The organism is Streptomyces sp. NPDC101490 (assembly GCF_044767145.1).
Taxonomy (GTDB): domain Bacteria; phylum Actinomycetota; class Actinomycetes; order Streptomycetales; family Streptomycetaceae; genus Streptomyces.
In genome coordinates this window covers 42,126-98,564 of record NZ_JBIWNI010000005.1, presented here as the reverse complement: position 1 = coordinate 98,564, position 56,439 = coordinate 42,126, and the positions used below count along the sequence as shown (strand labels likewise).

The window sequence follows — 56,439 nt, the reverse complement described above, 5'->3', positions numbered from 1 at the left end:
CCTGCCCCGCGGTGGCGGGGGAAGCGAGGACCAGCGGGGTGGCGAGGGCGGCGACGGCCAGAATGGCCGCGGCACGACGCTGGGTTGCGTTCACAGAAGTCCTTCCCGTTACGGACGAGGTTGAGGGGAAGTTAGCGATCAGCAGGGCCTTCTGTGAACACCTTCTCCACAATTCCTGTCACATGGAGCAGGATTGAAATCTGGAATTATCAATTCCCTGCCGATTTCGACGGCTTGGTCGCTTTCGTGCGCTGCATCGATCCGGCCAGTCCGGTCGCCTCGGCGGACTCTCCGGATCCGGCGTTTCAGTCAGCCCTGGGGCTCTTGACCGTTCCGCCACCCTCACCCGCTTTGGCAGACTTGGTGCTCTTGGTGCTCTTGGTGCTCTTGGTGCTCTTGGTGCTCTTGGTGCTCTTGGTGGTTTTTGTGGTTTTGGCCGGCGTGGTCGACTTCGCCGCTCCAGCGGTCTTGGCGGTCTTGGCGGCCTTGGTCGCCGCTTTCATCTCCTGCTTGTGCGCCCGTACCTTCGCCAGCGACTCGGGGCCCGTGATGTCGGCGGCCGAGCGGTACGACCCGCGCTCCCCGTAGGGGCCCGCCGCCTCCCGCCAGCCCTCCGGCCGCACCCCGTACCGCTTGCCGAGCAGCGCGAGGAAGATCTGCGCCTTCTGCCTGCCGAACCCGGGCAGTGCCTCCAGGCGGGCGAGCAGTTCCTCCCCGGTCGCCGCGTCCGCCCATACGGCCCCGGCGTCGCCCCCGTACTCCTCGACGAGGAACCGGCACAGCTGCTGCACCCGCTGGGCCATCGACCCCGGGTAGCGGTGCACGGCGGGCTTCGCGGAGAGCAGCGCGGCGAACTCCTCCGGGTCGCGGACGGCGATCCCGTGCGCGTCGAGGTCGTCCCCGCCGAGGCGGGAGGCGATCGTGTACGGCCCCGAGAACGCCCACTCCATGGGCACCTGCTGGTCGAGGAGCATCCCGACGAGCGCGGCGAGCGGCGACCGGCCGAGCAGCGCGTCGGCCTCGGGATGCTGGGCGAGGTGGATCTCGTGGACCGGGCTCGGCTCGGGGCTCTGCGGCGCGGGGCTCATGGTCCGATCATCGCGTCGGTACGGGCCGCCCGCCCGGTGGACTCACCCCTTCGCGCACCGGCCTCGGAGGGCGCCCCACCGGCCTCGGAGGGCCGTCCCACCGGACCGGGACAGAGGCCGGCGGGACGTGCCGGACCGGGCGGGCCGGCCCGTCAGCGCCCCCCGATCCGTACCGCCGGGTCCTCGCACCAGGCCAGGACCGAGGGCCAGGGCCCGTAGCCGCTGTCCGGGTTGAGGTGCTCCCCGCCCGGTACGAGGTCGGTGTCGAGGCCGAGCGGAAGCCCGTAGTGCAGGTCGGCGCCGTCCGGGCAGTACGGGTCCCCCTCGCCGTGCACGAGCCGTGCGGCCAGCCCCCGTTCGGTGAGGTCGAGCCCCTCGGCGAAGGCGGCGATCGGCCCGATGGCGGCGGTCACCGGCGGCGACGGCGGGGCGACGAGCAGCACCCGGTCCGCGTCCGGCCTGCGCGGCCCCGCCCGCAGCCACAACAGCACGGACAGGCTGTGCGCCAGCACCACGAACTCGCCGGTCGCGGGCCGCTTCCCGTGCTCCTCCAGGGCCGCGAGCCAGTCGTCGAGGACGGGCGCGTCGGGCTCGGGCAGCTGGGGGTAGCGCACCTCGTGGCCGCGCGCCCGCAGCTCCCCGGCGAGCCAGTGCTGCCAGTGGCCGGGCGGCCGGTGGTTCTCGTAGCCGTGCAGGATCAGGAAGGTCCGGGGGTCGCTCGTCATACGGGGATCGTGCGCTCCCCGGAACGCCCGGGTCCAGTGGGGTCCGACGGCTGGACGGGGCCCCGGGGCGGTCCGGCCGTCAGGCCCGTAGCCGGAGCAGTTCCCGTACGCCCGCCTTCAGACGGTCGGCGGACAGCTCCCGTTCGACGGCCAGGTGGTGCATGACGTCGGGGGCGAACGGCGCGAGCAGCAGATCCGCGAGGAGCGCGCTGTCGGCGCCGGGCCTGAGCCGGGCGACGAGCAGCGACACATGGGTGTGCATCACCTGGTAGGCGCCGCTGTGGTGGCGGGCGCGCGGCGCGGCGGAGTGGGCGGCGAGCAGGATCTCGCGCTGCTCGCCGATCCGGTCGACCAGGGCGTCGAGGAAGGCGTCGAGGCGTACGTCGGCGGGGGCGCCGGGGCCGAGCGGCGGCGGGCCGCTCATGTACGCCTCCTGGAAGCGGCGTTCGCGGTCGTCGAGGAGCGCCCACAGGAGCTGGCTGACATCGCCGAAGCGGCGGTAGACGGTGCCGACGCCGATGCCGCTGGCGTGTGCGACCTGGTTCATGGTGACGGCGGAGGGGCCCTCCTCCGCGACGATCCGGGCGGTGGCGTCGAGGATCCTGCGCCGGTTGCGGGCGGCGTCGGCCCGCTCGGGGGCGGGCGCCCCGGGGGCCGGGAGCAGCGGGAGGACGAACGCGGGCGAAGGGGACGGCCGGGCGGGGGTGGCGGCGGATCGAGCGGACGGGCCGGTGGGGCCGGTAGCGCTGGTGGTGCTGAGGCGGCCGGTGGCGCTGGTGGGGTCGGTGGTGCTGATGGTGCTGGCAGTGCTGATGGGGCGCTCAGCCGCCCCGGTGGCAGGGCCGGTCGCCCCGGTGGCGGGACCGGTCGACCGGGTGCCGGGACCGGTCGACCGGGTGGCAGGGGCGGTCGCCCGGGTAGGAGCCGCCGGTGAAGCCGTCCGGTCCTCCGTGTACCCGGTACACCCGATCCCGGGGTTCTCCGTGCTCATCTGCCGACTCCTTCGTCCTGTCGCCGCCGCGCCCCGTTCCCCCTGCTCAGGCCGCTCGTCCCGGTGTTCCTCGCCCCCGAGCATACTCGGCCCCCTTGTGAACCGGATAGAAATCCGCTTAGGCTCCCGATGGAAACGGAACACAATCCGGTTGAGGAGATCGTCATGTCCGTCAAGGTCGCCGTCATCTACTACTCGTCCACGGGCTCCGTCCACCAGCTCGCCCGGGCCGTCGCGGAGGGCGCGGAGAAGGCCGGTGCCGAGGTGCGGCTGCGCCGGGTGCCCGAGCTGGCCCCCGACGCCGCGATCGACGCGAACCCGGCCTGGCGGGCCCATGTGGACGCCACCGGCGACGTGGCGGTGGCCGCCCTGGAGGACCTGGAGTGGGCCGACGCGTACGCGCTGGGCTCCCCGACCCGCTTCGGCAACGTGGCCGCGCAGCTGAAGCAGTACGTCGACGGCACCGGCGGCCTGTGGCAGCGCGGGGTCATGGCGGACAAGCCCGCGACGGCCTTCACCAGCGCGCACAACGTGCACGGCGGCAACGAGTCGACGCTGCTCGCGCTCTACAACACCTTCCACCACTGGGGCTCGGTCATCGTCTCGCCCGGCTTCACGGACCCGGCGGTGTACGCGGCCGGGGGCAACCCGTACGGCACCGCGCACCCGGGCTCCAACGGCGCTCCGCAGGAGAGCGTCCTGGCCGCCGCCCGCTACCAGGGTGCCCGCCTGACGAAGATCGCGAAGCGGCTGAAGGGGCTGGCCGTCGACTGACGGACGGCCGGTCGCCACACTCACGTACCCCCGGGGAAAATACCCCCGGGGGTACGTCTGTTAGGGTCGTTTGTATACCCCCGGGGGTAATAAGTCCCGCTTCGGGACCGACCTCCGGCCTCCCGGCCCCGAAAGGAGCGCGGCGTGCAGTCCACCGACCCGCTCACCGCCCGACCCGCCACCACCCCGCGCCCCGGCCCGCGTGTCGGTCCGCCCGCCTGCCCTCCCACCGGCCCGGCGGGACCGGCCCGATGCTGATCGCCCTCGCGGCCGGTGCCGTCGTCGGGCTCGCGCTCGGGGCGCTCGGCGGCGGGGGCAGCGTCCTCGCCGTGCCCGTACTGATCTATCTGCTCGGCTTCACCCCGACCGCCGCCGCGACCGCCAGCCTCCTGATCGTCCTCGCGACCTCCGCGACCGCGCTCCACGGGCACGCCAGGGACGGCAACGTCCGCTGGCGGACCGGCGCGCTCTTCGCGGCGGCGGGACTCGTCCCGGCGGCGGTCGGCGGCCTCCTCGCGGCCCGGCTCCCGGAGACGCTGCTCACCGCCGGGTTCGCGGCGGTGGCGGGGATCGCGGCGGTGCGGATGCTCAGGCCCACGGCCCCGGCGGAGGGAGTGCGCCGCTCGGGCCCGGCCGTCGCGGGCGCGGGCGCCGGGCTCGGCGCGGTCACCGGGGTCCTCGGGGTGGGCGGCGGCTTCCTGACCGTCCCGGCCCTGGTCCAGGTCGTGGGGCTGCGGATGCGTCAGGCGGTCGGCACCAGCCTGCTGGTCGTCGCGGCCAACGCGCTGGTCGCGCTGCTCGCCCGGTCGGGCACGGCCGAGCCGCTGGACTGGGCGGTGGTCGCCCCCTTCGCGGGGGCGGCGATCCTGGGCGCCTGGGACGGCCGTCGCCTCGCCTCGAAGGTCTCGGGGAACACCCTGCGCCGGATCTTCGGCGCGGTGCTCCTCGCGGCGGCGGCGCTGATGCTGCTGGACGCGACGGTCCTGTGAACCCGGGACCCGAGGACGCGGACGCCTTGAGGCCCGGCAGCCACCGGGACCGCCGTGACCGTCATGACCTCCGAGGCCGCTACGGCACCGGGGGCGTACTGCCCGGGGACGCACCGCCCAGAGGTGACGACCCGGGCGCCCGGAGACGGCGACCGGCCGCCCCCGGTGCCTACGCCAGCGACAGGAAGAGCTTCTCCAGGCGGGCCCGCATCGCGTCGCGGTCCTCGCCGTTCCGGCGGCCGTCCTCGACGTCCGTCAGACACTGCTGGAGCCCGGTCGCGATGATCGCGAACCCGGCCCGGTCGAGGGCGCGGGAGGCGGCGGCCAGCTGGGTCACGACCTCCTCGCAGTCGCGGCCCTCCTCGATCATCCGGATCACGCCGGAGATCTGGCCCTGAGCCCGGCGGAGCCGGTTCAGGACGGCCTTCAGCTCCGCACCCGCGAGATCCAGTTCCACAGCCACTCCTCCACAGATACCCCAGGGGGTAATTTACTCCCCAGCACGGGGCTCCCGTCGAAGACCAAGGATGACACTTGCCATGAACGCACCCCTCCTGCTCGACCCCGACCAGGCCCGCGCCCGGCTGGCCGACCTCACCGTCGTGGACGTCCGCACGCCCGGCGAGTACGCCTCCGGGCACGTGCCCGGCGCCGTCAACGTCCCGCTCGACCGCCTCGACCGCGCCGTCCCCGCCCTCCGGGAGGCGGCGGCGCGCGGCGGCCTGCTCCTCGTCTGCCAGTCCGGCAGCCGCTCGGCCAACGCCTGCGCCCGGCTCGCGGGCGAGGGGATCGGAGCGTACGACCTCGACGGCGGTACGAGCGGCTGGGCCGCGCGCGGCCACGGCCTGGCGCGTCCGGCGGGCGCCCCCGCGAAGCCGGTGTGGGCGATGGACCGCCAGGTGCGGCTGGTCGCGGGCTCGCTGGTCCTCCTCGGCCTACTGCTGGGAATCCTGGTCCACCCCGCCTTCCAGCTGTTCTCGGCGGGCATCGCGGGCGGCCTGGTCTTCTCGGCGCTCACCAACACCTGCGGCATGGCCCTGATGCTCGGCAAACTCCCGTACAACCGCGCCAACGCCTGCGCGACGGACCTGGACACCACCCTGACCCGCCTCCATCGGGGAACGGACGCGTGACCTCCCGGGAGGGTGGAGAGGCGGCACCGCCCCTCCACCCTCCCGGCGGTTTCCGCCCCGACGGCAGGACCCGGGACTCCCGGCAGCCCCCGGCCCCGCCGGTGGCCCCCCTGTTCCGCGCGGCCTCCACCGCTTCCCGCAGAACAGCCGGAACCGCCGGGCCGTTCTCGACACCGCGCGGGAAAAAATCTCGAAAACCGGAGAAATCACCCGACCGCACCATGATTCCGGTGTGAACACCTTCACCTACTCCGCCGCCTTCATCACCTTCTTCTCCGTCGTCGGCCCACCGAAGGTCCTCCTCTCCTTCGCCGGACTCGCCCAGGTGCACCCCGTCCGGCAGCTCCGCACCATCGCCCTGATCTCCTCCGGCGCCGCCGTCCTCGTCGGACTCCTCACCGGACTCGCCAGCCCCTGGCTGCTCGACCTTTTCCACATCAGCACCCCCGCGCTCCAGATCGCGGGCGGCGTCATCTTCTTCATCTACGCCGTGGGGCTCGTCCTCGGCCTCCACATCGGCTCCGCCCCCACCCACCAGGACGGCCCCGACCTGGCCAGCGGCGTGCGCGAGCTGCTCGTGCCGTACGTCGTCAGCCCCCTCGCCCTGACCGCCGTCCTCATCGAGGGCGCCGCCCGCGACTCGTTCAGCTGGCGCTCCACCGTCGTCGGCGCGTACGTCTCCGTCATCGCCCTCGACCTGATCTGCGTCCTGCTGCTCACCCGCGTGCTGCGCCGCACCCACCACGCCACGATCGAACTCCTCGCCCGCCTCCTGGGCCTGCTCCTCGCCGCCGTCGGCGTCGACCTCGTCCTCGACGGCCTCGCCGCCCTGGGCGTCCCCGGTCTGTACACACGCCACTGAGCCGGTCCGTTCCCACGTACGCCGAGGAGCCCCGCCCGTGTGCCCGTACGGGTGTGACCGGGCCCGCCCGTACGAGGTGCGCCGCCGTCCCCGCTCAGCCCCCGCTCAGCTCGCGTTCCAGGGGGGCGCGGAAGCGGGGGGTCACCCGGACGTCCCCCACCCAGGCCGTCAGCCGCTCCGCCTCCGCCCCGATCGCCCGCTCCGCCTCCGCGCCCACGTCCGTCAGGAGCCGGTGGACGACCGTGCCGTCCGGGCGCTGCGCCCAGCCGCCGACGATCCGGCCGTTCCACCACACCGTCGGCCCGATGTTGCCGCTGCGGTCGTACAGCGCCGGGCGGAGCTCCGGGGCCAGGTACCAGTCACGGCCCTGCCAGCCCATCGCCGTCGGATCCAGCGTCGGCAGCAGCGCCGCCCACGGCTCCCCCTCCGGTACGGGCGCGAGGTCGTCCGGCAGCACGAACCCGGTCCCGGCGTCCCCGCCCGCCCCTGCCGTCCCACCCGCGCCCTCCGTCGGCTCCAGGCGCACCCGCACCGCCCCTACGGCGGTCAGCGCCTCCCGCACCTCCGTCACCTTCCACCCCGTCCACCACTTCAGATCCGCCTCCGTGGCCGGACCGCACGCCGCCAGCCAGGGCCGGAGCAGCTCCGCCCGTGCCTCGGCGGGCGCCCGCTCCGGATGCGGCACGCCGAGCGCCCAGCGGAAGCGGCTCGACGTCCACGACCCCTGCGGCCTGCCCCGTACGATCCGCCCCTCCATCCCGAGCACCCGCAGCACCCGGCTCGACACCGACTGCACGCCCTCCTGACGGGTGCCGGGGCCGTACAGATACGTCGATCTCAACTCCGGCACCGCGTCGCCCAGTTCGGCGCCGGTGGCTTCCCCACGTCTCGCCAGTTCGGCGAGGACACGGTCCTCGGTGCCCGCCAGCCAGGCCGCGTCGAAGGAACTGCCCGCCACCAAGTGCTTCACCAGCGCGGTACGTTCGCGGACGGCGGCGGGCCGGGTCGTCGAGGCCTGCACGGCGGGCGTGAGCGCGACCGGGAAGACGAAGACCGTGTGCCGCATCCCGTGCATCCGCACCAGCGACCGGTCCTCGTACAGCGCTCTCTCCACGTCCGCCACCGGACCGACCGTCCCGGCCAGCCTGGCCCCCACCGCGAGGAACACGCTCGCCGGGTCCGTCCCGTGCAGCGCCACGAGCGCCCCCGCGACCTCCTCCGCCGATCCCGCCCGCGCGCCCCTCGCCAGCAGGTGCCGCGCCCCGAGGCGCGCCCTGCGCTCCGCCGTACCGATCGTCCTCGTCTCGCCCATGCGTCCCAGCATGGCGCAGCGCACCGACAGTCCCCCGGAACCGGGCCGGTCCGCGCGGTACCTCCGGCCCGGCCCGCCACCCGATACGCCAACGGCCCCCGCCACGATGTCAGTTCGGCGAGATCCGGGGAGCGCTTCCCGAGCCCGAGGTCTCATCGTTCCCGGGGTCCGGGTCCGGGTCTCGCCGTCCCTCCCCGGAGCTCAGGCGTCACGGCTCCCAGGAGTCCGGGGGCGCCGGGAGCGCACCGGCCCTGGGCGTCAGGAGACGTTCCGCAGAAAGCCGAGGACCAGCCGGTGCAGGAGGTCGGGACGTTCGAGGTGGACGTCGTGCCCGGCGCCGGGCAGGCTCACACCGTGCAGCGCGGGCCGGAGCCGGACCATCTCCGCGTACTCGTCGCCCCCGATGATCCCGCCCTGTTCGCCCTGCCCGAGGACGGCGAGGACGGGGCAGGCGACGGCCGCCCACTCGTCCCAGAAGGCCCGGCGGACGTTCTCGTCGAGGGAACGCACCATGACCTCGGGGTCGAACCGGGGATGCAGCCCGTCGGCGCGTTCTTCGAGGCCGCCCGCCCAGCCGTCCCCTACGGGTTCCTTCCCGCCGCCCAGATAGGCGGCGGCCACCTCCCGCGAGGGGAACGGCACCGGCCAGGCGGCCAGCCAGCCCGCGATCTGCTCCTGGGTGCCGGGGTGCGCACCCCCGGGCCCCGCCTCGACGAGGACGAGGGCCCGGGGCAGAGCGGGGTGGGCGGCGGCGGTGAGCAGGGCGGTGCTCCCGCCGAGCGACTGACCTATCAACACCGGTCGTTCGAGGCCGAGTTCCTCGATGACGGCGACGGCGTCGGCGACGTACGCGGCCCGGGAGACGTCCTCGGGGCGGCGTTCGCTGGCGCCGTGCCCGCGCTGGTCGAGGGCGACGACCCGGTGTCCGGAGTCGCGCAGCAGCCGCGCGGTGGCGTCCCATTCGCCGGAGTGTCCGGCGAGCCCGTGGAGCAGCAGGACATCGGTGCCGGAGCCGCCCCAGTCGCGTACGGACAGCCGCACCCCGTCCCTGCTGACATGCCGCTCTGACCAGGGAGAACCGGAGGAGTTCGTCATCCTTCCATGATCCATCAAGTCCGGTGGGTTCCCTAGGGGGTGGGCGCGGAACGCGGATCGAGGAGCCGGTCGGCGACTTCCGTACGAGCGGACGGACGGACGGTCGCCCGGCCGTCGCCCGGTACCGGCCGGCCCGTGGCCGTACGGGCGTCAGTCCCGCCGGATGTGCTCGGGATCGACGTGCCGCCGCACCATCGGCAGGGAGGCGAGGGCGGCGGCGAGCAGGACGCCGAGGGTGCAGCCGAGCAGCAGTGGAAGCCCGTCCCAGTCCCAGTGCACGGCACCGCCCCCGGTGATCAGATAGCTGGACTCGGCGAGCCACCCGGCCACGAGGGCGCCCCCGAGCCCCACGACGAGCGGCAGCAGCACCTGTACCACCTGCACCACCCGCAAGGTCCCGGCCCGCGCCCCCAGCAGGACGAGCGCGGCCACCTGCCCCCGCCGCTCCATGGCCCGGTCGGCCACGGACACGACGAACGCGGCCACCCCGATGACCAGTCCGAGCACCATCCCCACACCGAGCAGACTCCGGATCACGGCGAGCTGCGCGAGCGATTCGATGACGATCCCCACGGGCTGCACGTCCGCGGTGGGAGCCACGGCCCCGATCCCGTCGAGCACCGAACGGACGGTGGCGGGGTCGGCGTCGCTGACGAGCGTCAGAGTGCCCGCCGAATCGGCGAGACCGGGCGGGAGCAGGGAGGGCGGGACGAGGAGGGCCCCGGAGGAGAAGACGGACAGGTCCCAGGGCCGTACGTCGATTCGCTCGCTCGGCACGGTGAACACGGTCTTCCGGCCGTCCTCCAGGGCGAAGGGGTAGCGCTCGCCCGCCTTCGGGTCGTACGCGAAGGTGCTCCGCTTGTCACGCAGTTGCATGACCTCGTCGTCGACGCAACCGGTCGCCCGCTCCGTCGAGGCGGTGAGCTGCGCACAGGTGGCGACGACGAGGTGCGCGTGGGGTACGTCGCTGCCGTCGAGCGGATCCCAGGAGTCGTACGAGGCCACCTGCGTCCGTACCCCGGACACCTTCCCGAGGCCCTGTCGCTGGGCGGTGTCGAGGTCGCTCAGACCGACGCTGTACTCCTGGAGGGGAGCGGTCTGCCGACTCACCTGGTCCAGCTCGACGAGGACCCCCTGCGTCAGGGACGCCCCGAACACCAGCAGGACCAGCCCGGTGACCACCCGCAGGGACGACCCCGGATCGACCTCGGCCCTTCGCATCGCCAGCGCCACCGGCAACGACTTCGTCGTCCCGGCCACCCGCCGTGCGAGCCACGCCGTGATCGGCGCCAGACCGAACACGAGCCCGGCACCGGTGAGCAGTACGGCGCCGGGCACGAGGACCGCGCTGGCCGAGCCTCCTGAGGGATCCCGCCCCATCAGGCTGAGCACGCAGTACCCGGCGATGATTCCCAGCCCGGGAACGAGGAGCAGCGTCCCGAGCTTCCGGGGCGCCCGGCGCTCCCCGGTCCTCCGCACGCTGATCGGCGAGGAGACGGCCCGGCGGGCGCTGTACTGGCCGACGACCCAGGCGAGCGCGGGACACCCCAGCAGGCACACGGCGAACGTCGTCACCTCGGGCCGTCCGTCCGCCGGATACCAGTGCAGCCCGGGAAGTCCGATCCGTGCCATCAGTTCGTTCGCCCCGAGGTACCCCACGATCCCGATCACGGCCCCGACGAAGGCGGCGGCCACGCTCTCCCCGGCGTTGACGCGGAGGGTGTCCTTCGCGCTGAGCCCGACGAGCCGCAGGGCGGCGAGCCGCCGGGCCCGGGACTCACCGGAGAGCCGGGCGCAGACGGAGAGGAAGATGACGAGGGGCAGCAGCACGATGCAGCCGAGGGTGAAGCGGAGGATGTCGAGGGTGGAGGGGTCGACCAGTTCGTCCCGTACGCCGTCGGCGCCGAAATGGCCGAGGGCCCGCGCCTCCGGCAGGGTGGCGGGATCGGCGCCGATGTAGGCGTAGAGGTCGTCGGGGCCGCCCAGCCCGACCGGTGCGATGGTGCCGGTGACCCGCCCCGGCACGAGCCCGGCGGCCCGGGGGTTGGCGGCCAGGACCTCGGCCAGCTTCGGCGACACGACGGCCTCGCCCGTCCGGGGAAGCCGTGTGATCCCCGGCGGGACGGGCGCGGGGCCGGCGCCCGTACGGCCGAAGAAGACACGGCGCAGCGGCTGGGAGCCGTACGGGTCCAGGTACTCCTGGTAGACGATGTTCTTGTTGTGGCCCGGGGACACCGCGCGGCTCGTCGTGCGCGCGTCGTGCGCGGCGAGGATCGTGGGAATGGTGAGGACGGCCGCCAGGCAGGCCACCCCCAGGGCGGAACCGAACGCCATCAGCAGGAAGCGGACCCTTCCCCTGCGACCGCTCCGCCACAGCAGACGGATCCCCAGGACGAACGGGTTCACACCGCCACCCGCTGGGCCAGCACACCGTCCGACATCGTGTACCGGGTGTCGGCCCTGGCGGCGACCTCGGCGTCGTGGGTGACGATGACGACGGCCGTCTTCTGCCGTCGGGCCAGCCAGAGGAACTCCTTCAGGACGGTCTCCGCGTTGACGCTGTCCAGCGACCCCGTCGGCTCGTCCGCGAACACCACGTCCGGCCGGTGGACCAGGGCCCTGGCGACGGCGACGCGCTGGCTCTGGCCCCCCGAGAGCTGGGAGGTCCTGCGCCGCAGGAGATCGCTCATGCCGAGCCGCCCCAGCACGTGGGCGGCCATGACGTGGGCGTGCGCCTTGCTGATCCCGGCGAGCCGGAGGGGGAGCGCCGCGTTCTCCTCGACGGTCAACTCCGGGAGGAGTTCGCCGTACTGGAAGACGAACCCGAGACGGGTACGGCGCAGGGCGCTCAGCTCCCCGTCCGGGAGGGAAGCGAGCCTGATCCCGTCGAAGGTGACGGTTCCGGCGGACGGGGGGAGGACTCCGGCGAGGCAGTACAGCAACGACGACTTCCCAGACCCGCTGCTGCCCATGACGGCGGCCACTTCACCGCGCTTGAGCGTGAACTCGGCACCGCTGACGGCCTGCTCGGTGCCATAGAAGAGATCCACGCCCTCGGCGCGGAGAATGACGTCCATGGTGATCGCGCACTTTCTGCAGTAGGGGGCTGCCACGGGTCGGCAGCCCCTGGCTCTCGTCTACCGCCGGGCGAACAGCCGTTCCTCCGAGCAGCTGTCGGGCTGCAGGGACCCACGGTCGAGGCACACCTGCATCCGTACTTGCTTGGTCTTCAGGACCGCGCCGTCGTAGAAGACCTTGTCGATCTTGACGGCCTTCTTCTGTACGCCCTTGACCTTCCCCCACGCATAGTTCTCGACCTTGACGCGGAGGTAGACGTTGTGGCCGTCATCGGGGATCTTGTCGTACAGATCGCCCCTCACGCGCAGCCCGCTGGGGGCCTTGTCGGTGGGCTGCCACTGGTACTTGCCGACGAACGAGACGCCTGGCGTCTGCATCGTCAAGCGGTGCTCCGAGCTGGCCACCGCCACCCCCATCCCCCCGAAGAACAGCCCTCCGGCCACCACTGCCGTGGCGAACTTCCTCATCGATAACCCCTGTTTGGCTTGTGTGCCGACTGGTCATCACAGAAAGTATCGGCATCACTACACACCGGATGTCGCAGGAACGTCCCTCCCCCTCAGCACCCCCCGAACCGGTGAATGCGCCCCTTCCGGTGAATGCGCCCCCTTCACTCCCCGTAGGGGTGACCGTCGGTGCGCCTGCGTGAAGGGTGGGGGCGGGGTCGCCAGGGTGGCCCGCATGCGTTCTTCCTCTCTCCTGGGCCGTGCCCTCGTCCCCCTCGTCGCCGCCGTCGCGCTGCTCGGCACCGCCGGGACCGCCGTCGCCGGTGCCGTCGAGTCGTGCGGTTCGATCATCACGGCGCCGCTCGACCGGCCCGTTCCCGCCGACGAGCCCTGTCCCAGTACCGACCCCGTCGTGTGCCGTATCCGCGTCCTGCCGATGGACGAGAAGGTCGAGGCGCAGCGGACCCGGATGAGCTACCACGGGCTTCTGGAGGAGATGCACCGCACGGAGGCGGCCATGCGCGAGGCGGGCGCCACGGACGAGGAGATCGCGCGGGAACTCGTCGACATGCGGAACGAGGCGAAGGAGATCACCCGCGCGGGCATGAGTCCCGAGGAGGTCCGCATCCTGGAGGCCCGGAACATGGCGAAGTACGGCAACCCGCTCGGCCCGACCGCCGACCAGCTCTACGCCAAGTACGGTTCCTGGCCGCAGGTGATCGACGCGTCGACGCGGACCAGCTACGCCGTGGACCGCGCGCTCAGCCTGGAGTACCGCCCCTGCCCGGTGTGACCGATGGGCGCCGACGGCCCTCGTGCGCCAGGCGCTGAGGGCTGACGGCCGAACGCGTCCGGAGTTCCGGGACGGCAACGCCGAAGGGCCCCACCGCGAACGGTGGGGCCCTTCAACGTATTGCCCGGTGAGAGCAATGGCGGAGGATACGAGATTCGAACTCGTGAGGGGTTGCCCCCAACACGCTTTCCAAGCGTGCGCCCTAGGCCACTAGGCGAATCCTCCGGTCCGAACATTACATGACCGAGGAGGGTGCTTGCGAACTCGATCCGGGGCCGGGTCGCCGAGGTGTTCCAGGTGGGGGAGCCGCACCGGGGAGCCCCCGGGATCGGGTACGCTGAGCGAAGCCCCTCACGCGGTGCTATCTGACTGAACTCCCCCAGGGCCGGAAGGCAGCAAGGGTAGGTCGGCTCTGGCAGGTGCGTGGGGGGCGCTTGCGTTCTTCGACCGCTTCACCGCTCCGACGGCTCGATCTCCTCGCCGCAGCCATCGGCCCACCGCCCCGCGCGGGCCGCGCCTCGCGCCCCACGGTCCCGCCGCTCCGTGCCCCGGGGACCGTTGCCTGCCGCCTGCCGCCTGCCGCCTGCCGCCTGCCGCCTGCCGCCTGCCGCCTGCCGCCCACGGTCCCCGTGCCCTTCGCGGCCCGGCCCCCGTACCCCTTCCGTTCCAGGCCCGCTCCGGAGCCCGATCCGGCTCCGGTTCCGTACGGATCACGAGTCCGTGTCGCTCGGGCCCGGCCCCGGCTCCCGTACGGATCACGCGTCCGTGCCGTCCGGCCCCGGCGGCCGCCCGCGGCGGATTTTCCCGGGTTGTCGGTGTGCGCCTATAACCTCGTACACGTGTCGTCTCTCGCGCTCTACCGCCGCTATCGCCCCGAGTCCTTCGCCGAGGTCATCGGGCAGGAGCATGTCACCGACCCGTTGCAGCAGGCCCTGCGGAACAACCGGGTCAATCACGCGTACCTGTTCAGCGGGCCCCGTGGGTGCGGGAAGACGACCAGCGCGCGCATCCTGGCGCGCTGTCTGAACTGTGAGCAGGGGCCCACCCCGACGCCCTGCGGGGAGTGCCAGTCCTGCCAGGACCTCGCGCGTAACGGACCCGGCTCGATCGACGTCATCGAGATCGACGCGGCCTCGCACGGTGGTGTGGACGACGCCCGTGACCTGCGGGAGAAGGCCTTCTTCGGGCCCGCCTCCAGCCGGTACAAGATCTACATCATCGACGAGGCCCACATGGTCACCCCGGCGGGCTTCAACGCCCTCCTGAAGGTGGTCGAGGAGCCGCCGGAGCACCTCAAGTTCATCTTCGCCACGACCGAGCCCGAGAAGGTCATCGGGACCATCCGCTCCCGCACCCACCACTACCCCTTCCGGCTCGTGCCCCCCGGCACCCTGCGGGACTACCTGGGCGAGGTCTGCGGGCGCGAGGGCATCCCGGTCGCGGAGGGCGTGCTGCCGCTGGTGGTGCGCGCCGGCGCCGGGTCCGTGCGTGACTCGATGTCCGTGATGGACCAGCTCCTCGCCGGTGCCGCCGACGACGGTGTGACGTACTCCATGGCGACCTCCCTGCTCGGCTACACGGACGGCTCGCTCCTCGACGCGGTCGTGGACGCGTTCGCCGCCGGGGACGGCGCCGCCGCCTTCGAGGTCGTGGACCGGGTCGTGGAGGGCGGCAACGACCCCCGCCGTTTCGTCGCCGACCTCCTGGAGCGGCTGCGCGACCTGGTGATCCTCGCCGCCGTCCCGGACGCGGCGGAGAAGAGCCTCATCGACGCCCCGGTCGACGTGATCGAGCGGATGCAGGCCCAGGCGTCCGTGTTCGGCGCCGCCGAGCTGAGCCGGGCCGCCGACCTCGTCAACAACGGGCTGACCGAGATGCGGGGCGCCACCTCGCCCCGGCTCCAGCTCGAACTGATCTGTGCGCGCGTGCTGCTGCCCGCCGCCTTCGACGACGAGCGGTCGTTCCAGGCGCGCCTCGACCGTCTGGAGCGCGGGATGGCGTCGGCCCCGCCCGCCGCCGCGCCCGCGCCGGTCTTCACCGCCGGGCCGCCCGCGCCCGCGATGGGATACGTCCCCGGGCCCGAGGCCCACACCCCGATGGCCCCGCCCCCGCTCCCCCCGGCCGCCCCCGCGCAGACGGCCCCCGCACCCGCCCCGGCGGCGCCCGCTCCCGCGCAGCAGCCCGCGCCCCCGAAGGTCGCGCAGCCCCAGCAGCCCGCACAGCCCCCGCAGGCCGCGCCCGCCGCGCCACGGCCCGGTGCGTGGCCCGGCGCCGCCGCCCCGGGCAGCGGCGCCCCAGGTGCCTGGCCCGGCGCGTCCGCCCCGGCGGCCCCCGCGCCCGCCTACGCCCCCGCGCCCGTGCAGCAGCCGCAGGCACCCGCCCCGGCCGCCGCTTCCGGCGGCGGGGACACCGCACAGGTGCGGAACCTCTGGCCGCAGATCCTCGACGCCGTCAAGAACCGGCGCCGTTTCACGTGGATCCTGCTCAGCCAGAACGCGCAGGTGGCGGGCTTCGACGGCGCCACCCTCCAGCTCGGCTTCCTCAACGCGGGCGCCCGTGACAACTTCGCCACCAGCGGCAGCGAGGAAGTCCTCAAGCAGGCCCTCGCCGAGCAGTTCCAGGTGAACTGGAAGATCGAGGCGATCATCGATCCCTCCGGCGGCGCCTCGCCCCCGCCCGCCGCCACCGGTTTCGGCGGCGGCCGTCCGCAGGCGCCCGCCCCGGCGTTCCCGCAGGCCCCGCCCGCCCCCGTACAGCAGCCGCAGTCCGCGCCCTCCTTCCCGCCGGGCGGCGGCGGCTTCCCGGGCGCGGGCTCCCCGCCGGCCCCGGCGTCCGGGCCCGCCGCCCCGTCCGCGTACGCGCCGTCCGCGCCGCAGCCCGTGGCGCCCGAGGACGACGTACCGGAGGAGGACGACCCCGACCTCGTCGACTCGGCGCTCTCCGGCCACGACCTGATCGTGCGCGAGCTGGGCGCCACCGTTGTGGAGGAATATCCGAACCAGTAGGGCCGTCTCGCTCGGTGGCCCGCACAAAGGGCATCCCGCGCCGGGGGCTACCCTGGCAGGCGTGAAGGTCCTCGTCATCGGCGGCGGCGCCCGCGAACACGCCCTGTGCCGCTCTCTCTCCCTCGATCCCGACGTCACCGCTCTGCACTGCGCGCCCGGCAACGCCGGAATCGCGGAGGTCGCCGAGCTGCACCCCGTCGACCAGCTCGACGGCGACGCCGTCGTGCGCCTCGCCACCCGGCTGGGGGCGGAACTCGTCGTAGTCGGCCCCGAGGCGCCGCTCGTCGCCGGTGTCGCCGACGCGGTCCGCGCCGCCGGTGTCCCCGTCTTCGGCCCGTCGCGGGAAGCGGCGCGGCTGGAGGGCTCCAAGGCGTTCGCCAAGGACGTCATGGCGGGCGCCGGGGTGCCCACCGCCCGCAGCTACGTCTGCACGACCCCCGAGGAGATCGACGAGGCGCTCGACGCCTTCGGCGCTCCGTACGTGGTCAAGGACGACGGTCTGGCCGCGGGCAAGGGCGTCGTCGTCACCGACGACCTCGCACGGGCCAGGGAGCACGCGCTCGCGTGCGACCGCGTGGTCATCGAGGAGTTCCTGGACGGCCCCGAGGTCTCCCTCTTCGCGATCACCGACGGCACCACCGTCCTCCCGCTCCAGCCCGCCCAGGACTTCAAGCGCGCGCTCGACGGCGACGAGGGCCCCAACACCGGTGGCATGGGCGCCTACTCGCCGCTGCCCTGGGCCGACCCGAAGCTGGTCGAGGAGGTCCTCGGGACCGTCCTCCAGCCGACCGTCGACGAGCTGCGCCGCCGGGGCACGCCGTTCTCCGGCCTGCTGTACGCGGGCCTCGCGATCACCGGCCGCGGAGTGCGGGTCATCGAGTTCAACGCGCGCTTCGGCGACCCCGAGACGCAGGTCGTCCTGGCCCGGCTGAAGACCCCGCTGGCGGGCGTCCTGCTGAACTCGGCCAACGGCACCCTGGACGACCAGGCCCCGCTGAGCTGGAGCGACGAGGCCGCCGTCACCGTGGTCGTCGCCTCGCACAACTACCCGGACACCCCGCGCACCGGCGACCCGATCGAGGGCCTGGCCGAGGTCGCGGAGCGGGACGCCCCGCTCGCGTACGTCCTCCACGCCGGTACGAAGCGGGACGGCGACGCGGTGCTGAGCGCGGGCGGCCGGGTCCTCTCGGTCACCGCCACCGGTACGGACCTGGCACAGGCCCGCGAGCGCGCCTACGCGGCGGTCGGCCGCATCCGTCTTGACGGCTCCCAGCACCGCACGGACATCGCGCGGAAGGCCGCCGAGGCCTGACCCCCCAAGGGGGAGCGCCCCGGCCGTGCGGTGGAGCAACCCTGCACCGCACGGCCTCCCGAACGCCATCACCTTTGCCCAAGGCCATTCCATCGAGTGACGGTTGAGCCATCCGGATGACGTCCGCCACAGCCCCAACTAGGGTGCGGCGGAGGCGTTCCGGCACTTGGCCCACCGGCATTGCGATGTCGGTGCCGGGTGCCACAGTGGGGGAGTGAGCAACACCGCCACAGGCAGTCCCGACGTGGGCAGGAGGGGGTGATGTACGGCGTGTCCGGTACCGGTTCCGTTGTCGCCGAGGAGTGGGGAGCGCGCGCCGCGCACTCCCGGGCCCTCGCGGTCCTCCGGGTCCGCGGCAGGGCCCTGGGCCTCGCGGTCCTGCCCGCCGCCGTGGCCGTCGTGCTCCACGCGGGCGGTGCCGCGGGCCACTTCACGGGCCCCGGCTGGGAAGCGGCCCGCTGGGCGGTCAGCGTCCTCGCCGCCGTCGTCCTCGTCGCCGCCTCGGCCGTCACGCTCGTCGTCGTCCTGGCCCGCCCGGCGGCCACGCCCACGGTGGAGCTCTCCGAGACCGCCGCCCCCGACCTCTACCGGCTCGTCCGGGACCTCGCCGACCGGCTCGGCGTCCCCGCACCCTCCGCGATAGCCCTGACCCCCGACTGCGACAGCTGGCTGGAGGACCGCACCCACCGGGCGCTGCGCGCCCCGGGCGACGCCGGTGGCCGGAGTTCCGGCAGCGCCCCCGTCCTCGTCATGGGCTCGCCCTTCCTGTGGTGGATGCGCGTCGGTGAACTGCGGGCGATCCTCGCCCCGGTCGTCGCCGGTACGGGCCCCGCCGCGCATCCCGACATAGCCGCCGCCCGCCGTTTCGTCCGGGGACTCGACGCCGCCGTCGCCGTACCGGCCGAGCCCGGTCTCGACCCGCTCCGGCGGCTCGGCGCGCGCGGGGTCGCCCAGGTCGCCCGGGTCCTGCTCCGCGCCTGCCGGACGCACGCCGCCGAGATGGAGCGCGGGGTCGCCGCAGCGGGCTCCGAGCGCGCCCAGGCCGTGGACTACGGGGTGCGGATCGTCGCCCAGGAGCAGGTCGGTCTCGCGTACGCGGGCTGGGACCGGCTCCTGACCCGGGTCGCGCTGCCCGCCTGGCGCATGGGCCGCTGGCCCGCCCGGCTCGACGCGGGCGTGGTCTCCGCGCTGACCGAACTGTCCCGCCGGGACCGGCTCGCGGACGGCTTCTCCTCGCGGCTCGGCGAGCGCCCGGCCTGCGACCTCCTGGAGGAGCCCGGCGCGGTCGACGAGGTCACCTCGCTGCTCGCCGCCCGGCTTTTCCACGGCGGCCCGGCCGAGCCCTGTCCCGACTGGTCGCCGGTGGAGTGGAACCAGTACCCGGAGGAGGTCGTCGACCGGAAGTGGCGTACGGACGCGGCCCGGCTGCACCGGGTCCTCGACGGCCTCGGTGTGACCGGCGGCCCGACGCCCGACGACGGCCCGACCCTGGCCCGGGTGATCGACCATCTGACGGCGGGCGATGCGGAAGGCCGTGCGGAAGGCTGGACGGAGAGCCGTGCGGTGGACGCCGCCGACGTCGCTCCCGGTTGTCCCGCCTCCCCCGCCTCCCCCGCTGGTCCTGACGGTGCTGTCGGTGCTGTTGGTGCTGGGGGCCCTGACGAACCCGGCGCCCTCGTCGCTCCCGAGACCTTCGCCGGGCGGGACGCCCTCGCCGGTGCCGGTACCGCTTCCGATGCCCCTGCCGACCTTGGTGTCCCCGCCGCCCCCGACGCTTCCGTCGTCCCCGGCGCCCCCGCCGAGCCCGGCTCTCCCGATGGTCCCGACGCCTTCGACGCACTCGACGACGAGCCGGTCAATCCCGCGGCCGAGGCCCTCGCCGCCGCGCTGAGCGGCCTCCTCGCACGGGAGGAAGCGGTCAGGGAGGCGCGGGTGGCCGCCGGTACGTCCGTGAAGGCCAAGGCGCCCGGGGCGACCGGGAACAAGTCCAGGACGAAGCCCGGGCCCGGAGCGAGGTCCGCACCCGGGGCCGCCCCGACGTCCGGAGCCGGAGCAAGGACAGGGGCCGGGGCAGGGGCCGTGCCCGGGACGGGTTCCACGGCCGGAGCCCGGTCGGCGGGCTCCGGGGCCGACTCCGAGGCCGATCGGGTCGTGCCCCCGCCGCCCGTCGTCTTCAGCGGTTCCGACGGCCCCCTGCCGCTGTTCCCGCTCCAGCCGCCCCGGAGCGGCCGTGACCTGCTCGCCGACCATGTGACCGCGATGGTCTGCTGCGCGGCCGTGGACACCGCGGGGGCGGCACCCGGACTGGACTGGCTCGACGGGCCCTCCCTGCTCGTGGGCGGTGAGCGCGCGGCCGATCTCGGCCCCCGGGTCCTGGCCCTGGTGGAGGACGGGGACCCGGAGCCGCTGCGGCTCTGGCTGGCCCGTACCGGAGTGCGCCCGGAGAAGCCCGTACGACTGGTCTGAACCAGCCAAGACCGGCCATCGGGCCGTTCCCGGGGTGGATCACCCGATGGTTCTCGGACAGGGCTCCGGGCGTTTTCATGGCTACTGTCCTGGTTTCACGGCTATTTTCGGCCGCCTCTCCGGCCGTTCCGCCCGGAGTCAGCGCTTCCACTCTCGTCAATTCACGACGAACGGTGACGGAGTGCGCGCGTTATGTGATGTGCTGGAGACCGCCACTGACAGAGGCACGCACCGGACGTCCGCGCCAGTGGCACGGACCAGCCACGGGCCGATCGACCGAGCCGGGGGAACCGAGACCGACCGGGAACGACCGGGGGAGTCGAGGGAGGGCGCACCATGGGGGCGGACCAGATCAGGAGGTGGGAGTCGGGGGCGCTGGCGCACGCCGTCTCCGATCCCTTCGGCCAGGGCCCGCTGCCCTGGCTGCGCGGCTCCGAGAACTACTTCGACGACACCGGGCAGATGGTGCCCTGGTACGCGGACGAGATCCTGGCCAGCGGCGGCAACGGGGGCCCGCGCACCGCGGACGACGTGCGCCGCCAGATCAAGGGCTTCGCCTCCGAGGGCGCGGTGGCACCGGGCGAGTCGATCGACTTCCACATCACGGTGGACCCGCCGCAGGAGTTCTCGGTGGACATCTACCGGATCGGTCACTACGGCGGTCATGGCGCCGCGAAGATCACCACGAGTCCCCGGCTCTCCGGGATCGTCCAGCCCGCCCCGCTCACCGCCGACCGCACGGTCTCCTGTCACCACTGGTGGCAGTCCTGGCGGCTCCAGGTCCCGTCCTACTGGTCGATCGGCGCGTACGTGGCCGTGCTCACCACCGCCGACGGGCACCGCTCGCACATCCCGTTCACCGTCCGGGACAGTCACCCGGCGGACCTGCTGCTCGTCCTGCCGGACGTGACCTGGCAGGCGTACAACCTCTACCCGGAGGACGGGCACACCGGCGCGAGCCTCTACCACGCGTGGGACGAGGAGGGCCGGCTGCTCGGTGAGGAGGACGCGGCCGTCACCGTCTCCTTCGACCGTCCCTACGCGGGCGCGGGACTGCCGCTGCACGTGGGGCACGCGTACGACTTCATCCGCTGGGCCGAGCGCTACGGCTACGACCTGGCGTACGCGGAGACCCGCGACCTGCACGCGGGCCGGGTCGACCCCGGGCGCTACCGGGGACTCGTCTTCCCCGGGCACGACGAGTACTGGTCGGTGCCGATGCGCAGGACCGTCGAGCGCGCCCGCGACCAGGGGACCTCGCTGGTCTTCCTCTCCGCCAACACCATGTACTGGCAGGTGGAGCTGGGCCCCTCGCCCTCGGGGGTGCCGGACCGGCTCCTGACCTGCCGGAAGCGGCGCGGTCCCGGCCGGTCCGCGCTCTGGCGCGAGGTGGACCGGCCGGAGCAGCAGCTGCTCGGCATCCAGTACGCGGGACGGGTGCCGGAGCCGCGTCCGCTGGTCGTCAGGAACGCGGGGCACTGGCTGTGGGAGGCGACCGGGGCGGGCGACGGCGACGAGCTGCCGGGACTGGTCGCGGGCGAGGCGGACCGCTACTTCCCGCGCACCCCGCTGCCCGAGCACCAGGGCCGCATCCTGCTCGCGCACTCGCCGTACCAGGACGGGGAGGGGGCGCTGCGGCACCAGGAGACCTCGCTGTACCGGGCGCCCTCGGGGGCCTGGGTCTTCGCCTCCGGCACCTTTGCCTGGTCTCCCGCGCTCGACCGCCCGGGGCATGTGGACGCCCGGGTGCAGCGGGCCACGGCGAACCTCCTCGACCGGATCTGCAAGAGGGACTGACCGGGATCTGGCAGGAGGGACCGACCGGGGGCCGGGCGTCCGCCGACCGGGATCGACCGGGATCGGCCGGGATCGATCAGGGCTGACCGGGGCCGCTCGCCGTGGTGGTGGCCGGGTGCGAGAGAATCGAAACGCTCCTGGATCAACCTACGCGGAGGAACCGTGTCCGGATTCGTAGAAAAGCCCGAGCCCGTCCAGGTCCCGGGCCTGACCCATCTCCACACGGGCAAGGTGCGCGACCTGTACCGGAACGAGGCCGGTGACCTCGTGATGGTGGCGAGCGACCGCCTGTCCGCGTACGACTGGGTCCTGCCCACCGAGATCCCCGACAAGGGCCGGGTCCTCACCCAGCTCTCCCTGTGGTGGTTCGACCAGCTCGCCGACCTGGTCCCGCACCATGTGCTCTCGACCGAGCTTCCGGCCGGCGCCCCCGCCGACTGGGCCGGGCGCACCCTGATCTGCACGTCGCTCGCCATGGTCCCGGTCGAGTGCGTGGCCCGCGGCTACCTCACCGGCTCCGGTCTCGTGGAGTACGACGAGTCCCGCACGGTCTGCGGTCTCGCGCTCCCCGAAGGGCTCGCCGACGGTTCCGAGCTGCCCGCGCCGATCTTCACCCCCGCGACGAAGGCGGCGGTCGGCGACCACGACGAGAACGTCTCCTACGAGGAGGTCGCCCGGCAGGTCGGCGCCGAGACCGCCGCGCTGCTGCGCCGGACGACGCTCGCGGTGTACGGCCGGGCCCGGGACATCGCCCGCGAGCGCGGGATCGTCCTCGCCGACACCAAGTTCGAGTTCGGCTTCGACGGGGACACCCTCGTCCTCGCCGACGAGGTGCTCACCCCGGACTCCTCGCGGTTCTGGCCCGCCGCACAGTGGCAGCCGGGCCGTGCCCAGCCCTCGTACGACAAGCAGTTCGTCCGTGACTGGCTGACCTCCCCGGCCTCCGGCTGGGACCGCCGGAGCGAGCAGCCGCCGCCCGCGCTCCCGCAGGACATCGTGGACGCCACCCGCGCCAAGTACCTGGAGGCGTACGAGCTGCTGACCGGGAAGACCTGGTCGGACAGCTTCTGAAGACCGTTGCAGTCCTAGGGCGTGTTTCGAAAGTGGCGTCGTCTGCCCGGCAGGCAGGCGGGACTTTCGAAACACGCCCTAGCCGTCCGTGCTCCCGCCCCCTCCGCCGACGGAGGGGGCGGGAGCACGAGAAAGCCCCCGGTCGGATCGACCGGGGGCTTCTTCATGGAGCGGACGACGAGATTCGAACTCGCGACCCTCACCTTGGCAAGGTGATGCTCTACCAGCTGAGCTACGTCCGCATGCGCCGTAGCGCGGAGCCAACTATACCCAACCTTTGGTCTGCGCGAGACGCACCGCCGTGTGCCGGTTCTCCGCACCGAGTTTCGCGGCGGCGGAGGAGAGGTAGTTGCGGACGGTTCCGGGGGAGAGGGAGGCCCGCCGGGCGATCTCCGCCACGGGGGCTCCGTCGGCGGAGAGTTCGAGCACCTCCGCCTCCCGGGCGGTCAGCGGGGAGTCCCCGGCGGCGATGGCGTCCGCCGCCAACTCCGGGTCGACATAGCGGTTTCCGGCGTGCACGGTACGGATGATCTCGGCCAGCCGCCGGGCGCTGACGGTCTTCGGCACGAAGCCCCGGACCCCGGCGGAGAGCGCCCGCTTGAGATGCCCGGGACGGCCGTGACCGGTCACGATCATGGTGCGGCAGCCGGGCAGTTCGTCCCGCAGGGCTGTGGCGACCCTCACACCGTCCGCCCCCGGCATCTGCAGGTCGAGCACGGCGACGTCGGGCCGGTGGGCCAGGGCCATGGCGAGCGCCTCGGGCCCGGTCGCCGCCTCGGCCACGACCACGAGGTCGTCCTCAAGACCGAGGAGCGCGGCAAGGGCGCCCCGGATCAGATGCTCGTCGTCGGCGAGCAGCACGCGGAGGGGCGGGGGTGCGGGGGTGGTGGCCGCGGCGGAGACCCCCGGCCCCGGCTCCGGCACGGGTACGGGTACGGGGTCCGACTCCGGTACGGGTACGGGGTCCGACTCCGGCACGGGGTGGGGTGCGGCTCCCGGGGCGGGCGCGTCGCCCCGCTCCGGTGCGGAGCCCGGTCCGGGCGCGGTCATCGGTCGACCGCCTTCGTCAGAGGAGGCGTGGACGGCGACCCCGGCGACTCGGAGGTGGGCGACCCGGGCGCGGTCGGTGCGGGCACCTTCCCCGGCGCGGGCCCCGAGCGCGGCGGTTCCGGGGCGGGCGCCACGGTCCGTACGGGCACCACCGGCACGGTCACCGGCATCCCCCGCATCCCTGGCGGCGCCGAGGCACCGGTGGCCGTACCCGGGCCCGTACCCGTGGCCGGTACGCGGGCCGTCACCTCGAACGTACCGCCGTCGCCACGGCCGGCCTCCAGGGTGCCGTCGACGGCCGCGAGCCGTTCGCGCAGTCCGGCGAGGCCGGAGCCCCGGCCGGGCAGGTCCGTGCCTGCCCCGGGGCCGTCCGCCCCGTCGTTCACGACCGTCAGCAGCACCGTGCCGTTCTCCTCCCGCACGGTGATCGCGCAGTTCCGCGCGTCCCCGTGCCTCAGTACGTTCGTGGTGGTCTCCCGGACCACCCAGCCCAGCGCCGACCGGACGGGGTCCGGCAGGTCGAGTGCGGGGGCGTCGACGGCGCAGTCGATCCCGGCGGCGCCGAGCACGCCCCGCGCGCCCTCCAGTTCCACCCGCAGGTCCGCCTCGCGGTAGCCGCGCACGACGTCCCGCACCTCCCGCTGGGACTCCTGGGCGATCCGCTGGACCTCGGTCATCTGGTCGACGGCCTCCGGGCGTCCGCGCCGGGCGAGCTGGACGGCCAGCTCGCTCTTGAGGGCGATGACGGAGAGGTTCCGGCCGAGGATGTCGTGCAGGTCGCGGCCGAAGCGCAGCCGCTCCTCGGCGACGGCGAGCCGGGTCTGCACATCGCGTGCCGCGCGCACTTCGAAGACGACGCCGAGCACCCAGAGCGAGAGGCGGATGGTCACGGCCAGCCAGCCGGTGAAGAACAGGACGATCCCCAGGAACGCCAGGGTCTGCCCGGCGTTCGTGCCGGTGAGCGGGACGAGGGCGCCGAGCAGGGCGATCAGGAGCGCCTGGTGGAGGACGATCCGGCGGACCGGGAGGACCAGGCAGTGCCCGGCGGCGAAGGGGATGAGCGCCGCCCCGAGCATCGAGGGCAGCAGGTCCCCGATGCCGGCGGTGGCCCCTGCGAGGAGGACCGCGCCGACGGTGGCTGCCCCGGCGGCGGCCGCGTACCGCACGACGTGCCTCGGGACCGGGGTGCCGGGGTGCAGGTAGGCGTCCATGGCGAGGCGCAGGAAGCGGTGGCCGAAGAACCCGTTGGCGAGGTTGAGGAGCGGGGCGACGATCACGAGGGGCAGCGGGGCCTCGTGTCGTACCTGCCGGACGAGGAGCAGGAGTCCGAGGACGAACACGGCGGTCCACAGCAGCATGTACGCGGTGACGCGGGTGTAGAGGTCGACCTTGTCCAGGCCGCTGCGGCGGCTCAGGGCGCGCAGGCTCTTCATGGGGTCGGCCCCTCCAGGTGTCCGGTCGGCGTCCGGTCGATGTCCGGCGCAGGGGTGTGCGGTGCGCCCCGCCGCCCGTCGTCCGGGGCCGGCCGGCCGGGGTGTCCGGTGCCGGGGTTCGGCGCCGGTTCAGGCTTCGGGTTCTCGTGCTTCGGGTTCTCAGGCTCTTCGGGTTCTCAGTGTTCGGGTTCTCGGGCTCTTCGGGTTCAGCGCCGGGGTTCCCAGCGGAACCACCGTTGGACAGCAAACACCGAGACCACGATCCAGGCCAGCGTCGGCAGCAGGGCGTCGGTGAGGTCGCCCGCCGTCGCGCCGCCCGTCCAGCCCGCCCGGAGGAGGCTCACGGAGCCGGTCAGGGGCAGCAGCTCGCAGAAGGACGCGATCCGGTCCGGGAGGGCGGAGAGGGGGACGAAGAGGCCGGAACCGACGGCCGAGAGCATCACCAGGGGCAGGGCGGTGAGCTGGGCGCTCTCGGTGGTGCGGGTGACGACGGAGGTGACGGCGGCGAGTGCGGCGAGCAGGACGGTGCCGAGGAGGACCCCGGCGAGGAGGAGTTCGGGCCGGGCGGGCGCGGACAGGCTGAGGAGGGTGACGCCGCCGGTCGTGAGCAGGGCGCACTGGGCGAGGGCGAGGACGGCGGCGGGCAGCGCGATGCCGGTGAGGATCTCGGGGTCGGTGGGTTCGCCGGTGCGGAGCCGCTTGAGGACGAGGCTCTCGCGGCGGGTGACGAAGGCGGCGACGAGGTTGCTGTAGACGCCCATGAGCAGGGCCATGGCGACGGCGCCGGTGACGGCGATCTCCGTGATGCTCGTGCCCGTGTCGCCGAGGTCGGCGGTCCGGAGGGAGGTGCGGACGGCTTCGACCATGAGGACGGGGACGAAGAGGGCGCCGAAGAGGGCGGTGCGGTTGCGCAGGAGCAGGGTCAGTTCGGCCCGTCCGAGGGCGGCGAGCCGCGCGCGGGAGGGGACGGCGAGCCGGGCTCGGGAGGAGGCGTGGGCGAGGAGGCTCATCGGGCGGGCTCCGTTTCCGTGGTGATCCGTCCGGCGATGTCGAGGAACGCCTCTTCGAGGGAGGCGGAGCGGGCGTCGAGCCCGCCGAGCCGTACGTCGTGGTCCCGGGCCCAGCCGAGCAGCGCGGCCAGGTCGTCCTGGAGCGCGGTGGTACGGATCTCGACACGGCCGCCGTCCTCGGCGGCCCGCAGGTGGAGCGGGAGCCGGGCGGCGGGGATGCCGGGCGGGAGGGTGAAGAGGATGCGGGCGGGGCGGGCGGCGGTGACCTCGGCGGGAGTGCCGGAGAGCACGATCCGGCCGCCGTGCATGATCGCGAGCCGGTCGGCCAGGATCTCGGCCTCCTCCAGGTAGTGGGTGGTGAGGAGGACGGTGGTGCCCTCGTCGCGGAGGGACCGGACGAGGGCCCAGGTGTCGCGGCGGCCCTCGGCGTCGAGTCCGGTGGTGGGCTCGTCGAGGAAGAGGACCTCGGGGCGGCCGAGGAGGGCGAGGGCGAGATCGAGGCGGCGCCGTTCGCCGCCGGACAACTGCTTGACGCGGATCTTCTCGTGGCCGGTGAGGCCGGTGGCGTCGAGGACGTCGACGGAGGGCCGGGCGCCGCTGGTGCAGCCCGCCCACATCCGTATGGTTTCGGCCACGGTGAGGTCGGAGGGGAAGCCGCCTTCCTGGAGCATCACGCCGATGCGGGGGCGGACGGCGGCCCGTTCCCGGTAGGGGTCGTGGCCGAGGACGCGGGCGGTGCCCGCGCTGGGGGCGGCGAGGCCCTCCAGGAGTTCGACGGTGGAGGTCTTGCCCGCGCCGTTGGTGCCGAGGAGGGCGAAGATCTCGCCGCGCGGGACGGTGAAGGAGAGGCCGCGGACGGCTTCGAAACCGCCGGAGTAGGTGCGGCGGAGGCCTTCCGCCTGGATCGCGTGGGTCATGGATCCAGGTTCTCGGCGCCACCGGACGTACGGCAGTGCGTGCCGTCATCACCCGCGTCTGACAAATGTCATGCGGTGCCATGCGGATGCCATACCGATCGATGCCATACCGATCGATGCCATACCGACCGATGCCATGCCGACTGATGTGATGCCGACCGATGCCATGCCGGTCGAAGAGGCCCTTCCCGCGCTCCCGGTCCCGGAGGCGGGTACGCGGCCAGAGCGTGAGGCGAGGTGCCGACGGACGAGGCCCCCGGGTGTCGGCCGGTCGGGTCGGCCCGTCAGCCGGTCGATGGAGGAAGACCGCGCGGGGGCGTCGGGGCGACGGGGAGCGGGGCGGCCGGTTGGTTGGTTGGTCGGGAACACAACGAAGGCCCGGTTCCTGAGAACCGGGCCTTCGATCTGGAGCGGACGACGAGATTCGAACTCGCGACCCTCACCTTGGCAAGGTGATGCTCTACCAGCTGAGCTACGTCCGCATTGCTGCCGCTCGGCTTTCACCGGGCGGTGCGGGCATCACTCTACCCGATGCACAGGAGTGCTTCGGTCTTGCGATGCAGAGCGGGTGACAGGAATTGCACACTGCGCCTTCCCCCTGGAAGGGGGATGTTCTGCTACTGAACTACACCCGCACGCTGCTTGGGACCGGGCCTTTCGGCCTTGCCCCTCGGCGTGTTCCAAACCTTAGCGGATCATGGGGGGTGGAATGCAAATCGCCTCCCGGGACGGTCCGGCCGGGGCCCCTCCTCGGGGGGCGGTCCGGCCGGGCCCCCGGCTCAACTCGCCGCCTGGAACGCCTCGTAGACCCGCTTCGGGATGCGGCCCCGGGCGGGCACGTCCATCTTGTTGGACTGGGCCCAGGCGCGGACGGCCGCGGGGGCGGGGGCCACCGAGGTGTGGGTGTACGTCTCCGCCGGGGCGTTCCGGCCGGCCGCCCCGCGCGCGGACTGCTTGCGTCCGGCCGCGAGGTACGGGGCGAGTGCCTTGCGGAGTTTCTTTGCATTGGCAGCATTCAGGTCGATCTCGTACATCTTCCCGTCGAGGCCGAACGCGACCGTTTCAGCCGCTTCTCCGCCGTCCAGGTCGTCGGAGAGTGTGACCACCACACGCTGAGCCACGGATATCGGTCCTTTCCTGTGGCCGACGCCGGGGAGAGGACGCTTGTGGCGCCTCTGACGTGCGGCGATGACGACCCTACGGCTGTGCCGGGACAATGCTGCTTTCTTCTGGATTCCTTTCTACAGCGGCAGGTGTCGCAGGGGGAAGCCCCGGCAATTGTTTGAGCGTGTCCCGATGCAATGAGGTCCGGCGGAGATGCGACGGAGATGTGGCGGAGAACCGGCCGAGAACCGTCGGGGGATGCGGCGGGAGTCGATGAGATCAGGCGGGGAGCGCGATATTTCACGGGAATTTTGCGTGGGCGGGGCGGGTCCCGGACGCGGCCGGCGTCCGCCGGTCGGGCAGGTCCGTGACCTGGCCTTTGTAGGATCCTTCAGATCTCTACCCGCGTAGAATTTGGAGGCAGGTACGCTGAGCGGACCGCCCACGCAACACACCACCGGGAGTGCCAGTGGCACGCGTCGTAGTCGACGTCATGCTCAAGCCGGAGATCCTCGACCCCCAGGGGCAGGCGGTGCAGCGTGCACTGCCTCGCCTGGGATTCGCCGGAATCGCCGACGTCCGCCAGGGGAAGCGCTTCGAGCTGGAGGTGGAGGGACCGGTCGACGAGGCCGCCCTCGCCCGCATCCATGAGATGGCCGAAACCTTCCTTGCCAACACCGTGATCGAGGACTTCGTCGTGAAGGTGGAGTCGTGACCGCACGCATCGGCGTCGTCACCTTCCCCGGCACGCTCGACGACCAGGACGCGCTGCGCGCCGCCCGCCTCGCGGGCGCCGAGCCCGTCTCGCTGTGGCACCGCGACAAGGACCTCAAGCAGGTCGACGCCGTGGTCCTGGCCGGTGGCTTCTCCTACGGCGACTACCTGCGGGCCGGAGCCATCTCCCGCTTCTCGCCGGTGATGGAGACGGTCATCGAGCAGGCGAAGGCGGGCATGCCCGTCCTCGGCATCTGCAACGGCTTCCAGATCCTCACCGAGGCCCATCTGCTGCCGGGCGCGATGCTGCGCAACAACCACCTCCACTTCGTCTGCCGCGACCAGAAGCTGCGGGTGGAGAACGCGGGCACCGCCTGGACCTCGGACTACACCGAGGGCCAGGAGATCGAGGTCCCGCTCAAGAACATGGACGGCCGGTACGTCGCCGACGAGCGCACGCTCGACGAGCTGGAGGCCGAGGGGCGGGTCGCCTTCCGCTACCTGGACGTGAACCCCAACGGCTCGCTGCGCGACATCGCGGGCATCACCAACGCCGCGGGCAACGTGGTCGGCCTCATGCCGCACCCGGAGCACGCCGTCGAGCCGCTCATCGGCACCGGCAAGACGGACGGCCTCGGTTTCTTCACCTCGATCCTCAAGAAGCTGGTCAACGCCTGATGCTGCCTTCTTCCGGGGGTCGACCCCCGTACCCCCGAGCCTTCGACACGGTCAAGCACGCGGCCGAGACGCCGGACAGCGAGCAGCCCTGGAAGGAGCTCGGCCTCAAGGAGGACGAGTACGCGCGCGTCCGCGAGATCCTCGGCCGCCGTCCCACCGGCGCCGAGCTCGCCATGTACTCCGTCATGTGGTCCGAGCACTGCTCGTACAAGAGCAGCAAGGTCCACCTGAAGCAGTTCGGCGAGAAGGTCCCCGAGAACGACGCCATGCTCGTCGGCATCGGTGAGAACGCGGGCGTCGTCGACGTCGGCCAGGGGTACGCGGTGACCTTCAAGGTCGAGTCGCACAACCACCCCTCGTACATCGAGCCCTACCAGGGCGCGGCCACCGGCGTCGGCGGCATCGTCCGCGACATCCTCGCCATGGGCGCCCGCCCGGTCGCGGTCGTCGACCCGCTCCGCTTCGGCGCCGCCGACCACCCCGACACCAGGCGCGTGCTGCCCGGTGTCGTCGCGGGCATCGGCGGCTACGGCAACTGCCTCGGCCTGCCGAACATCGGCGGCGAGGTCGTCTTCGACTCCTGCTACCAGGGCAACCCGCTGGTCAACGCCGGTTGCATCGGCGTCATGAAGCACGAGGACATCCACCTCGCCAAGGCCTCCGGGCCCGGCAACAAGGTCATCCTGTACGGCGCCCGCACCGGCGGCGACGGCATCGGCGGCGTCTCGGTCCTCGCGTCCGAGACCTTCGACGACACCAAGCCCACCAAGCGCCCCGCCGTGCAGGTCGGCGACCCCTTCCAGGAGAAGCTCCTCATCGAGTGCACCCTGGAGATCTTCCGGGAGAAGCTGGTCGCGGGCATCCAGGACCTCGGCGGCGCCGGGCTCTCCTGCGCCACCTCCGAGCTGGCCTCCGCCGGTTCCGGCGGGATGCGCGTGGACCTCGACCTGGTGCACCTGCGCGACGCGACGCTCTCGCCCGAGGAGATCCTCATGAGCGAGTCGCAGGAGCGCATGTGCGCGATCGTCGAGCCCGAGCACGTCGCCCGCTTCCTGGAGATCTGCGAGAAGTGGGACGTCATCGCCACCGTCATCGGTGAGGTGACCGAGGGCGAGCGCCTGGAGATCTTCTGGCACGGCGAGCAGATCGTCGACGTGCCGCCGCGTTCCGTCGCCCACGAGGGCCCGACCTACCACCGGCCGTACGCGCGCCCCGAGTGGCAGGACGCGCTCCAGGCGGACGACGCGGGCAAGCTGCCCCGGCCGACGACCGGCGCCGAGCTGAAGGACCAGGTCCTGAGGCTGGTGTCGTCGCCGAACCAGGCGTCGAAGTCCTGGATCACGGACCAGTACGACCGGTTCGTGCAGGGCAACACGGTCCTGGCGCAGCCCGAGGACGCGGGCATGGTCCGCATCGACGAGGAGACCAACCTCGGCGTGGCCATGGCGACCGACGGCAACGGCCGGTACGCGAAGCTCGACCCGTACACGGGTGCGCAGCTCGCCCTCGCGGAGGCGTACCGCAACGTCGCCGCGTCCGGCGCCAAGCCGCTCGCCATCTCGGACTGCCTGAACTTCGGTTCGCCCGAAGACCCGGCCGTGATGTGGCAGTTCGCCGAGGCCACCCGTGGTCTCGCGGACGGCTGCCTCCAGCTCGGCACCCCGGTGACCGGCGGCAACGTGTCGCTCTACAACCAGACCGGTGACGTGGCGATCCACCCGACGCCCGTCGTGGCCGTCCTCGGTGTGATCGACGACGTCGACCGCCGTACGCCGATCGCCTTCGCGGAAGAGGGCCAGCTCCTCTACCTGCTGGGCGACACGCGTGAGGAGTTCGGCGGTTCGGCCTGGTCCGAGGTGATCCACCAGCACCTGGGCGGTCTGCCGCCGGCCGTGGACCTCGACCGCGAGAAGCTGCTGGGCGAGATCCTGATCTCGGCGTCCCGCGACGGCATGATCGACGCGGCGCACGACCTGTCCGACGGCGGTCTGGTGCAGTCGGTCGTCGAGTCCTGTCTGCGCGGCGGGCACGGCGCGCGTCTGGTCGTCCCGGAGGGCCTGGACGCGTTCACGTTCCTGTTCTCCGAGTCGGCGGGCCGCGCGGTCGTCGCCGTCCCGCGCAGCGAGGAGCTCCGCTTCACCGACATGTGCGGTGCGCGCGGTCTCCCGGTGGCCCGGATCGGTGTCGTCGACGGTGACGCGGTGGACGTGCAGGGCGAGTTCGCGCTCTCCCTCGCGGAGCTGCGCACGGCGCACGAGGCGACGATCCCGGGCCTGCTGGCCTGATCGCGTCGCACAGGAGTCACGGGGAGCCCCCGTCCGGCCTTCGGGTCCGGGCGGGGGCTCTTCCGTGTGTGCGGGCGTGGGCCGTGGTTCTCGCGCCGCGCGCACGGGGGCCGCGTCCCGCGTAAGGGGATCGCGTGCGGGACCGCCTACGGGCTCGGGTGCGGGAGTCGGGTGCGGGCGGGCTCCGACGGTTGCATGAGATTACGTAATTACGTAATCTCATGGTCATGGAGCTGGAAGAGCGGGTCGCCGCGCTGGAAGAGCGCGTCGCGGCCCTGGAGGGCGTCGAGCGACCCCCGCCCGAGACCGTCGGCGGCACCTTCTGGGCCCTGGAGGGGCTCAAGGCGCAGATCGCGGAGGCGGGGGCGGCCGGTGAGGACGGCGCGGTCCTGTTCACGGGCTCGGTCAGGCTGCCGACCGACGAGCGGTACGAGTGGCAGTTCGGCGCCTTCACCGAGCGGCTGCTCGACGAGGACTGGGCCTCGGTCGCCGAGAACCTCGCCGCGCTCGGGAATCCCGTACGGCTACGGCTGCTGCGGGAGATCCTCGGCGGTCGGCGCACCGCCGCCGAGCTGGCGGAGTCGGCCGAGACCGGCACGACCGGCCAGATCTACCACCATCTGCGCCAGTTGACCGGCGCGGGCTGGCTGCACACCAGCGGGCGCGGCCGGTACGAGGTCCCGGCCGCCCGGGTCGTCCCGCTCCTGGTGGTCCTCACGGCCGCCCGGCCGTGACGGTCCCGCCCGTCGCCTCACGGCCGCCCTGTCGTCTCAAGGCCGTCCGTTCCGTACGGCCGCCTGTTCGTGACGGCCTTCCGACCGTGACGGCCGTCCGTCCCTGACAGGTCCCGCCCGTCGCCCGCCCGCCCGAATCCGTCACCACCGTCCGTCCAGGGGGAACGTCCATGTCGTCACGGAAACTCGCCACCACGGTCTTCCGGCTGCTGATGCTGTTGTTCTTCGCGCAGGCGCTCGCGTCGGTCTTCGTGACTCCGCCCTACCCGTACGCGGCGGGCTGGCTCCCGGCGGTCGTCGGCGCCGTGGTCGGCGTCGGCCTCTTCGTGACCGCCCGCCCCCGCCGCGCCGCCGCCGCGGACCGGGCGCCGGTCGAGATCGCCCCGCCGGTCACCGGCCGCTGGACCGCCCTCAACAGCCCGGCGGACCGGACCCCGAGCCACGGGACGCACCTGTACGGGCAGACGTACGCGATCGACATCGCGGCGGTGGGTCCCCCGGACGGCTCCGGGGACGGCAGGCCCGCCTTCCGCGCGCTGTGGCCGCTGAGCCGCCGCAGCGAGGAGTACCCGGCCTTCGGCGCCCCGCTGTCCGCCGTCGCGGACGCCGTCGTCGTGCACGCCGAGGACCGGCAGCGCGACCACCGCACCCGCACCTCGCTGCCCGCCCTGCTGTACCTGATGGTGGTCGAGTCCCTGGTCAGGTCGCTGGCCGGGGCGCGCTGGGTGACCGGCAACCACCTGGTCCTGGACCTGGGTGACGGTACGTACGCGGTGTACGCGCACCTGCGGCGCGGCTCGCTGACGGTCCGCGCGGGCGACCGGGTGACGGCCGGGCAGGAACTGGCCAGGTGCGGGAACTCGGGCAACTCCACCGAGCCGCACGTCCACTTCCAGCTGATGGACGGCCCGGACCTGGACACGGCCGTGGGCGTCCCGTTCACCTGGCACGGGATCGGCGTCCCCGGGAACGGCGACACGTTCGAGGCCGGTGAACGAGTGGGGACCGGGCCCGAGCCGGGGACCGGGACCGATGCGTCGCCCGAGCCCACGACGAAGTCCGAGCCCGAGCTTGATGCCGGTGCCGGTGCCGGTGCCGGTGCCGGTGCCGTTGCCGGTGGCGCCGAGCCTGAGGCCGGGGCAGGGGCCGAGGCCATGCCCGGGACCGCCCGGGCGGCCTGACCTCCCCAGCGGTCACGAACGGCCGCCGTGGGGTCCGGCCGCGCGGCCGGGGCTCGTGCTCCGGCTACCCTCGCCCCCATGCCACCGGCCAAGAAGCGCACCCGCAGTTACGACTCCGCCAGGACCAGGGCCGCCGTGCTCGCCCAGTTCGGGCACGTACGGGAGGCCGTCGGGGCCCTCACGTCCGCACAGCTCGCCGGGCCGACCCGGCTCGGCGACTGGACCGTGCGGGACCTGGCGGCGCACCTCGCGTGGATGGTCGACTCGGTGCCGCTGCTCCTGGCGGAGCCCGAGCCGGCGCCCGGGAAGGACCGGCTGGCCCTGCTCGACTGGCCGTTCGTGACCGCAGGGGCTGCCGGACGGATCGACACGCACACCCGGGGCATCGACGCCGCCGATCTGCCAGGGCTCTACGCGCGCGTGGCGGAGGACTACGGGCGGGCGCTCGCGGACGCCCCCGACGGGCGGCTGCTGCCGGTGCGCTTCGGGCCGATGACCCTCGGGGACTTCCTCGTCACCCGGACCGTCGAACTCGTCGTCCACACCGACGACCTGAACGCGGCGACCGGCGCGGAGATCCCGTTCGACCGCCAGGCCCTCGCCGCCTGCACCCGGCTCCTCGCCGACGCGCTCGCCGCGAAGGCCCCCGGCGGGGCGGTCGAGGTCCGGGTCCCGCCGTACGCGGTGGTGCAGTGCGTCGAGGGCCCCCGGCACACCCGGGGCACCCCGCCGAACGTGGTGGAGACCGACCCGCTGACCTGGATCAGACTGGCGGCCGGGCGGACGCGGTGGGCCGCCGAACTCGACGCGGCCCACGTCCGCGCGAGCGGCGAACGCGCCGATCTGACGGACCTCCTGCCCCTGATGGGCTGACCCCGAGCGCCCCCCGAGCGCCCCCCGAGCGCTCCGGGGCGCCCCGGAGGGGAACCCGGGGGCACCCCGCTCCGTCCCACCGCCATGCAGAAGCAGACGCAGCGCCAGAAGCGACAGCAGAAGCGACCGCACGAGCGGAAGCCGGGGCGGAACGCGCCGCCGCGCCTCCTCGTGGCCACCGCCCTGGTCGCGCTCCTCACCGCCTGCGGCGGCGCGGGGGGCCGGGGGAGCGGCCCGGGAAGCGGCTCGGGCGCGGACACCCCCGACCTGCCCGTCGCCGGTACGCACTGGACGATCGGCGCCGTGACGAGCGACGGGGTCAGGTCCGCCGCCCCGGACGGCGCCCGGATCGATTTCGGCACCGACGGGACCGCCCGGGGCAGCACCGGCTGCAACGCCTTCGCGTCCGAAGTCGTCCTGCGCGGGGACACGCTCACCGTCTCCGCGCGGGAGAAGTCGGAGAAGGCCTGTCCCGAGGACGCCGTGCGCTTCGAGACCGTGTGGACGAAGGCGTTCACCGGACCCCTCCGGGGAACCCTGAAGGGGCAGCGCCTCACCCTGACCGCCCCCGACGGCCGGCACGTCCTCGAACTGACCGCCGAACCGGCCGCCCCGCTGCGCGGTACGACCTGGCGGATCGACGGCCTGGTCTCCGGGGCCACGGTGTCCTCGCTGCCCGGGGACAGCGGGGCGAAGGCGCGCCTGGTGTTCGGCGAGGACGGCCGGGTCACCGGGAACCTGGGCTGCAACAACTTCTCCGCGACCGTCCGGACCGACGGCGGGACCCTCACCGTCGAAGGCCCGATGGCGACCACCCGGATGATGTGCGCGGACCCGCAGATGCGACTGGAGACCCGGCTGTACGAGCTCCTCGACGGCCCGCTCACCTACCGGCTCGACCACCGCGCCCTGACCCTCACCGACGCCTCGGGCGAGGGCCTCACGGCGACGGCCGCGCAACCGGGCGACCGTTAGCGGGAAGCGGGAAGCGGGAAGCGGGAAGCGGGAAGCGGGAAGCGGGGGCAGCACCGGAAGCCCAGCAGGGCGGCGCCCCCGGACCCGTACGACCACGACCGTCCCTGTACGACCACCGCACCCTCCGCTCCCCGGCAACCGCCCCCGCTCAGTACGCCAGCAGTCCCGCGTCCGTCCGTTCCCAGGAGGTTCTGAGCGCGGCGAGCAGGGCGGGCTCGGCGGCGGCCCGGTCGGCCTGTTCGCGGGCGTCCGTGCCCAGGTCGAAGAGCTGGTCGCGCCCGCTCCTGCCCCGGTAGTACTTCCAGTCGCCCCGGCGCAGGGCCCGCTCGCCGCGCACCCGCCAGAACAGGTCCCGCTCGGGGACCTCCTCGCCGCGCAGCAGGTGTCCGGCGAGGCTGGTGCCGTCGAGGGGGTAGGCGGGATGGGCGCGGGCTCCGGCGAGTTCGAGGAGGGTGGCGGTCCAGTCGGGGGTGAAGACGGGCAGGTCGCTGACCTGGCCGCCGTCGATCCGGGCGGGCCAGCGCAGGATCGACGGCACCCGGATGCCGCCCTCCTGGAGGGAGCCCTTGTTCCCGGCGAGGGGCCAGTTGTAGGAGAAGCGTTCGCCGCCGTTGTCACTGGCGAAGAAGACGAGGGTGTCGCGTTCCTGGCCGGAGCGGCGCAGCGCGTCGAGGACCCGGCCGACCGAGCGGTCGAGGTCCTCGACCATCCGCGCGTACTTCTCGACGGAACCGCCGTCCGGGTGCCGGAGCGCGGAGCGGTCGCCCGCCCTGATCCTGCGGACGATCTCGGCGCTCAGTTCCTCGTCGCCGTCGGCGATCCAGGGCCAGTGCGGGGTGGTGAAGTTCAGGTTGAGCAGCCAGGGCCGGTCGTGTTCGCGGTCTTCTATGTAGGCGCTCGCCCGCTCGGTGAGGACACGGGTGTAGTAGCGCAGGTCCTGGTAGGGCGTGTCGCCCTCGTAGAGGTCGTACTCGCCGGAGAGCCCGAGCTTGGAGTAGTACTCCAGGGCGCCGCCGAAGTTGCCGAAGAACTCGTCCCAGCCGGACCGGGTGGGGGAGTAGTCGGGGAGGTAGCCGCAGTGCCACTTGCCGATGAGGGCGGTGGCGTAACCGGCGGTGCGCAGCTGGGAGGCGAGCGTGGGGTGGGTGGGCTCCAGGCCGACGGACCGGTCGGCGATGGGTTCGGCGAGCCCGCCCCTCGTACGGCCCGGGTAGCGGCCGGTGTAGAGGCTGAACCGGGTCGGGGAGCAGGTCGCGGAGCCGGAGTAGGCGTCGGTGAAGCGGACGCCCTGCCGGGCGAGCCGGTCGAGGTGCGGGGTCCTGATGTGGGGGGAGCCGTAGGAGGAGAGGTCGGCCCAGCCGAGGTCGTCGCCGAGCACGAAGAGGATGTTGGGGCGGCGGGAGTGACGGCGGGGGCGGGCGGCGGCGAAGGGGCGTTCCCTGGTGGTGCGGGCGGCGGCTCCGGCCGGACCGGAGGCGGCCTCGGCGGGGGCGGCGCCGACGGCGGCGAGCGCGGCGGCACCGGCGGCGGCTCCGCCGAGGGCGCGGCGGGACAGGCGCCCGGGGGGCGTGGACATACGGGTCTCCTGGGGGAGGAGCGGGCGTGCGCGGACGCTCCGGGGCCCGGCGCCGGGGACGGCACGGCACGGGGGCACGGAGGGAGGGAGCGGAGGCTCCGGAAGGCGGAAGGAGCGTCAGGCGCAGCGACAGGCGGCGCTGGTGACACGGACGAGGTCCACGTGTCGGCGCTGGACGAGGGTGACCGAGCGGTCACGCGGGGGCTGCATGGACGTGAGCCTGGGGGAAGCCGCGTGCACCTGTCAACGACCGTCCCGCTCTCCGGGACGGCGCCCCGGCCCTTCTGCTCTCGGGGGACGGCGGCTCGGCCCTCCGGGGCTCACGGGTTCTCCGGGGACGGCGGCCCGGCCCACCCCCCGGGGCTCACGGGTTCTCCGGGGACGGCGGCCCGGCCCACCCCCCGGGGCTCACGGGCGGCGGCCCCGGTCTCCGGAACGGCGGCCCGGCCTCCGGCTCTCCGCAACGGCCGCCCAGCCCCCGGCTCTCCGGAACAGTGACCCGGCCCCCCGTCTCCGGGAGAGCCTCTCCGAGAGCCCGACGCCCGGTTCTCCGGGCCGTCGGCGCCCCCCCCGGGACGTTCGGGAGGAACCTCCCAGAACCCCCGGAAGGAGTGATCGTCCCCGAGGCCCGGCGAGGGCTCCCACGGCGCCGGGAAGGTGCACTCCGTCACATCGCGGGGGCCCGGCCGGGCCGGTAGGGGTGCCCACCCGGCCGGGCCCGGGGGCCGAAATCCCTTCCCGCGCCTGCTGTGTGGGCCCCTCCGAACGGGAAACGATCATTTCGTGCGATCGCACGAGTGCGGACGTCCCCGCATTTCCTCAATTCGGACCAGTGGTCGAGCCCGTCTACACTCGGGAACGTGCCACGTGGTGACGGTCGACTCAATCACGACTTGCTCCCCGGCGAGAAAGGCCCCCAGGACGCTTGTGGCGTCTTCGGTGTCTGGGCTCCGGGTGAAGAGGTCGCAAAGCTCACGTACTTCGGGCTCTACGCCCTCCAGCATCGGGGCCAGGAATCCGCGGGTATCGCGGTCAGCAACGGCTCCCAGATCCTCGTCTTCAAGGACATGGGCCTCGTGTCCCAGGTCTTCGACGAGACCTCTCTCGGTTCCCTCCAAGGTCATATCGCGGTCGGTCACGCCCGCTACTCGACCACCGGGGCGTCCGTGTGGGAGAACGCGCAGCCGACGTTCAGGGCGACCGCCCACGGCTCCATCGCGCTCGGCCACAACGGCAACCTGGTGAACACGGCGCAGCTCGCCGAAATGGTCGCCGACCTGCCCAAGAAGGAAGGCCGGACGACTCGCGTCGCCGCCACCAACGACACCGACCTGGTCACCGCGCTCCTCGCGGGCCAGTCGGACGAGGACGGCACGCCGCTCACCGTCGAGCAGGCCGCCGCGAAGGTCCTCCCCGAGGTCCGGGGCGCCTTCTCCCTCGTCTTCATGGACGAGCACACGCTCTACGCGGCCCGTGACCCGCAGGGCATCCGCCCGCTGGTCCTCGGCCGTCTGGAGCGCGGCTGGGTGGTCGCGTCCGAGTCCGCCGCCCTCGACATCTGCGGCGCCAGCTACGTCCGCGAGGTCGAGCCGGGCGAGCTGATCGCGATCGACGAGAACGGCATCCGCACCTCGCGATTCGCGGAAGCGAAGCCCAAGGGCTGTGTCTTCGAGTACGTGTACCTGGCCCGCCCGGACACCGACATCGCGGGCCGGAACGTGTACCTCTCCCGGGTGGAGATGGGCCGCCGCCTCGCGAAGGAGGCGCCCGCCGAGGCCGACCTGGTCATAGCGACACCGGAGTCCGGCACCCCCGCCGCCATCGGCTACGCCGAGGCCTCGGGCATCCCCTTCGGCGCCGGCCTGGTGAAGAACGCCTATGTCGGGCGCACCTTCATCCAGCCCTCCCAGACGATCCGCCAGCTCGGCATCCGGCTGAAGCTGAACCCCCTCAAGGACGTCATCAAGGGCAAGCGCCTGGTGGTCGTCGACGACTCGATCGTCCGGGGCAACACCCAGCGCGCCCTGGTCAAGATGCTCCGCGAGGCCGGCGCGGCCGAGATCCACATCCGGATCTCCTCGCCGCCGGTGAAGTGGCCCTGCTTCTTCGGCATCGACTTCGCCACCCGCGCGGAGCTGATCGCCAACGGCATGTCCACCGATGAGATCGGCAAGTCGCTGGGCGCGGACTCGCTCTCGTACATCTCCCTCGACGGGATGATCGAGGCGACCACCATCCAGAAGCCGAACCTCTGCCGTGCCTGCTTCGACGGCGAGTACCCGATGGAGCTGCCGGACCCCGAACTGCTCGGCAAGCAGCTCCTGGAGACCGAGCTGGCCGCCGGTCCTGCGGCCACCGCCGCCGCCGACGCGCTCCGCCGCCCGTAATCCCGTCACACCCCGCTGCGCCCCGCAGTACGACACGAAAGCTCTCAACCCATGTCTGAGACCACTGGTGCCAGCTACGCGTCCGCGGGCGTCGACATCGAAGCGGGCGACCGCGCCGTCGAGCTCATGAAGGAGTGGGTGAAGAAGACACGGCGCCCCGAGGTCCTGGGCGGCCTCGGCGGCTTCGCCGGACTCTTCGACGCCTCCGCCCTCAAGCGCTACGAGCGTCCGCTGCTCGCCTCCGCCACCGACGGCGTCGGCACGAAGGTCGACATCGCCCGCCAGCTGGGCGTATACGACACCATCGGCCACGACCTCGTCGCGATGGTCATGGACGACATCGTCGTCTGCGGCGCCGAACCGCTCTTCATGACCGACTACATCTGCGTGGGCAAGGTCCACCCGGAGCGGGTCGCCGCCATCGTCAAGGGCATCGCCGAGGGCTGTGTCCTGGCGGGCTGCGCCCTGGTCGGCGGCGAGACGGCGGAGCACCCGGGCCTCCTCGGCCCGGACGACTTCGACGTCGCGGGCGCGGGCACCGGCGTCGTGGAGCACGACAGGCTCCTCGGCCCCGACCGCATCCGTACGGGGGACGCGGTCATCGCCATGGCCTCCTCCGGGCTTCACTCCAACGGGTACTCGCTCGTCCGGCACGTGGTCTTCGACCGTGCCGGGATGAGCCTCGACCAGCAGGTCGAGGAGCTCGGCCGGACGCTGGGCGAGGAGCTCCTGGAGCCCACGAAGATCTACTCCCTCGACTGCCTGGCCCTCACCAGGACCACCGAGGTCCACGCCTTCAGCCACATCACGGGCGGCGGCCTCGCGGCCAACCTGGCACGGGTGATCCCGGACGGTCTGCACGCCACCGTGGACCGTTCGACCTGGGCCCCTGGCGCGATCTTCGACCTGGTCGGCACGGCCGGCCGGGTGGAGCGCCTGGAGCTGGAGAAGACCCTGAACATGGGCGTCGGCATGATGGCCGTCGTCCCCGCCGACTCCGTCGACGCGGCCCTGACGACGCTCGCGGACCGCGGGGTCGAGTCCTGGGTGGCGGGCGAGATCACCGGGCGCGGGGACCGCGCCACGGGCGCCGAGCTGGTCGGGGACTACGCGCGGTAGTCCGGGACGGAAGAGGTACGCGACGGGGCGCTCCTGAGGGGGCGCCCCGTCCGCGTGCTCCCCCGGACGACCCGTGGGGGTCCGCGCCGGGTTCCCTCACGGGCGGCCCGCGCCCGGTCTCTCCGTGGACCCGGGGCGCGTCCGGTGCCGGGCGCCACGAGGACGTGCCCCCGGCCGGGAGACCGGCACGGGCCCTCGGTGCGGGGAGCCACGGGGGCGCGTCAGGACAGGTGGAAGACGGGGCGTGTCCGGTCCCGGGACACGAGGGTGTGCGGACAGCACGGAAACCCGGCCGGGTGGTCCCGGACCGGGTTTCGGTGGTTCAGAAGGTCAAGCGCGACGGGGGGACGCACCACTCGGACCGGACTGGTCGTCCTCGTCCTCGTCGTCCTCGTCGTAGAGATCCGCGTACTGGGCGTACGGGTCGTCTTCCTCGTCGTCGTCGTCCTCGAACGGCTCGCCATTCGGCGGCTGGTTCGAAGTCGAAGCGCCCAGCTCATTGGCCAGACGCGTCAGGTCAGTCCCGCCGCTGCTGTACTTCAGCTGGCGGGCGACCTTGGTCTGCTTGGCCTTTGCCCGGCCGCGCCCCATGGCTCGACCCCCTCGGTGACGGGGCTCGTCGGCCCCAGAGTCTTGACACGCGTTCATGAGTCGGAACGGACTCTCGACAGAGAGACCGGCCCGTAGGGCTTCAACGGTACCTGTTTCCGCGGGTCTACGGTACGCCGCGCGCATCACATACCCCGGTACAGAACCATCGAGGTGCCCTTTCCTCGCTGGTCAATCGCGATTTTAACCTCTTCTTGAGGGCCGACCCGCCGAACGGCGTGAGGGAAGTCTCGCCACGGTCCCCGCCGTGGCCTCCTCCGCGCCCCGGACGGCGGGCCGGTCCGCGCCCGGCTCAGGCGAGCCGGGCGTCCGCGATCCGCCGCTCCGCGATCCGGTCGGCGGCGGCCGCCGGCGGAATCCCGTCGGACTTCGCACGTGCGAAGATCTCCAGGGTGGTGTCGAAGATCTTCGTCGCCTTCGCCTTGCAGCGGTCGAAGTCGAAGCCGTGCAGCTCGTCGGCGACCTGGATCACGCCACCGGCGTTGACCACGTAGTCGGGCGCGTAGAGGATGCCCCGGTCCGCGAGGTCCTTCTCGACGCCGGGGTGGGCGAGCTGGTTGTTGGCCGCGCCGCAGACGATCTTCGCGGTGAGGACCGGCACGGTCTCGTCGTCCAGGGCGCCGCCGAGCGCGCAGGGCGCGTAGATGTCCAGGCCCTCGACGCGGATCAGCGCCTCGGTGTCGGCGACCACGGTCACCTGGGGGTGCCTGTCGGTGATCCGGCGCACCGACTCCTCGCGGACATCGGTGATCACGACCTCGGCGCCGTCCGACAGGAGGTGCTCGACCAGGTAGTGGCCGACCTTGCCGACGCCCGCGACGCCGACCTTGCGGCCGCGCAGGGTCGGGTCGCCCCACAGGCTCTGCGCGGAGGCGCGCATCCCCTGGAAGACGCCGAAGGCGGTGAGGACGGAGGAGTCGCCCGCGCCGCCGTTCTCGGGGGAGCGGCCGGTGGTCCACCGGTTCTCGCGGGCGACGACGTCCATGTCGGCGACGTAGGTGCCGACGTCGCAGGCCGTGACGTACCGGCCGCCGAGGGAGGCGACGAACCGCCCGTAGGCGAGGAGGAGCTCCTCGGTCTTGATCTGCTCGGGGTCGCCGATGATGACGGCCTTGCCGCCGCCGTGGTCGAGACCGGCCATGGCGTTCTTGTACGACATGCCCCGTGCGAGGTTGAGGGCGTCGGTGACCGCCTCGGCCTCGGTGGCGTAGGGGTAGAAGCGGGTGCCGCCGAGGGCCGGGCCCAGGGCGGTGGAGTGGAGTGCGATGACGGCCTTGAGGCCGGTGGCGCGGTCCTGGCAGAGCACGACTTGCTCGTGGCCACCCTGCTCCGAGTGGAACAGGGTGCGCAGTACGTCAGCAGGAACGCCGGTCACATCGGTCACGGTGGTGACTCCCAAGTACGAAGCGGCGGTTTCGGGCCTCCCTGCGGGTGGGGGAGGACCAGTTCGGCACGAGGGTAAGTCCTACCTGGGCGTAGATCAGCGGCAGTGCTCAGGATCACCCCCTCGGGGGGTACCTCCGTGGAAGTATGCGCGACATGTCGGTCGCCTCCTCGGTCCTCGTCCCCTACGCGTCCTATCTGCGGGTGTACGAACCGCTGGCCGCGTTCCCCGAGCCGGAGCGGACCCACTGGGCCCGGTACGCGCGGCTCCCGCGCACCCCGGGGGCGCAGGACGAGCTGCGCGGGTCCCTCGCCGACCTGCTGCCGACCCCGCCGGTCCCGGTCCCGGTGCACGAGAGCGCGGACGCGTTCGTCGCCCTGCTGGACGGGGTGGTGGTGATCTGCCCGTGGCGGACCCGGCTGCGCGGCTGGCTGGCGCTGCGGGAGGTGGTGGACCAGTTCCCCGGGCCGGTCCTGGACGCGATGCTGCCGCCGGTGGTGCGGGCGCAGGTGGCGGCGGACCACGAGCGGTGGCTGGAGCGGAACCCGGACGCGCGCCCGTGGATCCGTACGGCGGTGTGGCAGGTGCCGCTGCGGTGGTTCTCGCTCTTCGGGGACGAGGACCGGGAGTACGAGCCGGGGCGGGCGAAGGGGACGCCGGAGGGGGGTGCGGAGGGCCGTGCTCCGGTGCTGCGGTACCGGACGACGATGGCGCAGGCGCGCCGGCGGCTCGCGCGGGCGCTCAGGGCGCTGCGGGAGTCGATCGACGAGGGCCCGATGACGGAGGGGCTGATCGAGGTGGGGCGCTGGCTGGAGGAGTTCCATCCGAGGGCCCTGGTGGAGCTGGACTTCGGCGGTCTGGTGCACGCGGTCCCCGAGGAGTGGCTGGCGGGCGACCGGTCGGCCGCGCAGCTCGCGGAGGGGTTCGCGGCGCTGCGGGAAGGGGACACCGAAGCGGCGGGCGAGGCGTACGGGCGGCTGGCCGAGCGCTGGCGGATCGTCAGGGAGCTGCGGTTCGCGAACTGACATCAGTCGGGCATCTTCGTCAGGTCGGTATCGACAAGACATCCCCGATCGGGGTAAATGATCTTCAGGACGTGGATGTTCCGGGTGGCCGGTTCTGGTCGCACGGTGGTGTCCGGGTCCTTCGGCACTGAGCGGGCGGGGCCGTTGGTCCCGATCCGGGCCTTTGGCTCAAGCGTGACGGACAGCACTTAACGCACCCTTGCGCCCATCACCCACCCTCGTGCCAAAATAGGACAAGGAGTCCGGGGAGGGTTCCTTCCGTCCATCTATGGGCGGAACGCTCAGCATTGCACTCTATGGGGGGTCTGAGGACTCCTGATCGCCCTGTGACTGATCGTCACAGTCGCGTGACTGTCCGTTATGGCATGGTCCATCGACTTCCGCCGCTGATGAACACCTGCGAGGGCAATTCCATCGGTTTGGCCGACGTGGCTGGACGGATGGTGTAGTTGTAGTGCCGAGGACAAGCCGTTCGTCCTATAACCGACTCGGCCCGCTTCTGCCATTTCGGGCAACGCGGGTCAAGGTGCAGAATTTAGAGGAAAGAACCGAGATTGGTTCGGTTCTCCCGAGGAGGCCGCTCATGACCGCTCGCACCCCTGATGCCGAGCCGCTGCTGACCCCTGCCGAGGTTGCCACGATGTTCCGCGTGGACCCGAAGACGGTGACCCGTTGGGCGAAGGCCGGGAAGCTCACGTCCATCCGCACCCTGGGTGGACACCGCCGCTACCGCGAGGCTGAGGTCCGTGCCCTGCTTGCGGGCATTCCGCAGCAGCGCAGCGAGGCCTGAGGTCGCGCACACCCCGCACCACTTGTGACACCGGGCCCGTCCGGATCCCCCAATCCGGTCGCCCACCCCTAGCTCTGCCGGTGAACTCCCGCCCCAACGGGACTCCGCCATCGATCGCGCTGGACTCCGCCGGGTCTGGCGCGATCTTCTTTTGTGCCCGGCGCCACTCTGTTCCTGGTGGTGCAATTGCACATATTAAATCGTGCTGGTGTAGGAAGGGTGTAAGTGAAGCGGTTTCTAAAACTCTTTCAGTGACACCCGTCACACTGGCGAAGCCTTGCCAAAGAACAGCCTCCCACTCCCAGGAGCACGCTCAACCCGCCGTTGGTCACCGGCCGATGGGACTTTCGTCCCCGGGGTCACCAGGGCCTCCGGGGTCACGGGGGTCACCGCAATCGCCCGGGGCGCCGGACGCGCCGGGAGCTTCGGCCCCACGGGAGCCGCCGGGCCCGCCCGGGACTTCGGGCCCGCCGTACTCGCCGGAGCCGCCGAGGACTTCCCGGGCCCGGCCGCCGGACGCGCCGAGGACTTCCCGGCCGCCGTCCCCGCCATTCCAGGCAGTTCCGCCGTCCCCGCCGTCCCCGCTGCCCTCGCCGGTCCCGGCTGATCCATGGGGCTCCGGCGGTGCGGCCCGTACGGACGGCGCGGAGGGGTTCGGGGGCCCCGGGGCCTGCCGCCCGTACCCGACGGCTTCCGGCCCCTCCCCGCCCTCCATGGCGAGCCTCAGGAGCCGGTGGCAGACCGCGCAGTGGCGCGTCAGGTGCCCGAAGCGTGCGGCGGCCGCCAGATGGGCGCGCAGCAGTGCTCTGGTGTCGTGCCGTGCCATGGACGCCGCGGCCATGCGCCACCTCCGGTGTGGGGCCCCGTTTCCCTGAAGTCCGGGGTACCCGTGGCCACCCGGCTCCGTCAAGGAAGCGGACACGAAGAAAGGCCCGCATCTCACGATGCGGGCCTTTCGAAGGGCGATCCTGACGGGACTTGAACCCGCGACCTCCACCTTGACAGGGTGGCGAGCTAACCAACTGCTCCACAGGACCTTGCTCGCAACCCCTTGTAAGCGGCTGCGAGGATGACTGTACCCCAGGTCAGCGGGTGCGGTCGAACTCGTCGGCGGCCGGGCCCCTCAGGGGGCCGCCGCGTCGATCGCCTTCACGATCCGCTTGTCCGACACGGGGTACGCCGTGCCCAGGGCGTGGGCGAAGTAGCTCACCCGCAGCTCCTCGATCATCCAGCGGATGTCGGTGACCTCGGACGGCACCGGGCGTCCCTTCGGGAGCTGTTCGAGCAGCCAGGCGTACTCGTCCTGCATCTCGTGGACCTTCTCCATCCGGGTGGTGTCCCGCTGGACCCCGGTCGGCATCTGCTGGAGCCGTCGGTCCACCGCCACCAGATAGCGCATCAGGTCGGGGAGCCGCTTCAGCCCGGTCAGGGTCACGAAGCCGGCCGGCACCAGCCGGTCGAGCTGGGCCCGTACGTCCCGCAGGTTCGGCAGCAGCGCCGGGCTGTTCGCGGACTTCAGCCGCCGCTCGCAGGCCTGCCAGGCCGCCAGGATCTGCTGGACCTGGCCCACCGTCCGTACGGTCGTGTCCACCAGGTCCGCGCGGACCTTGTCGTACAGCTTCCGGAAGGACTCCTCGTCCCAGGCCGGGCCGCCGTGGTCCGCGATCAGCTTGTCCGCCGCCGCGGTGGCGCAGTCGTCGAAGAGGGCCTGGATCGTGCCGTGCGGGTTCGCCGACAGGGCCAGCTTCTGCTGGTTGGTCAGCTTGTCCGAGGCGAACTTCGCCGGGTTCACCGGGATGTTCAGCATGATCAGCTTCCGGGTGCCCCGCCACATCGCCCGTTCCTGCTCGGCCTCCGTGTCGAAGAGCCGGACGGCGACGGTCGCGCCCTCGTCGACGAGCGCCGGGTACGCCTTGACCGGCTGGCCCGACCGCCGGGTCTCGAAGACCTTGGTGAGCGTCCCGATCGTCCAGTCGGTGAGCCCCGTGCGCTCCAGGGAGGGCCCGGAGCCGTCCGGGCCGCCGGTGGCCGCCGCGGCGGCCTGGGAGAGGGCCTGGCGGGCCTTGGGACGCAGCTGGAGGCGCAGCGCCTCCAGGTCCTTGTCCTCGGCGACCTTCCGGCGCCGCTCGTCGACGATCCGGAAGGTGACCTTGAGGTGTTCGGGGACCTTCGACCAGTCGAAGTCCTCGGGGGTGACGGGGACGCCGACCATCCGCTGGAGGCCGCGGGCGAGCGCGCCCGTCAGCGGCTCCTGCACGGGCACCACGGTGTCGAGGAAACGGCCCGCGAAGTCGGGCGCGGGGACGTAGTGGCGGCGGATCGGCTTCGGCAGGGAGCGGATCAGCTCCGTGACGACCTGGGCGCGCAGTCCCGGGATCTGCCACTCGAAGCCCTCGTCGGTGACCTGGTTGAGGACCTGGAGGGGGATGTGGACGGTCACGCCGTCGGCGTCCGCGCCGGGCTCGAACTGGTACGTCACCCGGAACTTCAGCGGCCCCTGCCGCCAGGAGTCCGGATAGTCGTCCTTGGTGACCGCCCCCGCCTTCTCGTTGATGAGCATCTCGCGCTCGAAGTCGAGGAACTCCGGTTCCTCATGGCGCTTGTGCTTCCACCACGAGTCGAAGTGGGCGCCGGACACGACGTGCTCGGGGACCCGCTTGTCGTAGAAGTCGAAGAGGGTCTCGTCGTCGACGAGGATGTCCCGGCGGCGGGCCCGGTGCTCCAGCTCCTCGACCTCGGTGAGCAGCTTGCGGTTGTCCGCGAAGAACTTGTGGTGGGTGCGCCAGTCGCCCTCGACGAGCGCGTTCCTGATGAACAGGTCGCGGGAGACCTCGGCGTCGATCCGGCCGTAGTTCACCTTGCGGTCGGTGACGATCGGGACGCCGTACAGGGTGACCTTCTCGAAGGCCATGACGGCCGCCTGGTCCTTCTCCCAGTGCGGTTCGCTGTACGTCTTCTTCACCAGGTGCTGGGCGAGCGGCTCGATCCACTCGGGTTCGATCCGCGCGTTGACCCGGGCCCACAGGCGGGAGGTCTCCACCAGTTCGGCGGACATGACGAACCTCGGGGGCTTCTTGAAGAGCGCCGAGCCGGGGAAGAGCGCGAACTTGGCGTTCCGCGCGCCCAGGTACTCGTTCCGGCCGCCTTCCCGGCGCCCGCTGTCCTTCGCCTTGTCCTTCGCCCCGTCCTTGGACTCCTTGACGTCCTTCAGACCGATGTGGCTGAGCAGCCCCGCGAGCAGGGACACGTGCACGGACTGCTCCGGCGCGTCCTCCTCGTTGAGGTGGATGCCCATCTGCTTGGCGACCGTCCGCAGCTGGCTGTAGATGTCCTGCCACTCGCGGATGCGGAGGAAGTTCAGGTACTCCTGCTTGCACATCCGGCGGAACGAGGACGAGCCGCGCTCCTTCTGCTGCTCGCGGACGTACCGCCACAGGTTCAGATAGGCGAGGAAGTCGCTCGTCTCGTCCTTGAACCGGGCGTGCTGCTGGTCGGCCTGCGCCTGCTTCTCCGAGGGCCGCTCGCGCGGGTCCTGGATGGAGAGCGCCGCGGCGATGACCATGACCTCGCGGACGCAGCCGTTGCGGTCGGCCTCCAGGACCATCCGGGCGAGCCTCGGGTCCACGGGCAGCTGGGAGAGCCTGCGGCCCTCCGGGGTCAGCCGCTGCCCCCTCTTCCCCTCCTGCTTGCCCTCCTGGGACTTCTCGGCCGTCTCGAACGCGCCCAGTTCCTGGAGGAGCTGCACGCCGTCCCGGATGTTGCGGTGGTCCGGCGGGTCGATGAAGGGGAACTTCTCGATCTCGCCGAGCCCGGCGGCGGTCATCTGGAGGATGACGGAGGCCAGGTTCGTACGGAGGATCTCCGCGTCCGTGAACTCGGGACGGGTGAGGAAGTCGTCCTCCGAGTACAGCCGGACGCAGATGCCGTCGGAGGTACGGCCGCAGCGGCCCTTGCGCTGGTTGGCGCTGGCCTGGCTGACCGGTTCGATCGGGAGCCGCTGCACCTTCGTGCGGTGCGAGTAGCGGGAGATCCGGGCGGTGCCGGGGTCGATCACGTACTTGATGCCGGGGACCGTCAGGGAGGTCTCGGCGACGTTCGTGGCGAGGACGATCCGGCGTCCCGAGTGCGCCTGGAACACCCGGTGCTGCTCGGCGTGCGAGAGGCGCGCGTAGAGAGGCAGGACCTCCGTGCCGGACAGCTTCCGCTTCTCCAGCGCGTCGGCGGTGTCCCGGATCTCGCGCTCGCCGGAGAGGAAGACCAGGACGTCGCCGGGGCCTTCCTTGCGGAGTTCGTCGACGGCGTCGCAGATCGCGGTGATCTGGTCGCGGTCCGCGTCCTCGGAGTCCTCTTCGAGCAGCGGCCGGTAGCGGACCTCGACGGGATACGTACGGCCGCTGACCTCGACGATCGGGGCATCGCCGAAGTGGCGGGAGAAACGCTCCGGGTCGATGGTCGCGGAGGTGATCACGACCTTGAGGTCGGGGCGCCTGGGAAGCAGCTGGGCCAGATAGCCGAGCAGGAAGTCGATGTTGAGGGACCGCTCGTGAGCCTCGTCGATGATGATCGTGTCGTAGGCGCGCAGCTCGCGGTCGGTCTGGACCTCGGCGAGCAGGATGCCGTCGGTCATCAGCTTCACGAAGGTCGCCTCGGGGTTCACCTGGTCGGTGAAGCGGACCTTCCAGCCGACGGCCTCGCCCAGCGGGGTCCGCAGCTCCTCGGCGATCCGCTCGGCGACCGTGCGGGCGGCGATCCGGCGGGGCTGGGTGTGCCCGATCATGCCCCGGACGCCCCGGCCGAGCTCCAGACAGATCTTGGGGATCTGGGTGGTCTTCCCGGAGCCCGTCTCACCGGCGACGATCACGACCTGGTGGTCGCGTATCGCCTCCAGGATCTCGTCCTTCTTCTGCGAGACGGGCAGCTGTTCGGGATAGGTGACCGGGGGCACGCGGGCGGCGCGCCCGTCGACGCGCTCCTTGGCCGTGGCCGCCTCGGCGGCGATCTCGTCCAGGACGGCCGCGCGGGCCTCGGGCTTGCGGATGCGGCGGGCGCCTTCGAGACGGCGGCCGAGCCGGTGGGAGTCCCGCAGCGAGACCTCGGCCAGGACGGACTGGAGGGCGGCGAAGGAAGTAGACATACGGCGTCCAGGATCGCACCTGCGGCCGAGAAGCGGCGAACCGATTTACGGGCGGCGTTCCCGGGCGTGGCGGCCCGGGTGCGTACTATTTCGGACACGTCGACCGGACCGGAGAGGTTTCGCATGTTCCGCACCGCCCGTGGACCGGTGGCTTTCGCCGCCCTCGCGGCCCTGGTGCTGGGTCTGCTGCTGACCTGCGGCCCGACGATCCGCCCGGCGCCGTCCGCCCTCCGGGCCGGGCCCGCCGCCGGGACGGGCGCCTCCGAGGCCGGTACGGGCGTGGCCACCGGGGCGGATGTCTCCCCTGGGGCGGATGCGTCTGCCGGGGCGGATGCTTCCGGCGCGGTGGCGGTGCGCACGGTCGCCGGACCGGTCGGGATCGGCGCCGTCCGGCCGTCCGCCGCCCGCACGGAGGCCGGTACCGCTCGGTCCTCCGCCGCTCGCGCGGATCTCCGCACGGAGGCCCCCGCCGTCCGGCCCTCCTTCTTCGTCCGTACGACCGGATCGGTCGAGTCCCGTACGGCCGGATCATCGGTCGAGTCCCGTACGACCGGGCCGGTCGAGGCCCGCGCGGTCGTCGGGGGCGGCACGGGGGTGCCCGGTTGTGACGGTCCGGGGCGCTCCGGGGACGAGGGGGCCGCCCGGCCGGTCCTGCCGCCGCGCGCGCACGGCTTCGCCGAGGCGCTGCCCGCGCTCGCCGCCGACCGTACGGTGCCCGCCGCCCGGCACCCCGGGGCGGACACCCCGCCGGTGCTGCCGGGACGGGAGCCACCCGCGCGCGTAGCCCCGTCTCCCGTGGAGCTCTCCGTCCTGAGGGTGTAGACGGACCGGCCGTCCTCCGCCGTCCGTCCTCCCACCCCCTTCTCCCTGTCACAGGAGCGCTTCCGCATGTCCACGCCCAGGTCCAAGTCCAAGTCCACGTCGATGTCCAAGGCCAAGGCCAAGCCGACGTCCAAGCCCAAGTCCCCGGCCAGGCCCGCGGGCGGGTCACGGTCCCGGCGGATCGCCGTCGTCGGCGGGGTGGCCGCCGCCGCCGCGCTGCTCGGCCTCGTCTCGTACACCGCGACCAAGCCCCCGGCCCCCGGCGCCTCCGGCTCCTCGCCGGTCGCCGACGTCTCCGCGGACCCGTCCGCCGGGGTCTACGCCCAGCTGGAGGCGTACGCCCGCCGCGACCCCTCCGACAAGCTCGCCCTCGGCCGCGCCGACGCGCCCGTGGTGCTCATCGAGTACGCCGACTTCAAGTGCGGCTACTGCGGGAAGTTCGCCCGGGACACCGAACCGCTCCTGGTGGAGAAGTACGTCGACGAGGGCGTCCTGCGCATCGAGTGGCGGAACTTCCCGATCTTCGGCGCCGAGTCGGAGGCCGTCGCCCGCGCCTCCTGGGCAGCCGGGCAGCAGGGCCGGTTCTGGGAGTTCCACCGGGCCGCCTACGCGGACGGCGCCAAGGAGAAGGGCTTCGGGAAGGAGCGCCTGACCGTCCTCGCCCGGGAGGCGGGCGTCCCCGACGCGGCCCGGTTCGCCCGGGACAGCGAGGGGGAGGCGGCCCGCGCGGCCGTCCGCGCCGACCAGGAGCAGGGCTACTCCCTGGGCGCGACCTCCACCCCGTCCTTCCTGGTCAACGGACGCCCCATCGCGGGCGCCCAGCCCCTGGAGACCTTCACCGAGGCCATCGAGGCGGCGGCGAAGGCGGCGAAGAACACCCCCGGGGGAACCCCGAAGGGCACCCCTGAGAACACTCCGGAGAAGTCCGGCGCCCCGGAGCCCTCCGGGGCCGGACAGTGACGTCCGGCATCGGCTACTTCGCCGCGTTCCTCGGCGGGCTGCTCGCCCTCCTCAGCCCGTGCAGCGCCCTGCTGCTCCCCGCCTTCTTCGCGTACTCGGTCGACACGCGCGCGAAGCTGGTGGCGAGGACCGGCATCCTCTACGCGGGCCTGGCGACCACGCTCGTCCCGCTCGGCGCGGCCGGGTCCTTCGCGGGCCGCCTCTTCTACGGCCACCGGGACCTGCTGGTCACCGTCGGCGGCTGGCTGATCGTCGGGCTCGGGGTCCTGCAGATCCTGGGTCTCGGCTTCGCCTCCCGCCGGATCGCCGAGGCGAGCGGCCGCATCCGGCCCACGTCGGCGTTCTCCGTCTACGCCCTCGGCCTGGTCTACGGCCTGGCCGGATTCTGCGCGGGCCCCATCCTGGGCAGCGTCCTGACGGTGGCGGCGCTGAGCGGCAGCCCGGCGTACGGGGGGCTGCTCCTGGCGGTGTACGCGCTGGGCATGGCGGTCCCGCTGTTCGTCCTCGCGCTGCTCTGGGAGCGCTACGACCTGGGGCGGCGGTCCTGGCTGCGCGGTCGCGCGCTGCGGATCGGCCGGTTCACGCTGCACTCCACCTCGGTGCTCTCGGGGCTGTTCTTCGTGACCCTCGGGGCGCTGTTCCTGGTCTTCGACGGGACGACCGCGCTGCCGGGGCTGCTGTCGGTGGACGAGTCGTTCGCGGTGGAGCAGCGGGTGGCCTCCCTCGGCCGGGCGGTCCCGGACTGGGCGCTGCTGGTCGCGGTGGTGGCCGTGGTGACGCTGGTGCTCGCGGTGCGGGGCAGGCGGGGGAGGCGCCAGGGGGAGCAGGAGCGGGAAGGGGCGTGACGGTGCTCGGGGGAGGGCCGTGACGGTGCTCGGGGGGAGGGGCGCCCGGCTCCTCCCCGTACCGGGTACGGGCCGCTCCCCGTACCGGCCGCTCGCCCGTCCGGTTCGCTCGTCCGGCGGGGGGTGCCCCCGCCGGGGCGCTCCGGGGCTCCGCCGTCCCGGCGGCGTCCGGACACGAAGAAGGCCCCGTTCTCTCGAACGGGGCCTTGCTGTCTTGTGGCTGGGGCCGGGATCGAACCGGCGACCTATCGCTTTTCAGGCGATCGCTCGTACCAACTGAGCTACCCAGCCGGGTTGTCCCTGCTCGAAGAGCTCGGGAACAGAACCGTTTCCAGTTCCAGCGATCCTGACGGGACTTGAACCCGCGACCTCCACCTTGACAGGGTGGCGAGCTAACCAACTGCTCCACAGGACCTTGTGGTGCGCGAGAGCAAGTCTCGCACACGTTTGTAACGTACCCCCAACGGGATTCGAACCCGTGCTACCGCCTTGAAAGGGCGGCGTCCTGGGCCACTAGACGATGAGGGCCAGAGGCTCACCTGGGCGCTTCGCAGCGCCTCGGGGACGTGAGAAGCATATGGGATGTCGGGCGCTATCGCCAAAACGGTTTCCGACGGGGGGAGAATGGGGCCGTGCTGGAGATGACGCGCGAAGAGTTCGAGGAGCTTGTCGCCGAGGCGCTGGACCGGATTCCGCCCGAGCTGACGCGGTTGATGGACAACGTCGCGGTGTTCGTCGAGGACGAGCCCGCCCCCGACGATCCCGAGCTGCTCGGGCTGTACGAGGGGACGCCGCTGACCGAGCGGGGCGAGTGGTACGCCGGGGTGCTGCCGGACCGGATCACGATCTACCGGGGGCCGACGCTGCGCATGTGCGAGTCGCGCGAGGACGTCGTCGCGGAGACCGAGATCACCGTGGTGCACGAGATCGCCCACCACTTCGGCATCGACGACGAACGGCTGCACGCCCTCGGCTACGGCTGAGGCCGTTTCGGGCGTGTCCCTTGTGACACCTGGGGAGTTGGGCAGTGCAACGCGTTCCGTTCCTGCCTGTTGTGTCCCTGGAGGTGCCTCAGTGCGTCATTTGCCCACCCCGGTGAGATGGGCCGCCACCGCGCTGGCCGTCGCCGCCTGTGCCGGTCTGAGCGGCTGTATGAGTGTGAGCGACGACGGGGCGAAGCCGACGCCCGGCGCGTCCGGCGGGAAGCGGGGCGTGGCCGCCGAGTCCGAGGCCGGCGGCGGCGCGGGCGGCGGCACCGGGCCCTGGAACGGACGTCCGGGCCAGACCGGGCCGGACGTGACCGGAGCCGGAGGGGAGTCCCCGGTGCCCAGCGGCTCCCCCTCGGGCACCGCGCGCCCCTCGGTGGGCGCGGTGCTGCCGGTCGAGGGGCCGGGCGGCACCCCGAAGCCGAAGCCCACGGGCGGCGGCCACGAGAACCCGGGCGGCGCTACGGGCGGGACCGCCGGGAACGGGAGCGGCGGCTCCGGTGGCAGCGGCGGGAGCGGCGGCTCCGGTGGCTCCGGCGGGGCGACCCCGACCCCCGAGCCGACCGTGCCGACCGCCGAACCCACTCCCGAGCCGACCGTGAATCCGACGCCCGAACCCACTCCCGAACCGACCTCGAACCCGACCGATCCGCCGCAGTCCGGCACCGACACCCAGATGGGTGCCCTCCGGATGGCGGACGGACCGGGCGCACCCCCGGAGCCGGTGGCATCCCCGCAGGTCGGACCGGTGTGACGCAGTCCGATTTGCCATAGGTGGGGGAGGGTGCGTATGGTGGTAGATCGTTTGATCCCATTGCCCGGCGCCGACACAGAAGAGCGCCGTGTGGCGCGTACTCTCCCTAGCCGTGGCTGACCGCATTGAGGCGGTCGTTTGCGAAATCACGGAGTTGACGGGCGCGTGCCGAGACTCCGGAAGGTTTCGCATTTCGCATGTCCATTTTCAGTTCTGACCACGCCGTCATGCCCGAGAACGACGAGATCGTCGAGGCCGTCGAGGCCACCGAGACCGTTGTGATCGAGGCCGACGACCTCGACGACACTCTCGACTCCGAGCTCGACACCGACTCCGAGCTCGACATCGACGCCGAGCTCGACGTCGACGCCGACTCCGACGAGGAGTCCGGCGAGCCGACCGTCACCTTCGGTGACCTCGGTCTCCCCGAGGGCGTCGTCCGCAAGCTCTCGCAGAACGGCGTGACCACCCCCTTCCCGATCCAGGCGGCGACCATCCCGGACGCCCTGGCCGGCAAGGACATCCTCGGCCGCGGCCGTACCGGCTCCGGCAAGACCCTCTCCTTCGGTCTGCCGCTGCTCACCACCCTGGCCGAGGGCCGTACCGAGAAGAAGAAGCCCCGCGGCATCATCCTCACCCCGACCCGCGAGCTCGCGATGCAGGTCGCGGACGCCCTCCAGCCGTACGGCGACGTGCTCGGCCTCAAGATGAAGGTCGTCTGCGGCGGTACGTCCATGGGCAACCAGATCTACGCCCTGGAGCGCGGTGTCGACGTCCTCGTCGCCACCCCGGGCCGCCTGCGCGACATCATCAACCGGGGCGCCTGCTCCCTGGAGAACGTCAAGATCGCGGTCCTCGACGAGGCCGACCAGATGGCCGACCTGGGCTTCCTGCCCGAGGTCACCGAGCTGCTCGACCAGGTTCCCGAGGGCGGTCAGCGCCTCCTCTTCTCCGCCACCATGGAGAACGAGATCGGCACCCTGGTCAAGCGCTACCTGACCGACCCCGTCACGCACGAGGTCGACAGCGCCCAGGGCAACGTCACGACCATGACCCACCACGTCCTCGTCGTGAAGCCGAAGGACAAGGCTCCGGTCACGGCCGCCATCGCCGCCCGCAAGGGCCGCACCATCATCTTCGTCCGCACCCAGCTGGGCGCCGACCGCATCGCCGAGCAGCTCCGCGACGCCGGGGTGAAGGCCGACGCGCTGCACGGCGGCATGACCCAGGGCGCCCGTACGCGGACCCTCGCCGACTTCAAGGACGGCTACGTCAACGCGCTCGTCGCGACCGACGTCGCCGCCCGTGGCATCCACGTCGACGGCATCGACCTGGTCCTCAACGTGGACCCGGCCGGTGACCACAAGGACTACCTGCACCGCTCGGGCCGTACCGCCCGTGCCGGCCGCTCCGGTGTCGTGGTCTCCCTGGCGCTGCCGCACCAGCGCCGCCAGATCTTCCGGCTGATGGAGGACGCGGGCGTCGACGCCTCGCGCCACATCGTCGGCGGTGCCGGCGCGTTCGACCCGGAGGTCGCCGAGATCACCGGCGCCCGTTCGCTGACCGAGGTCCAGGCCGACTCCGCGAACAACTCGGCCAAGCAGGCCGAGCGCGAGGTCGTCGACCTGACCAAGCAGCTGGAGCGCCTCCAGCGCCGTGCCGTCGAGCTCCGCGAGGAGGCCGACCGTCTGGTGGCCCGCGCCGCCCGTGAGCGCGGCGAGGACCCGGAGGCCGCCGTGGCCGAGATGACCGAGGCCGCCGAGGCCGAGGTCGCCGCCGCGGCCGTCGAGGCCGAGCGTGCCGCGCGCGCCGAGGAGCAGCGCCGCGAGGAGCGCCCGGCCCGTGACGAGCGGGGCAACTTCGAGCGTCGCGGTGGCGGCTTCCGCGGTGGCGACCGTGACGACCGCGGCGGCGACCGCGGTGGTTTCCGTGGCGGTGACCGTGGTGGTTTCCGCTCGGGTGGTGACCGTCCGTCGGGTGGTTTCCGTCGTGACGACCGTCCGTCCGGTGGTTTCAACCGTGATGACCGTGGCGGCGACCGTGGTGGTTTCCGTTCCGGTGGTGACCGTCCGTCGGGTGGTTTCCGTCGTGACGACCGTCCGTCCGGTGGTTTCAACCGTGATGACCGTGGCGGCGACCGTGGTGGTTTCCGGTCCG

48 protein-coding genes, 8 tRNA genes, 1 other RNA gene and 1 pseudogene (1 of these 58 cut by a window edge) are annotated in these 56,439 nt (G+C 72.6%); 28 read left to right on the top strand and 30 right to left on the bottom strand.

Translation table 11 applies throughout. From position 1 onward, the window contains the following. The 4 genes and pseudogenes from ACIRQY_RS13485 to ACIRQY_RS13470 form a co-directional block, all read right to left on the bottom strand. Positions 1-94: the beginning of a M28 family metallopeptidase gene (locus ACIRQY_RS13485; RefSeq protein WP_351789724.1), read on the bottom strand. It extends 1,457 nt beyond the left edge of the window; the window shows 94 of its 1,551 coding nt (coding positions 1-94); it begins with the start codon at positions 92-94; its stop codon lies beyond the left edge, outside the window. Between the two features lie 370 nt (positions 95-464). After that, positions 465-1,088 (bottom strand): annotated as a pseudogene (locus ACIRQY_RS13480) (HhH-GPD-type base excision DNA repair protein); the annotation flags it as partial. 152 nt (positions 1,089-1,240) lie between these two features. Continuing rightward, on the bottom strand, positions 1,241-1,813 hold the full coding sequence (locus ACIRQY_RS13475) for an alpha/beta hydrolase (protein ID WP_351789730.1): 573 nt from the start codon (positions 1,811-1,813) through the stop codon (positions 1,241-1,243). Positions 1,814-1,892: 79 nt separating this feature from the next. Further along, the gene (locus tag ACIRQY_RS13470; protein WP_403924863.1) at positions 1,893-2,804 is read right to left on the bottom strand and encodes a TetR family transcriptional regulator; all 912 of its coding nucleotides are present in this window, start codon (positions 2,802-2,804) and stop codon (positions 1,893-1,895) included. Between the two features lie 165 nt (positions 2,805-2,969). Here ACIRQY_RS13470 and wrbA point away from each other — a divergent pair, with 165 nt between their 5' ends. Together wrbA and ACIRQY_RS13460 are read left to right on the top strand one after the other, a co-directional pair. Further along, complete coding sequence (gene wrbA, locus ACIRQY_RS13465) at positions 2,970-3,578, top strand: NAD(P)H:quinone oxidoreductase (protein WP_403924860.1); 609 nt, start codon at positions 2,970-2,972, stop codon at positions 3,576-3,578. Positions 3,579-3,829: 251 nt separating this feature from the next. Continuing rightward, the gene (locus tag ACIRQY_RS13460) at positions 3,830-4,567 is read left to right on the top strand and encodes a sulfite exporter TauE/SafE family protein (RefSeq protein ID WP_403924857.1); all 738 of its coding nucleotides are present in this window, start codon (positions 3,830-3,832) and stop codon (positions 4,565-4,567) included. Between the two features lie 169 nt (positions 4,568-4,736). Here the strand turns inward: ACIRQY_RS13460 and ACIRQY_RS13455 are convergent, their stop codons facing one another. Continuing rightward, positions 4,737-5,024, bottom strand: a complete 288-nt coding sequence (locus ACIRQY_RS13455) for a metal-sensitive transcriptional regulator (RefSeq protein WP_317879144.1) — start codon at positions 5,022-5,024, stop codon at positions 4,737-4,739. Between the two features lie 82 nt (positions 5,025-5,106). On the opposite strand from ACIRQY_RS13455, the gene ACIRQY_RS13450 reads away from it, so the two are divergent. Further along, a complete protein-coding gene (locus ACIRQY_RS13450; RefSeq protein ID WP_403924855.1) occupies positions 5,107-5,700 on the top strand; it encodes a rhodanese-like domain-containing protein in 594 nt (197 codons plus the stop codon). A 232-nt stretch (positions 5,701-5,932) separates the two neighbouring features. Continuing rightward, positions 5,933-6,562: a MarC family protein gene (locus ACIRQY_RS13445; protein ID WP_351789745.1), complete on the top strand. Its 630-nt coding sequence runs from the start codon at positions 5,933-5,935 to the stop codon at positions 6,560-6,562. A 94-nt stretch (positions 6,563-6,656) separates the two neighbouring features. Here the strand turns inward: ACIRQY_RS13445 and ACIRQY_RS13440 are convergent, their stop codons facing one another. From ACIRQY_RS13440 to ACIRQY_RS13420, 5 genes are all read right to left on the bottom strand, one after another. After that, positions 6,657-7,874: a winged helix DNA-binding domain-containing protein gene (locus ACIRQY_RS13440; protein WP_403924851.1), complete on the bottom strand. Its 1,218-nt coding sequence runs from the start codon at positions 7,872-7,874 to the stop codon at positions 6,657-6,659. 258 nt (positions 7,875-8,132) lie between these two features. Further along, complete coding sequence (locus tag ACIRQY_RS13435; RefSeq protein WP_403924848.1) at positions 8,133-8,969, bottom strand: alpha/beta fold hydrolase; 837 nt, start codon at positions 8,967-8,969, stop codon at positions 8,133-8,135. Between the two features lie 150 nt (positions 8,970-9,119). Further along, positions 9,120-11,375 carry an FtsX-like permease family protein gene (locus ACIRQY_RS13430; protein WP_403924845.1) on the bottom strand — a complete coding sequence of 752 codons (2,256 nt, stop codon included), beginning with the start codon at positions 11,373-11,375 and terminating at the stop codon, positions 9,120-9,122. After that, positions 11,372-12,046, bottom strand: coding sequence for an ABC transporter ATP-binding protein (locus ACIRQY_RS13425; protein WP_403924842.1), 675 nt, complete (start codon positions 12,044-12,046; stop codon positions 11,372-11,374). The genes ACIRQY_RS13430 and ACIRQY_RS13425 overlap by 4 nt, the downstream gene beginning before the upstream one ends. Positions 12,047-12,106: 60 nt before the next feature. Continuing rightward, on the bottom strand, positions 12,107-12,514 hold the full coding sequence (locus ACIRQY_RS13420) for a hypothetical protein (RefSeq protein WP_403924839.1): 408 nt from the start codon (positions 12,512-12,514) through the stop codon (positions 12,107-12,109). Positions 12,515-12,728: 214 nt separating this feature from the next. Here ACIRQY_RS13420 and ACIRQY_RS13415 point away from each other — a divergent pair, with 214 nt between their 5' ends. Beyond that, on the top strand, positions 12,729-13,286 hold the full coding sequence (locus ACIRQY_RS13415; RefSeq protein WP_403924837.1) for a hypothetical protein: 558 nt from the start codon (positions 12,729-12,731) through the stop codon (positions 13,284-13,286). A gap of 137 nt (positions 13,287-13,423) precedes the next feature. Here ACIRQY_RS13415 and ACIRQY_RS13410 read toward each other — a convergent pair. Further along, positions 13,424-13,511 (bottom strand) — tRNA-Ser (locus tag ACIRQY_RS13410). Between the two features lie 117 nt (positions 13,512-13,628). On the opposite strand from ACIRQY_RS13410, the gene ffs reads away from it, so the two are divergent. From ffs to ACIRQY_RS13380, 6 genes are all read left to right on the top strand, one after another. Then, an RNA gene (gene ffs, locus ACIRQY_RS13405) (signal recognition particle sRNA small type) lies at positions 13,629-13,727 on the top strand. A gap of 398 nt (positions 13,728-14,125) precedes the next feature. Further along, complete coding sequence (locus tag ACIRQY_RS13400; RefSeq protein ID WP_403924834.1) at positions 14,126-16,291, top strand: DNA polymerase III subunit gamma and tau; 2,166 nt, start codon at positions 14,126-14,128, stop codon at positions 16,289-16,291. A 61-nt stretch (positions 16,292-16,352) separates the two neighbouring features. After that, positions 16,353-17,603 carry a phosphoribosylamine--glycine ligase gene (gene purD, locus ACIRQY_RS13395; RefSeq protein ID WP_403924830.1) on the top strand — a complete coding sequence of 417 codons (1,251 nt, stop codon included), beginning with the start codon at positions 16,353-16,355 and terminating at the stop codon, positions 17,601-17,603. A gap of 261 nt (positions 17,604-17,864) precedes the next feature. Next, the gene (locus ACIRQY_RS13390; RefSeq protein WP_403924827.1) at positions 17,865-20,069 is read left to right on the top strand and encodes a hypothetical protein; all 2,205 of its coding nucleotides are present in this window, start codon (positions 17,865-17,867) and stop codon (positions 20,067-20,069) included. 336 nt (positions 20,070-20,405) lie between these two features. Next, positions 20,406-21,866, top strand: coding sequence for a N,N-dimethylformamidase beta subunit family domain-containing protein (locus ACIRQY_RS13385; protein WP_351789771.1), 1,461 nt, complete (start codon positions 20,406-20,408; stop codon positions 21,864-21,866). 162 nt (positions 21,867-22,028) lie between these two features. Further along, positions 22,029-22,937: a phosphoribosylaminoimidazolesuccinocarboxamide synthase gene (locus tag ACIRQY_RS13380; protein ID WP_351789774.1), complete on the top strand. Its 909-nt coding sequence runs from the start codon at positions 22,029-22,031 to the stop codon at positions 22,935-22,937. Positions 22,938-23,103: 166 nt separating this feature from the next. Here ACIRQY_RS13380 and ACIRQY_RS13375 read toward each other — a convergent pair. The 8 genes from ACIRQY_RS13375 to ACIRQY_RS13340 form a co-directional block, all read right to left on the bottom strand. Then, a tRNA-Gly gene (locus tag ACIRQY_RS13375) sits at positions 23,104-23,179 on the bottom strand. A gap of 22 nt (positions 23,180-23,201) precedes the next feature. Continuing rightward, positions 23,202-23,861, bottom strand: a complete 660-nt coding sequence (locus ACIRQY_RS13370; RefSeq protein WP_351789921.1) for a response regulator transcription factor — start codon at positions 23,859-23,861, stop codon at positions 23,202-23,204. A gap of 122 nt (positions 23,862-23,983) precedes the next feature. Continuing rightward, on the bottom strand, positions 23,984-25,420 hold the full coding sequence (locus ACIRQY_RS13365) for a sensor histidine kinase (protein ID WP_403924823.1): 1,437 nt from the start codon (positions 25,418-25,420) through the stop codon (positions 23,984-23,986). Between the two features lie 206 nt (positions 25,421-25,626). Continuing rightward, positions 25,627-26,430 (bottom strand): ABC transporter permease, encoded by an 804-nt coding sequence (locus tag ACIRQY_RS13360; RefSeq protein WP_403924820.1) that lies wholly within the window; start codon positions 26,428-26,430, stop codon positions 25,627-25,629. Beyond that, positions 26,427-27,347: an ABC transporter ATP-binding protein gene (locus ACIRQY_RS13355; RefSeq protein WP_403924817.1), complete on the bottom strand. Its 921-nt coding sequence runs from the start codon at positions 27,345-27,347 to the stop codon at positions 26,427-26,429. The genes ACIRQY_RS13360 and ACIRQY_RS13355 overlap by 4 nt, the downstream gene beginning before the upstream one ends. A 406-nt stretch (positions 27,348-27,753) precedes the next feature. Further along, positions 27,754-27,829, bottom strand: a tRNA-Gly gene (locus ACIRQY_RS13350). Between the two features lie 81 nt (positions 27,830-27,910). After that, a tRNA-Gly gene (locus ACIRQY_RS13345) sits at positions 27,911-27,982 on the bottom strand. A gap of 144 nt (positions 27,983-28,126) precedes the next feature. Beyond that, on the bottom strand, positions 28,127-28,468 hold the full coding sequence (locus ACIRQY_RS13340; protein ID WP_351789786.1) for an Lsr2 family protein: 342 nt from the start codon (positions 28,466-28,468) through the stop codon (positions 28,127-28,129). 452 nt (positions 28,469-28,920) lie between these two features. Here ACIRQY_RS13340 and purS point away from each other — a divergent pair, with 452 nt between their 5' ends. The 7 genes from purS to ACIRQY_RS13305 all read left to right on the top strand — a co-directional run bounded on the left by purS (position 28,921) and on the right by ACIRQY_RS13305 (position 35,891). Beyond that, a complete protein-coding gene (gene purS / locus ACIRQY_RS13335) occupies positions 28,921-29,166 on the top strand; it encodes a phosphoribosylformylglycinamidine synthase subunit PurS (protein ID WP_147978663.1) in 246 nt (81 codons plus the stop codon). Next, entirely contained in the window at positions 29,163-29,843 is a 681-nt protein-coding gene (gene purQ, locus ACIRQY_RS13330; RefSeq protein ID WP_351789790.1) for a phosphoribosylformylglycinamidine synthase subunit PurQ, read from the top strand. The genes purS and purQ overlap by 4 nt, the downstream gene beginning before the upstream one ends. Next, positions 29,843-32,128, top strand: coding sequence for a phosphoribosylformylglycinamidine synthase subunit PurL (gene purL / locus ACIRQY_RS13325; RefSeq protein WP_351789793.1), 2,286 nt, complete (start codon positions 29,843-29,845; stop codon positions 32,126-32,128). The genes purQ and purL overlap by 1 nt, the downstream gene beginning before the upstream one ends. Before the next feature lie 227 nt (positions 32,129-32,355). Then, the gene (locus ACIRQY_RS13320; RefSeq protein WP_351789796.1) at positions 32,356-32,862 is read left to right on the top strand and encodes a winged helix-turn-helix domain-containing protein; all 507 of its coding nucleotides are present in this window, start codon (positions 32,356-32,358) and stop codon (positions 32,860-32,862) included. A 170-nt stretch (positions 32,863-33,032) separates the two neighbouring features. Continuing rightward, positions 33,033-34,043 (top strand): M23 family metallopeptidase, encoded by a 1,011-nt coding sequence (locus ACIRQY_RS13315; protein WP_403924811.1) that lies wholly within the window; start codon positions 33,033-33,035, stop codon positions 34,041-34,043. Between the two features lie 78 nt (positions 34,044-34,121). Then, the gene (locus ACIRQY_RS13310) at positions 34,122-34,916 is read left to right on the top strand and encodes a sterol carrier family protein (RefSeq protein ID WP_403924808.1); all 795 of its coding nucleotides are present in this window, start codon (positions 34,122-34,124) and stop codon (positions 34,914-34,916) included. Positions 34,917-35,000: 84 nt separating this feature from the next. Further along, positions 35,001-35,891, top strand: a complete 891-nt coding sequence (locus ACIRQY_RS13305) for an META domain-containing protein (protein WP_403924805.1) — start codon at positions 35,001-35,003, stop codon at positions 35,889-35,891. A gap of 148 nt (positions 35,892-36,039) precedes the next feature. On the opposite strand, the gene ACIRQY_RS13300 is transcribed toward ACIRQY_RS13305, so the two are convergent. Both ACIRQY_RS13300 and ACIRQY_RS13295 read right to left on the bottom strand, forming a co-directional pair. Next, the gene (locus ACIRQY_RS13300; RefSeq protein WP_351789808.1) at positions 36,040-37,467 is read right to left on the bottom strand and encodes a sulfatase-like hydrolase/transferase; all 1,428 of its coding nucleotides are present in this window, start codon (positions 37,465-37,467) and stop codon (positions 36,040-36,042) included. A 117-nt stretch (positions 37,468-37,584) separates the two neighbouring features. Beyond that, positions 37,585-37,677 carry a putative leader peptide gene (locus ACIRQY_RS13295; RefSeq protein ID WP_403924801.1) on the bottom strand — a complete coding sequence of 31 codons (93 nt, stop codon included), beginning with the start codon at positions 37,675-37,677 and terminating at the stop codon, positions 37,585-37,587. A gap of 650 nt (positions 37,678-38,327) precedes the next feature. On the opposite strand from ACIRQY_RS13295, the gene purF reads away from it, so the two are divergent. Further along, on the top strand, positions 38,328-39,854 hold the full coding sequence (gene purF, locus ACIRQY_RS13290; protein ID WP_351789814.1) for an amidophosphoribosyltransferase: 1,527 nt from the start codon (positions 38,328-38,330) through the stop codon (positions 39,852-39,854). A 51-nt stretch (positions 39,855-39,905) separates the two neighbouring features. Beyond that, positions 39,906-40,973 (top strand): phosphoribosylformylglycinamidine cyclo-ligase, encoded by a 1,068-nt coding sequence (purM, locus tag ACIRQY_RS13285; RefSeq protein ID WP_351789817.1) that lies wholly within the window; start codon positions 39,906-39,908, stop codon positions 40,971-40,973. Positions 40,974-41,303: 330 nt separating this feature from the next. Here purM and ACIRQY_RS13280 read toward each other — a convergent pair whose 3' ends face one another. Both ACIRQY_RS13280 and ACIRQY_RS13275 read right to left on the bottom strand, forming a co-directional pair. Continuing rightward, entirely contained in the window at positions 41,304-41,564 is a 261-nt protein-coding gene (locus ACIRQY_RS13280) for a DUF3073 domain-containing protein (protein ID WP_351789820.1), read from the bottom strand. Between the two features lie 310 nt (positions 41,565-41,874). Next, positions 41,875-42,966, bottom strand: a complete 1,092-nt coding sequence (locus ACIRQY_RS13275) for a Glu/Leu/Phe/Val dehydrogenase dimerization domain-containing protein (protein WP_351789823.1) — start codon at positions 42,964-42,966, stop codon at positions 41,875-41,877. Positions 42,967-43,121: 155 nt separating this feature from the next. On the opposite strand from ACIRQY_RS13275, the gene ACIRQY_RS13270 reads away from it, so the two are divergent. Continuing rightward, a complete protein-coding gene (locus tag ACIRQY_RS13270; protein WP_351789924.1) occupies positions 43,122-43,991 on the top strand; it encodes a hypothetical protein in 870 nt (289 codons plus the stop codon). 2 nt (positions 43,992-43,993) lie between these two features. On the opposite strand, the gene ACIRQY_RS13265 is transcribed toward ACIRQY_RS13270, so the two are convergent. Further along, positions 43,994-44,179 carry a hypothetical protein gene (locus ACIRQY_RS13265; protein WP_351789826.1) on the bottom strand — a complete coding sequence of 62 codons (186 nt, stop codon included), beginning with the start codon at positions 44,177-44,179 and terminating at the stop codon, positions 43,994-43,996. Positions 44,180-44,574: 395 nt separating this feature from the next. Between ACIRQY_RS13265 and bldC the strand changes: the two genes are divergently transcribed. Then, the gene (gene bldC, locus ACIRQY_RS13260; RefSeq protein ID WP_003949541.1) at positions 44,575-44,781 is read left to right on the top strand and encodes a developmental transcriptional regulator BldC; all 207 of its coding nucleotides are present in this window, start codon (positions 44,575-44,577) and stop codon (positions 44,779-44,781) included. Positions 44,782-45,109: 328 nt separating this feature from the next. Here bldC and ACIRQY_RS13255 read toward each other — a convergent pair whose 3' ends face one another. From ACIRQY_RS13255 to hrpA, 3 genes are all read right to left on the bottom strand, one after another. After that, the gene (locus ACIRQY_RS13255) at positions 45,110-45,622 is read right to left on the bottom strand and encodes a DUF6274 family protein (protein ID WP_403924791.1); all 513 of its coding nucleotides are present in this window, start codon (positions 45,620-45,622) and stop codon (positions 45,110-45,112) included. Positions 45,623-45,744: 122 nt separating this feature from the next. Then, a tRNA-Asp gene (locus ACIRQY_RS13250) sits at positions 45,745-45,818 on the bottom strand. Positions 45,819-45,904: 86 nt separating this feature from the next. Further along, complete coding sequence (gene hrpA, locus ACIRQY_RS13245) at positions 45,905-49,915, bottom strand: ATP-dependent RNA helicase HrpA (protein WP_403924788.1); 4,011 nt, start codon at positions 49,913-49,915, stop codon at positions 45,905-45,907. A 123-nt stretch (positions 49,916-50,038) separates the two neighbouring features. On the opposite strand from hrpA, the gene ACIRQY_RS13240 reads away from it, so the two are divergent. From ACIRQY_RS13240 to ACIRQY_RS13230, 3 genes are all read left to right on the top strand, one after another. Continuing rightward, positions 50,039-50,737 (top strand): hypothetical protein, encoded by a 699-nt coding sequence (locus ACIRQY_RS13240; protein WP_403924786.1) that lies wholly within the window; start codon positions 50,039-50,041, stop codon positions 50,735-50,737. A 102-nt stretch (positions 50,738-50,839) separates the two neighbouring features. Continuing rightward, positions 50,840-51,697: a DsbA family protein gene (locus tag ACIRQY_RS13235; RefSeq protein ID WP_403925345.1), complete on the top strand. Its 858-nt coding sequence runs from the start codon at positions 50,840-50,842 to the stop codon at positions 51,695-51,697. Beyond that, a complete protein-coding gene (locus ACIRQY_RS13230) occupies positions 51,694-52,542 on the top strand; it encodes a cytochrome c biogenesis CcdA family protein (RefSeq protein WP_403924783.1) in 849 nt (282 codons plus the stop codon). Before ACIRQY_RS13235 ends, ACIRQY_RS13230 begins: the two co-directional genes overlap by 4 nt. A 217-nt stretch (positions 52,543-52,759) precedes the next feature. Here the strand turns inward: ACIRQY_RS13230 and ACIRQY_RS13225 are convergent. The 3 genes from ACIRQY_RS13225 to ACIRQY_RS13215 form a co-directional block, all read right to left on the bottom strand. Further along, positions 52,760-52,833: transfer RNA gene (locus tag ACIRQY_RS13225), tRNA-Phe, on the bottom strand. 50 nt (positions 52,834-52,883) lie between these two features. Then, positions 52,884-52,957: transfer RNA gene (locus ACIRQY_RS13220), tRNA-Asp, on the bottom strand. A gap of 40 nt (positions 52,958-52,997) precedes the next feature. Next, positions 52,998-53,070, bottom strand: a tRNA-Glu gene (locus tag ACIRQY_RS13215). A gap of 104 nt (positions 53,071-53,174) precedes the next feature. Between ACIRQY_RS13215 and ACIRQY_RS13210 the strand changes: the two genes are divergently transcribed. The 3 genes from ACIRQY_RS13210 to ACIRQY_RS13200 form a co-directional block, all read left to right on the top strand. After that, a complete protein-coding gene (locus tag ACIRQY_RS13210) occupies positions 53,175-53,525 on the top strand; it encodes a metallopeptidase family protein (RefSeq protein WP_033208941.1) in 351 nt (116 codons plus the stop codon). Positions 53,526-53,616: 91 nt separating this feature from the next. Next, positions 53,617-54,282, top strand: a complete 666-nt coding sequence (locus tag ACIRQY_RS13205; RefSeq protein ID WP_403924780.1) for a hypothetical protein — start codon at positions 53,617-53,619, stop codon at positions 54,280-54,282. 197 nt (positions 54,283-54,479) lie between these two features. After that, positions 54,480-56,439: DEAD/DEAH box helicase (locus tag ACIRQY_RS13200; protein WP_403924776.1), on the top strand; the 1,960-nt coding region annotated here is incomplete at its 3' end.

Bases quoted from the DNA above. Each gene is read 5' to 3' on its own strand.
- ACIRQY_RS13270 (WP_351789924.1), top strand. From the start codon at position 43,122: ATGTCGGTCGCCTCCTCGGTCCTCGTCCCCTACGCGTCCTATCTGCGG.
- ACIRQY_RS13295 (WP_403924801.1), bottom strand. From the start codon at position 37,677: ATGCAGCCCCCGCGTGACCGCTCGGTCACCCTCGTCCAGCGCCGACAC.
- hrpA (WP_403924788.1), bottom strand. From the start codon at position 49,915: ATGTCTACTTCCTTCGCCGCCCTCCAGTCCGTCCTGGCCGAGGTCTCG.
- ACIRQY_RS13390 (WP_403924827.1), top strand. From the start codon at position 17,865: ATGTACGGCGTGTCCGGTACCGGTTCCGTTGTCGCCGAGGAGTGGGGA.
- ACIRQY_RS13280 (WP_351789820.1), bottom strand. From the start codon at position 41,564: ATGGGGCGCGGCCGGGCAAAGGCCAAGCAGACCAAGGTCGCCCGCCAG.
- ACIRQY_RS13360 (WP_403924820.1), bottom strand. From the start codon at position 26,430: ATGAGCCTCCTCGCCCACGCCTCCTCCCGAGCCCGGCTCGCCGTCCCC.
- purL (WP_351789793.1), top strand. From the start codon at position 29,843: ATGCTGCCTTCTTCCGGGGGTCGACCCCCGTACCCCCGAGCCTTCGAC.
- ACIRQY_RS13435 (WP_403924848.1), bottom strand. From the start codon at position 8,969: ATGACGAACTCCTCCGGTTCTCCCTGGTCAGAGCGGCATGTCAGCAGG.
- ACIRQY_RS13300 (WP_351789808.1), bottom strand. From the start codon at position 37,467: ATGTCCACGCCCCCCGGGCGCCTGTCCCGCCGCGCCCTCGGCGGAGCC.
- bldC (WP_003949541.1), top strand. From the start codon at position 44,575: ATGACCGCTCGCACCCCTGATGCCGAGCCGCTGCTGACCCCTGCCGAG.
- ACIRQY_RS13365 (WP_403924823.1), bottom strand. From the start codon at position 25,420: ATGAAGAGCCTGCGCGCCCTGAGCCGCCGCAGCGGCCTGGACAAGGTC.
- ACIRQY_RS13310 (WP_403924808.1), top strand. From the start codon at position 34,122: ATGCCACCGGCCAAGAAGCGCACCCGCAGTTACGACTCCGCCAGGACC.
- ACIRQY_RS13425 (WP_403924842.1), bottom strand. From the start codon at position 12,046: ATGGACGTCATTCTCCGCGCCGAGGGCGTGGATCTCTTCTATGGCACC.
- ACIRQY_RS13415 (WP_403924837.1), top strand. From the start codon at position 12,729: ATGCGTTCTTCCTCTCTCCTGGGCCGTGCCCTCGTCCCCCTCGTCGCC.
- ACIRQY_RS13450 (WP_403924855.1), top strand. From the start codon at position 5,107: ATGAACGCACCCCTCCTGCTCGACCCCGACCAGGCCCGCGCCCGGCTG.
- ACIRQY_RS13460 (WP_403924857.1), top strand. From the start codon at position 3,830: ATGCTGATCGCCCTCGCGGCCGGTGCCGTCGTCGGGCTCGCGCTCGGG.
- ACIRQY_RS13240 (WP_403924786.1), top strand. From the start codon at position 50,039: ATGTTCCGCACCGCCCGTGGACCGGTGGCTTTCGCCGCCCTCGCGGCC.
- ACIRQY_RS13235 (WP_403925345.1), top strand. From the start codon at position 50,840: ATGTCCAAGGCCAAGGCCAAGCCGACGTCCAAGCCCAAGTCCCCGGCC.
- ACIRQY_RS13385 (WP_351789771.1), top strand. From the start codon at position 20,406: ATGGGGGCGGACCAGATCAGGAGGTGGGAGTCGGGGGCGCTGGCGCAC.
- ACIRQY_RS13420 (WP_403924839.1), bottom strand. From the start codon at position 12,514: ATGAGGAAGTTCGCCACGGCAGTGGTGGCCGGAGGGCTGTTCTTCGGG.
- ACIRQY_RS13475 (WP_351789730.1), bottom strand. From the start codon at position 1,813: ATGACGAGCGACCCCCGGACCTTCCTGATCCTGCACGGCTACGAGAAC.
- ACIRQY_RS13255 (WP_403924791.1), bottom strand. From the start codon at position 45,622: ATGGCCGCGGCGTCCATGGCACGGCACGACACCAGAGCACTGCTGCGC.
- wrbA (WP_403924860.1), top strand. From the start codon at position 2,970: ATGTCCGTCAAGGTCGCCGTCATCTACTACTCGTCCACGGGCTCCGTC.
- ACIRQY_RS13320 (WP_351789796.1), top strand. From the start codon at position 32,356: ATGGAGCTGGAAGAGCGGGTCGCCGCGCTGGAAGAGCGCGTCGCGGCC.
- purM (WP_351789817.1), top strand. From the start codon at position 39,906: ATGTCTGAGACCACTGGTGCCAGCTACGCGTCCGCGGGCGTCGACATC.
- ACIRQY_RS13305 (WP_403924805.1), top strand. From the start codon at position 35,001: ATGCAGAAGCAGACGCAGCGCCAGAAGCGACAGCAGAAGCGACCGCAC.
- ACIRQY_RS13315 (WP_403924811.1), top strand. From the start codon at position 33,033: ATGTCGTCACGGAAACTCGCCACCACGGTCTTCCGGCTGCTGATGCTG.
- ACIRQY_RS13470 (WP_403924863.1), bottom strand. From the start codon at position 2,804: ATGAGCACGGAGAACCCCGGGATCGGGTGTACCGGGTACACGGAGGAC.
- ACIRQY_RS13355 (WP_403924817.1), bottom strand. From the start codon at position 27,347: ATGACCCACGCGATCCAGGCGGAAGGCCTCCGCCGCACCTACTCCGGC.
- ACIRQY_RS13440 (WP_403924851.1), bottom strand. From the start codon at position 7,874: ATGGGCGAGACGAGGACGATCGGTACGGCGGAGCGCAGGGCGCGCCTC.